At 60.6% G+C, this 55,252-nt stretch carries 55 protein-coding genes and 1 tRNA gene (1 of these 56 cut by a window edge); 31 read left to right on the plus strand and 25 right to left on the minus strand.

Features of this window, described 5'->3' with window-relative positions:
- Window positions 1–242 precede the first annotated feature (242 nt).
- The 6 genes from R1W01_RS14060 to R1W01_RS14085 all read right to left on the minus strand — a co-directional run bounded on the left by R1W01_RS14060 (window position 243) and on the right by R1W01_RS14085 (window position 4,512).
- Window positions 243–875 (minus strand): OmpA family protein, encoded by a 633-nt coding sequence (locus R1W01_RS14060; protein ID WP_297755967.1) that lies wholly within the window; start codon window positions 873–875, stop codon window positions 243–245.
- 12 nt (window positions 876–887) lie between these two features.
- Window positions 888–2,291, minus strand: a complete 1,404-nt coding sequence (locus R1W01_RS14065; protein ID WP_243613912.1) for a type II and III secretion system protein family protein — start codon at window positions 2,289–2,291, stop codon at window positions 888–890.
- A 193-nt stretch (window positions 2,292–2,484) separates the two neighbouring features.
- Entirely contained in the window at window positions 2,485–3,348 is an 864-nt protein-coding gene (gene cpaB / locus R1W01_RS14070; RefSeq protein WP_243613911.1) for a Flp pilus assembly protein CpaB, read from the minus strand.
- 171 nt (window positions 3,349–3,519) lie between these two features.
- Window positions 3,520–3,696, minus strand: a complete 177-nt coding sequence (locus tag R1W01_RS14075; protein ID WP_243613910.1) for a Flp family type IVb pilin — start codon at window positions 3,694–3,696, stop codon at window positions 3,520–3,522.
- 166 nt (window positions 3,697–3,862) lie between these two features.
- Window positions 3,863–4,039 carry a hypothetical protein gene (locus tag R1W01_RS14080; protein WP_243613909.1) on the minus strand — a complete coding sequence of 59 codons (177 nt, stop codon included), beginning with the start codon at window positions 4,037–4,039 and terminating at the stop codon, window positions 3,863–3,865.
- 296 nt (window positions 4,040–4,335) lie between these two features.
- Window positions 4,336–4,512 carry a hypothetical protein gene (locus R1W01_RS14085; RefSeq protein ID WP_243613909.1) on the minus strand — a complete coding sequence of 59 codons (177 nt, stop codon included), beginning with the start codon at window positions 4,510–4,512 and terminating at the stop codon, window positions 4,336–4,338.
- 327 nt (window positions 4,513–4,839) lie between these two features.
- On the opposite strand from R1W01_RS14085, the gene R1W01_RS14090 reads away from it, so the two are divergent.
- Window positions 4,840–5,661: a lytic transglycosylase domain-containing protein gene (locus tag R1W01_RS14090; RefSeq protein ID WP_317275286.1), complete on the plus strand. Its 822-nt coding sequence runs from the start codon at window positions 4,840–4,842 to the stop codon at window positions 5,659–5,661.
- A 5-nt stretch (window positions 5,662–5,666) separates the two neighbouring features.
- Here the strand turns inward: R1W01_RS14090 and R1W01_RS14095 are convergent, their stop codons facing one another.
- Window positions 5,667–7,040 (minus strand): L-serine ammonia-lyase, encoded by a 1,374-nt coding sequence (locus R1W01_RS14095; protein ID WP_297753803.1) that lies wholly within the window; start codon window positions 7,038–7,040, stop codon window positions 5,667–5,669.
- The gene (locus R1W01_RS14100) at window positions 7,041–7,745 is read right to left on the minus strand and encodes a glutathione S-transferase family protein (protein WP_297753798.1); all 705 of its coding nucleotides are present in this window, start codon (window positions 7,743–7,745) and stop codon (window positions 7,041–7,043) included.
- A gap of 231 nt (window positions 7,746–7,976) precedes the next feature.
- On the opposite strand from R1W01_RS14100, the gene rpiA reads away from it, so the two are divergent.
- From rpiA to R1W01_RS14130, 6 genes are all read left to right on the plus strand, one after another.
- Entirely contained in the window at window positions 7,977–8,765 is a 789-nt protein-coding gene (gene rpiA / locus R1W01_RS14105; RefSeq protein ID WP_243614713.1) for a ribose-5-phosphate isomerase RpiA, read from the plus strand.
- 9 nt (window positions 8,766–8,774) lie between these two features.
- Window positions 8,775–10,130, plus strand: a complete 1,356-nt coding sequence (gor, locus tag R1W01_RS14110; RefSeq protein WP_297753795.1) for a glutathione-disulfide reductase — start codon at window positions 8,775–8,777, stop codon at window positions 10,128–10,130.
- Window positions 10,131–10,198: 68 nt separating this feature from the next.
- A complete protein-coding gene (gene hflK / locus R1W01_RS14115) occupies window positions 10,199–11,329 on the plus strand; it encodes an FtsH protease activity modulator HflK (RefSeq protein WP_243614711.1) in 1,131 nt (376 codons plus the stop codon).
- Entirely contained in the window at window positions 11,329–12,201 is an 873-nt protein-coding gene (gene hflC / locus R1W01_RS14120) for a protease modulator HflC (RefSeq protein WP_297753790.1), read from the plus strand. Before hflK ends, hflC begins: the two co-directional genes overlap by 1 nt.
- Window positions 12,198–12,395: a DUF2065 domain-containing protein gene (locus R1W01_RS14125; RefSeq protein ID WP_297753788.1), complete on the plus strand. Its 198-nt coding sequence runs from the start codon at window positions 12,198–12,200 to the stop codon at window positions 12,393–12,395. The genes hflC and R1W01_RS14125 overlap by 4 nt, the downstream gene beginning before the upstream one ends.
- Before the next feature lie 186 nt (window positions 12,396–12,581).
- A complete protein-coding gene (locus R1W01_RS14130; protein WP_297753786.1) occupies window positions 12,582–13,991 on the plus strand; it encodes a Do family serine endopeptidase in 1,410 nt (469 codons plus the stop codon).
- 50 nt (window positions 13,992–14,041) lie between these two features.
- Here the strand turns inward: R1W01_RS14130 and R1W01_RS14135 are convergent, their stop codons facing one another.
- On the minus strand, window positions 14,042–14,587 hold the full coding sequence (locus R1W01_RS14135) for a peptidoglycan-binding domain-containing protein (protein ID WP_297753783.1): 546 nt from the start codon (window positions 14,585–14,587) through the stop codon (window positions 14,042–14,044).
- 254 nt (window positions 14,588–14,841) lie between these two features.
- On the opposite strand from R1W01_RS14135, the gene R1W01_RS14140 reads away from it, so the two are divergent.
- Together R1W01_RS14140 and R1W01_RS14145 are read left to right on the plus strand one after the other, a co-directional pair.
- Complete coding sequence (locus R1W01_RS14140) at window positions 14,842–15,165, plus strand: 2Fe-2S iron-sulfur cluster-binding protein (protein ID WP_243614707.1); 324 nt, start codon at window positions 14,842–14,844, stop codon at window positions 15,163–15,165.
- Window positions 15,165–15,905, plus strand: coding sequence for an FG-GAP repeat domain-containing protein (locus tag R1W01_RS14145; RefSeq protein ID WP_297753780.1), 741 nt, complete (start codon window positions 15,165–15,167; stop codon window positions 15,903–15,905). The genes R1W01_RS14140 and R1W01_RS14145 overlap by 1 nt, the downstream gene beginning before the upstream one ends.
- Here the strand turns inward: R1W01_RS14145 and R1W01_RS14150 are convergent.
- The 3 genes from R1W01_RS14150 to purD form a co-directional block, all read right to left on the minus strand.
- A complete protein-coding gene (locus R1W01_RS14150; RefSeq protein ID WP_243614716.1) occupies window positions 15,902–16,510 on the minus strand; it encodes a LuxR C-terminal-related transcriptional regulator in 609 nt (202 codons plus the stop codon). The two genes, R1W01_RS14145 and R1W01_RS14150, sit on opposite strands and share 4 nt — an antisense overlap.
- Window positions 16,511–16,591: 81 nt before the next feature.
- Window positions 16,592–17,473 carry a bestrophin family protein gene (locus tag R1W01_RS14155; protein ID WP_297753777.1) on the minus strand — a complete coding sequence of 294 codons (882 nt, stop codon included), beginning with the start codon at window positions 17,471–17,473 and terminating at the stop codon, window positions 16,592–16,594.
- An 81-nt stretch (window positions 17,474–17,554) separates the two neighbouring features.
- Entirely contained in the window at window positions 17,555–18,817 is a 1,263-nt protein-coding gene (gene purD, locus R1W01_RS14160) for a phosphoribosylamine--glycine ligase (RefSeq protein ID WP_297753774.1), read from the minus strand.
- A gap of 73 nt (window positions 18,818–18,890) precedes the next feature.
- Here purD and xseA point away from each other — a divergent pair, with 73 nt between their 5' ends.
- A complete protein-coding gene (xseA, locus tag R1W01_RS14165; protein WP_297753771.1) occupies window positions 18,891–20,366 on the plus strand; it encodes an exodeoxyribonuclease VII large subunit in 1,476 nt (491 codons plus the stop codon).
- 97 nt (window positions 20,367–20,463) lie between these two features.
- Here xseA and R1W01_RS14170 read toward each other — a convergent pair whose 3' ends face one another.
- Entirely contained in the window at window positions 20,464–20,853 is a 390-nt protein-coding gene (locus tag R1W01_RS14170) for a hypothetical protein (RefSeq protein ID WP_243614703.1), read from the minus strand.
- Window positions 20,854–20,891: 38 nt separating this feature from the next.
- A complete protein-coding gene (locus R1W01_RS14175) occupies window positions 20,892–21,926 on the minus strand; it encodes an alkane 1-monooxygenase (RefSeq protein ID WP_297753769.1) in 1,035 nt (344 codons plus the stop codon).
- A gap of 185 nt (window positions 21,927–22,111) precedes the next feature.
- Between R1W01_RS14175 and R1W01_RS14180 the strand changes: the two genes are divergently transcribed.
- A complete protein-coding gene (locus R1W01_RS14180; RefSeq protein ID WP_297753766.1) occupies window positions 22,112–23,800 on the plus strand; it encodes an NAD(P)H-dependent oxidoreductase subunit E in 1,689 nt (562 codons plus the stop codon).
- Between the two features lie 68 nt (window positions 23,801–23,868).
- Here the strand turns inward: R1W01_RS14180 and R1W01_RS14185 are convergent, their stop codons facing one another.
- On the minus strand, window positions 23,869–24,423 hold the full coding sequence (locus R1W01_RS14185) for a hypothetical protein (RefSeq protein ID WP_297753763.1): 555 nt from the start codon (window positions 24,421–24,423) through the stop codon (window positions 23,869–23,871).
- 287 nt (window positions 24,424–24,710) lie between these two features.
- On the opposite strand from R1W01_RS14185, the gene R1W01_RS14190 reads away from it, so the two are divergent.
- The 3 genes from R1W01_RS14190 to R1W01_RS14200 are packed head-to-tail and all read left to right on the plus strand — an operon-like array spanning window position 24,711 to window position 28,020.
- Window positions 24,711–24,941 (plus strand): hypothetical protein, encoded by a 231-nt coding sequence (locus R1W01_RS14190; protein WP_243614699.1) that lies wholly within the window; start codon window positions 24,711–24,713, stop codon window positions 24,939–24,941.
- A gap of 51 nt (window positions 24,942–24,992) precedes the next feature.
- Window positions 24,993–26,441, plus strand: coding sequence for a TrkH family potassium uptake protein (locus tag R1W01_RS14195; RefSeq protein WP_243614698.1), 1,449 nt, complete (start codon window positions 24,993–24,995; stop codon window positions 26,439–26,441).
- Window position 26,442: 1 nt separating this feature from the next.
- Complete coding sequence (locus tag R1W01_RS14200; protein WP_297753757.1) at window positions 26,443–28,020, plus strand: thiamine pyrophosphate-binding protein; 1,578 nt, start codon at window positions 26,443–26,445, stop codon at window positions 28,018–28,020.
- Between the two features lie 75 nt (window positions 28,021–28,095).
- Here the strand turns inward: R1W01_RS14200 and R1W01_RS14205 are convergent, their stop codons facing one another.
- Window positions 28,096–29,853 (minus strand): serine protease, encoded by a 1,758-nt coding sequence (locus R1W01_RS14205; protein WP_297753754.1) that lies wholly within the window; start codon window positions 29,851–29,853, stop codon window positions 28,096–28,098.
- Between the two features lie 154 nt (window positions 29,854–30,007).
- Here R1W01_RS14205 and R1W01_RS14210 point away from each other — a divergent pair, with 154 nt between their 5' ends.
- From R1W01_RS14210 to glmM, 8 genes are all read left to right on the plus strand, one after another.
- Window positions 30,008–30,937 carry a glycine--tRNA ligase subunit alpha gene (locus R1W01_RS14210; RefSeq protein WP_243614695.1) on the plus strand — a complete coding sequence of 310 codons (930 nt, stop codon included), beginning with the start codon at window positions 30,008–30,010 and terminating at the stop codon, window positions 30,935–30,937.
- Window positions 30,934–31,461 (plus strand): DUF6446 family protein, encoded by a 528-nt coding sequence (locus tag R1W01_RS14215; protein WP_297753750.1) that lies wholly within the window; start codon window positions 30,934–30,936, stop codon window positions 31,459–31,461. Before R1W01_RS14210 ends, R1W01_RS14215 begins: the two co-directional genes overlap by 4 nt.
- A gap of 3 nt (window positions 31,462–31,464) precedes the next feature.
- Entirely contained in the window at window positions 31,465–33,690 is a 2,226-nt protein-coding gene (gene glyS, locus R1W01_RS14220; RefSeq protein WP_317275287.1) for a glycine--tRNA ligase subunit beta, read from the plus strand.
- Between the two features lie 121 nt (window positions 33,691–33,811).
- Window positions 33,812–36,352 carry a pyruvate, phosphate dikinase gene (gene ppdK, locus R1W01_RS14225; protein WP_411028163.1) on the plus strand — a complete coding sequence of 847 codons (2,541 nt, stop codon included), beginning with the start codon at window positions 33,812–33,814 and terminating at the stop codon, window positions 36,350–36,352.
- 148 nt (window positions 36,353–36,500) lie between these two features.
- Entirely contained in the window at window positions 36,501–37,142 is a 642-nt protein-coding gene (locus R1W01_RS14230) for a cell wall hydrolase (protein WP_243614815.1), read from the plus strand.
- 161 nt (window positions 37,143–37,303) lie between these two features.
- Window positions 37,304–38,221, plus strand: a complete 918-nt coding sequence (locus R1W01_RS14235; protein ID WP_243614814.1) for a dihydroneopterin aldolase — start codon at window positions 37,304–37,306, stop codon at window positions 38,219–38,221.
- 90 nt (window positions 38,222–38,311) lie between these two features.
- Complete coding sequence (gene folP / locus R1W01_RS14240; RefSeq protein ID WP_297753737.1) at window positions 38,312–39,331, plus strand: dihydropteroate synthase; 1,020 nt, start codon at window positions 38,312–38,314, stop codon at window positions 39,329–39,331.
- Window positions 39,321–40,664 (plus strand): phosphoglucosamine mutase, encoded by a 1,344-nt coding sequence (glmM, locus tag R1W01_RS14245; protein ID WP_297753734.1) that lies wholly within the window; start codon window positions 39,321–39,323, stop codon window positions 40,662–40,664. The genes folP and glmM overlap by 11 nt, the downstream gene beginning before the upstream one ends.
- Here glmM and R1W01_RS14250 read toward each other — a convergent pair.
- Window positions 40,661–41,584, minus strand: coding sequence for a DMT family transporter (locus R1W01_RS14250; protein WP_297753731.1), 924 nt, complete (start codon window positions 41,582–41,584; stop codon window positions 40,661–40,663). The genes glmM and R1W01_RS14250 overlap by 4 nt on opposite strands.
- Window positions 41,585–41,588: 4 nt before the next feature.
- On the minus strand, window positions 41,589–41,933 hold the full coding sequence (locus R1W01_RS14255; RefSeq protein WP_243614810.1) for a hypothetical protein: 345 nt from the start codon (window positions 41,931–41,933) through the stop codon (window positions 41,589–41,591).
- A gap of 118 nt (window positions 41,934–42,051) precedes the next feature.
- On the opposite strand from R1W01_RS14255, the gene R1W01_RS14260 reads away from it, so the two are divergent.
- A complete protein-coding gene (locus R1W01_RS14260; protein ID WP_297753727.1) occupies window positions 42,052–42,555 on the plus strand; it encodes a hypothetical protein in 504 nt (167 codons plus the stop codon).
- Window positions 42,556–42,627: 72 nt separating this feature from the next.
- Here R1W01_RS14260 and ilvC read toward each other — a convergent pair whose 3' ends face one another.
- Window positions 42,628–43,650 carry a ketol-acid reductoisomerase gene (ilvC, locus tag R1W01_RS14265; RefSeq protein ID WP_243614660.1) on the minus strand — a complete coding sequence of 341 codons (1,023 nt, stop codon included), beginning with the start codon at window positions 43,648–43,650 and terminating at the stop codon, window positions 42,628–42,630.
- Window positions 43,651–43,783: 133 nt separating this feature from the next.
- On the opposite strand from ilvC, the gene R1W01_RS14270 reads away from it, so the two are divergent.
- From R1W01_RS14270 to R1W01_RS14280, 3 genes are read left to right on the plus strand one after another with little or no spacing between them, the layout of a single operon-like run.
- Complete coding sequence (locus R1W01_RS14270; RefSeq protein ID WP_297753724.1) at window positions 43,784–44,239, plus strand: Lrp/AsnC family transcriptional regulator; 456 nt, start codon at window positions 43,784–43,786, stop codon at window positions 44,237–44,239.
- Window positions 44,236–44,691, plus strand: a complete 456-nt coding sequence (locus R1W01_RS14275) for an Lrp/AsnC family transcriptional regulator (protein WP_243614658.1) — start codon at window positions 44,236–44,238, stop codon at window positions 44,689–44,691. The genes R1W01_RS14270 and R1W01_RS14275 overlap by 4 nt, the downstream gene beginning before the upstream one ends.
- A 57-nt stretch (window positions 44,692–44,748) precedes the next feature.
- Complete coding sequence (locus R1W01_RS14280) at window positions 44,749–45,867, plus strand: aminotransferase class V-fold PLP-dependent enzyme (RefSeq protein WP_297753718.1); 1,119 nt, start codon at window positions 44,749–44,751, stop codon at window positions 45,865–45,867.
- Between the two features lie 104 nt (window positions 45,868–45,971).
- Here the strand turns inward: R1W01_RS14280 and R1W01_RS14285 are convergent, their stop codons facing one another.
- From R1W01_RS14285 to R1W01_RS14295, 3 genes are all read right to left on the minus strand, one after another.
- On the minus strand, window positions 45,972–47,174 hold the full coding sequence (locus tag R1W01_RS14285) for a UbiH/UbiF family hydroxylase (RefSeq protein ID WP_297753715.1): 1,203 nt from the start codon (window positions 47,172–47,174) through the stop codon (window positions 45,972–45,974).
- Between the two features lie 81 nt (window positions 47,175–47,255).
- Complete coding sequence (locus tag R1W01_RS14290) at window positions 47,256–47,492, minus strand: hypothetical protein (RefSeq protein WP_297753712.1); 237 nt, start codon at window positions 47,490–47,492, stop codon at window positions 47,256–47,258.
- A 134-nt stretch (window positions 47,493–47,626) separates the two neighbouring features.
- Entirely contained in the window at window positions 47,627–48,271 is a 645-nt protein-coding gene (locus R1W01_RS14295; RefSeq protein WP_243614654.1) for a pyrimidine 5'-nucleotidase, read from the minus strand.
- 113 nt (window positions 48,272–48,384) lie between these two features.
- Between R1W01_RS14295 and R1W01_RS14300 the strand changes: the two genes are divergently transcribed.
- On the plus strand, window positions 48,385–49,023 hold the full coding sequence (locus R1W01_RS14300; RefSeq protein ID WP_243614653.1) for a GntR family transcriptional regulator: 639 nt from the start codon (window positions 48,385–48,387) through the stop codon (window positions 49,021–49,023).
- Here R1W01_RS14300 and R1W01_RS14305 read toward each other — a convergent pair.
- Window positions 49,020–50,894 carry a glycosyltransferase family 2 protein gene (locus R1W01_RS14305; protein ID WP_297753707.1) on the minus strand — a complete coding sequence of 625 codons (1,875 nt, stop codon included), beginning with the start codon at window positions 50,892–50,894 and terminating at the stop codon, window positions 49,020–49,022. The two genes, R1W01_RS14300 and R1W01_RS14305, sit on opposite strands and share 4 nt — an antisense overlap.
- Before the next feature lie 84 nt (window positions 50,895–50,978).
- The gene (gene carA / locus R1W01_RS14310; protein ID WP_243614651.1) at window positions 50,979–52,133 is read right to left on the minus strand and encodes a glutamine-hydrolyzing carbamoyl-phosphate synthase small subunit; all 1,155 of its coding nucleotides are present in this window, start codon (window positions 52,131–52,133) and stop codon (window positions 50,979–50,981) included.
- Window positions 52,134–52,315: 182 nt separating this feature from the next.
- Here carA and R1W01_RS14315 point away from each other — a divergent pair, with 182 nt between their 5' ends.
- From R1W01_RS14315 to R1W01_RS14325, 3 genes are all read left to right on the plus strand, one after another.
- Window positions 52,316–52,780, plus strand: a complete 465-nt coding sequence (locus R1W01_RS14315; protein WP_317275288.1) for a GatB/YqeY domain-containing protein — start codon at window positions 52,316–52,318, stop codon at window positions 52,778–52,780.
- A 271-nt stretch (window positions 52,781–53,051) separates the two neighbouring features.
- The gene (locus R1W01_RS14320; RefSeq protein ID WP_297753700.1) at window positions 53,052–54,062 is read left to right on the plus strand and encodes an AraC family transcriptional regulator; all 1,011 of its coding nucleotides are present in this window, start codon (window positions 53,052–53,054) and stop codon (window positions 54,060–54,062) included.
- A gap of 202 nt (window positions 54,063–54,264) precedes the next feature.
- Window positions 54,265–54,876: a TetR/AcrR family transcriptional regulator gene (locus tag R1W01_RS14325; protein WP_297753697.1), complete on the plus strand. Its 612-nt coding sequence runs from the start codon at window positions 54,265–54,267 to the stop codon at window positions 54,874–54,876.
- A 102-nt stretch (window positions 54,877–54,978) separates the two neighbouring features.
- Here R1W01_RS14325 and R1W01_RS14330 read toward each other — a convergent pair.
- Window positions 54,979–55,052 (minus strand) — tRNA-Cys (locus R1W01_RS14330).
- Between the two features lie 142 nt (window positions 55,053–55,194).
- Between R1W01_RS14330 and R1W01_RS14335 the strand changes: the two genes are divergently transcribed.
- Window positions 55,195–55,252: the beginning of a protein-L-isoaspartate O-methyltransferase family protein gene (locus R1W01_RS14335; RefSeq protein ID WP_297756397.1), read on the plus strand. The gene runs 596 nt beyond the window's last position; only the first 58 of its 654 coding nucleotides appear in the window; it begins with the start codon at window positions 55,195–55,197; its stop codon lies beyond the right edge, outside the window.

Consider the following 55,252-nt stretch of genomic DNA (forward strand, 5'->3'; position numbering starts at 1 on the left):
TCGGTGTGCTGCAAGACACATACACGTCCAAGACGCACCGCCACCCCGGAAGCCAACGTCCGACTCACGCCGGACGTACTACTCCCTTTGGAGACAACTTCGCTTGGAACTTGGGCAACATTTGGGCCGAATTACCGAAATTGTGCGTTATTCGGAGACGATGCCGAGGCGTGCACTATGCGCATATCAAAGCGCCCCTTGTGTTCAGGGGCGCAGCCACTGCGTTGCTTCTTGGGCTGAGCTTACTCTTCGCCTTCGATCGAGGTGCCGCTTAGCTGCGTTTGCGCCTGACCACTTGCAACATAGTCGCGATAGACGATCTCAGCGTATTTTCCATCAAGAACAGAAGGGTGGCGTTCAACAAAGCCCGAAACTTCGGTCACAGTGCGGCGATTTCTGCGTTCGCGGCCTTCAGTCACGATCAACGGCTGTGTTTCGCCGCGCGAGACCAGTGCCTCTAGGCGATCGCGTCCAATGCCGAGGCTCGAAAGGTAAGCAACAACCGCGCGTGCGCGCCGTTTGCCAAGCGCATGATTATACGATGTGGAACCGACAGCATCGGTGTGGCCATAGACACGGAACCTGACTTCTGGGAACTGGCGAATCCAATCCGCCTGTTGGCGCAGGACGGTACGCGCTTGCCCATCGAGTTGCGCGCTGTTGAACGCGAAGTTCACCGTCGAGGTGACCTCGTTTGAGAATCGTCTTGCGAGATCAATGGTATAACTCTTCTCTCCGGTCTGGATCCCAGAGTTGTTCGCGGTCGCGAAACCAAAGTTCCCATGCCGGTCAACGTCCCGGCCAGCTTCTGGATAGTTCTCCCAGCTACACGCAGCGAGAGCGATGATGGGGAGGACGGCAAGGTAGCGTTTCATGGCGGTCTCTCCTTAGTCCATCACATAGCCGTAGGATCCAGAGAAATCCTGTTTGGCGACTTCTCCGGCAGCGCCGCGTTTCGGAGCTTTCTCTTTGGCCACGCGACCAAAGAGAAAAAGGTCTTTCTCACTCGGCGGTTTGACGCGATCCGTCGGAAGCGCAAGAGCTTCGCCACGTGTCGGCGTTACCAAATGCGCGGTTACGATGATGACCAATTCCGATTGCGAGCGCTGATAATCTGCGCTGCGGAACAATGCCCCTAGGATCGGGATATCACCAAGCCAGGGCACTTGCGCATTGTTGTCTTGGAAATCGTCTTGAAGCAGGCCAGCGACCGCAAAGCTCTCACCATCTCTGAGCTCAACCGTTGTCGAGGTCTCACGTCGTTTGAAAGCCGTGATCGAGAACGTGCCGTCGCTATAGGCGTTCGTTGCATCAAGGGATGATACCGCGGCCTGCAGCTCGAGGTTGATGAGATCCCCATCCACCACGCGTGGGATGAAGTTAAGCTCGACGCCGAAGGGTTTGAACTCGACCGTGACCGTGCCGCCTTCCTGGCTCACGGGAATCGGGTACTCACCACCCGCGAGGAACTTTGCTTCTTGCCCGGAAAGGGAGATCAGGTTGGGCTCGGCCAAAGTGCGGACAACCCCTTTCTCCTCAAGCGCTTCAAGCAAAAGACCAACTTCTAAGGATCCGACGCCGAATTGGAATGCCAGCGCGCCAGCTGTGCCGGGCTGAACTTCGATCGGGTTGCCGAGGCCATTGGTGCCGGAAAGCCACGTTCCCGTTTCCCCGGTCACATCCGTACTACCAAGGGCGATGGAGGATGAGAGCGATTTCGACACAGAGCGCTGCATTTCGGCAAAACGTACTTTGAGCATGACCTGCTGAACGCCGCCCACCGTCATCAGGTTCGAGACGCGTTCAGGCGCATAGCGCTCGGCAAGGTCTAACGCGCGTTGCAGACGCTGCGCGCTCGAAACAGTGCCGGAAAGGACGATGCCGTCATTGGCTGTGCGGACTTCGATTTTTTCGCCGGGAAGAATCTGACGGAGGCGTTCTTTGAACTCGGAAATATCAGGCGCGACACGCACTTCGACATTCGTAATGAGGCGACCGGAGGCATCCAGAAGGGTAAGTGTCGTGGCGCCTGGTGCTTTGCCGAGGACATAGATGGAGCGATCCGAGAGAGAAGAGATATCGGCGATCGCCGGGTTGGCGATGCTGAGTTCTGCGAAGGGAGAGTCGCTCTCGACGACCACTGCCCTGTTCATAGGAACATTCAACACGGATTCTGTTCCGTTGCGTACAACACGCAGCGCTTCGGCCTGAGCCGACAATGGGGCCAGTGTTGGCACTCCGACGACAGCCAGCCCCAAGAGGGCGGCGCCGATCAATCTACGATATGTCATGTGACCTGCCTTTTTGATCACGCCTCGGTCGTGGATCTTTTGCCCACTCTTTCGAACAATGTGCGGCATTTGGCATTTATTTGCAAGAATCAATGACTTTGCCGCCGTTTTGCATGTGTGAGACGAGACACACTGCCTTTGAGCCCAAGAGGGCTCCGCAACGTGCGAAGCCCCCCAAGTGTCTGATAAAGCGTTAGTTTGTGCAGGGGATCGGGATTTCGACAACCTCAGATCCCTTCCGCGTCCGGATTGTGCACTCCGGCTCCGGCTTGTTGAATTCCACGACTTCGGCCTCTTGTTCAATTCCGAGGAGGCTCCGCTGATCGACTTCGATCGCCTCGGCAACCGTGTCGTCTTGTGCGCCGACAAGAGCCAGCGACAGACTTCCGGTGGATTGCGCTTGGGCGAGCGCCGCAACCTGGTGTGGCTTGACGGCGACCGTGACAGTGCGCGCAACGCGGCTCGCCTCGAAATCCTGGTTGGCTGTCTGGTCAATCGCGATCAGGTCGATGTTCGCTTGAATGAGTTTGGTAATGTCGTCGTTGCCGATCTCGCCGCCAGAGCCTTTGACCCGACCGGTCCAATAGACATCGACGCGATCACCCGGGCGCAGGAAGCCGGCAACCCCGCTGGCCACGTCGACTTTGATCGCAAAGGCGCGCATTCCCTTCGCGAGACGCGATTGTATGCCTGCGTCTTCTCCCGGCATTGTGATCTTGGCAGCCAGAAGCGGCTCCATGGGTTCCAGTTTGCGCAGGATAATGCGTTTACGATCATCATTTTCGGGAAACAGGGCTTCCTCGCTTGTGAAGATGCCTTCCGGGAGAGATTTCTTGGGATACTTCACCATCTTCACGTCTTCTTGCGTGAGGGTATCGCCATACTCCATGGCGCGTGCCATCACATAAACCTCGATGGTTTCGATATCTGGTTTGCGGGCCGCCTTCTCCTTGGCGAGGGCGGATTGATAACCCTCGATGTAGTTCTGTGCCATATAGACGGCGAACCCGGCCAGGCCGAGGCCGACCAAAAGAACCAATGCAAAGATCACTCGCATGACGTTTCCTCTCGAAGCTGACATGTTGCGATCGACCAAACCGAGATCGGGTCGGGCACATGTATCCATCAACCAAGATGGTGCTCAAATGTGGCGAAATAGGGGGCAAAACGGGAAGCTTTGAAGGAAAGCAAATCGGATTGCCGAACGGAAGGCGCGCCTTCCCGGGGATCAGTCAGTCCCTTTGGAGATCTGCTCTCCAGTGGTTGTCGCAAGGCTTGTCGCCTCGGTTTCAATCAGGGTCATGACCGCTACACCGAGGGATACGACGCCAGCCGCAATCACAACCCAGTCAACTGTGACTGCGCCGCGTTCGCTACCGCGAAATCTTGCAAAAAAACGCTTCATTGCATCATCCCTGAAAGTAGATCGATCACCTGATGGCATTCGCTGCCTGACTATGTCGACCTAGTGTTAAGAACTCGTAATCTGAGACGGAGGTCCGTCTGAAAAGGCCGCGCCGTCAAGTGAGGCGCGGCCTGGTCTTAGTGCGCTGTAGGAACGCGGCGTCCTCTTAGTCGAGCTCGCCCGAGATGTCCGACGCGGCCTGAGCTGCGAGCGACTTGGTGTTGGTTTCGATGGCGGTGTAGGCTGCCACTGCGAGGCCAACAACAGCTGCGGTCAGAACGACCCAGTCAACAGTCACGGCGCCGTTTTCGTCTTTGCGGAAGTTTTTGATGAACTTGATCATGGTGTGTCCCTCCCAAGGCTCAGTTAGGTTTCAGTCTCAACCCGGCCGGGCAATGTTGGGCGTCTCTCTCATGCCCGTGTCCGACTTGGTATGAGGGTAATATCCCTCTTGAATGGGGCGCGATTTGGGCGCGTTTGGTGCCATTTTGTAGAAATTCAGTGGTCTTTCGGTGTAGTTGTTCGCGTCTTGCGGGCACTCGCGTGACGTGATCATCGCCTGTGACCTGGAAACAAAAGAAAAGGGCCGCATCAAACGATGCGGCCCCGAAGCTCTGCCCGAAGGCGAGCGGCGTTCTCTTAGTCGAGCTCGCCCGAGATGTCCGACGCGGCCTGAGCTGCGAGCGACTTGGTGTTGGTCTCAATGGCGGTGTAGGCTGCCACTGCGAGGCCAACAACAGCTGCGGTCAGAACGACCCAGTCAACAGTCACGGCGCCGTTTTCGTCTTTGCGGAAGTTTTTGATGAACTTGATCATGGTGTGTCCCTCCAAAGGATCATTTAGGTTTCAGTCTCAACCCGGCCGGGCAATGTTGGGCGTCTCTCTCATGCCCGTGTCCGACTTGGTATGAGGGTAATATCCCCCTTGAATGGGGCGCGATTTGGGCGAGTTTGGTGCTATTTCAAAGCGAAGTGACTTTTTTCAAGAAGTTCTTTTAATGTATTGATTTAATTTGATAATTTTTCACATCTGGACGATTTCGCAGTGTTAATTTCCCCGTTTCTACTGGAATCTGGGCAATTTCGTCATGATTTCTATGGATGGTTCTCGATTTCCGGATCGCTTTCTGGGAAACTCCACAAGATGGATATGCGGTTTAGATCACTGATTATCTCTATGATTGTATTCATAGCGTGTGCTTCCTTGATATCGACCGCGTTTGCGCAGTCCCCACCCCCGTTCAAAGACTTTAGTGCAAAACGTGTGAAAGCGCCGAAGAAGGGGGCGATACCGAAGATTGATGTGCAGATTCGACCGGAAACAGAACAGCCCGCGGAGGTTGAATCTTCCGCTCCTTCACAAGATCGCTCTAGCGAAGCGCGATACGGTTGGTTCTGGGAAGGGGTTTCGCCAAGTCTTGCCGAGATGAGACCGGGGCGCCTTGCCGATGCTCTGCGCCAGATCGCACAGCCGCCCGACGGGCAGGGGGTGAGCGTGATGCGACTGCAAGACTTGCAGGATATCGCGACAGCGTATCAAGCCGAAATACTGATCGCGACGGTTGGCACAAAGGTATCTCCAGCGCTCGCCTTATCCGTGATCGCGGTCGAATCCTCTGGCCGCGCTCAGGCAAGAAGTCAGGCAGGGGCGCAGGGTTTGATGCAACTTATGCCTGATACGGTGGCGCGTTTTGATGTGCAGGATCCTCTGTCTGCAGGCGACAACATTCGCGGTGGTGTGGCGTTCCTTGACCTTTTGATGGAACGTTTCGACCGGGATCCAGTGCTTGTACTCGCGGGCTACAACGCAGGAGAGAGCGCCGTACGCAAAGCTGGCGGTGTTCCGGACTTCGCTGAGACAAGGGACTACGTACCGAAGGTGCTTGCAACCTATGCTGTCGCACGAGGCCTTTGCCGAACGCCACCCGAGTTGATCTCGGATGGCTGTGTTTTTGTCTCGCGCTAATCAGATCAGCAGTTGGGCACATTGACAGCCAAGCCGCCGAGCGAGGTCTCTTTATATTTCTCGTGCATGTCCTGCCCGGTTTGCCGCATGGTTTCGATCACAGCATCCAAGGGAACAAAGTGTGTGCCATCGCCACGCAGAGCGAGTGAGGCGGCCGAAACGGCTTTGATCGCGCCGAGGCCATTGCGTTCAATGCAAGGCACCTGAACGAGGCCTTTTACGGGATCGCAGGTCATGCCGAGGTGATGCTCAAGAGCGATTTCTGCAGCATTCTCGACTTGTTCCGGCGTGCCTCCCATTACGGCGCAAAGCCCTGCCGCCGCCATTGCAGAAGCCGAACCGACCTCGGCCTGACACCCAGCCTCTGCGCCTGAGATGGACGCATTGAACTTGACCAGGCCCCCAATTGCCGCCGCCGTCAGAAGGAACTCGTCGATTCGTGAGGCGGTTGCTCCGGGAACGTGGTCTAGCCAATAGCGGATCACTGCGGGCAGCACACCGGCCGCTCCGTTTGTCGGAGCCGTGACCACCTGACCGCCGGCAGCGTTCTCCTCGTTGACCGCCATCGCATATGCGCTCATCCAATCATTGATCGTATGCGGTGCGGAGAGGTTCATGCCGCGCTCTGCCATCAGGGATTCATGAATCGCCTTGGCGCGGCGTTTCACACCGAGGCCACCGGGGAGCGTTCCTTCCGTCGTCAGCCCGCGCTCGATGCAGGCGTTCATGACATCCCAGATACGTGCCGCACCCTTGGCAAAGCTCACGGGACATCCGCGCGCGATCTCGTTGGCCTTCTTCATTTCCGCGATGGATTTACCCGAGTGCGCCGACATCTCAAGCATCTCGACGGCCGATTTGAACGGGTAAGGGATGGGCGGGCCTTCGTCTGTATCCTTGCCTGCTGCCAGCTCTGCTTCGGTCATGACGAATCCGCCGCCGATGGAGTAGTAGGTTTCCTGAAGGATGACGTCTCCCTGTGCGTCGGTCGCCATCAGGATCATACCGTTGGCATGGCCGGGTAGCGCCGGACCGAAATCAAAGCGCAAGTCCACTTTTGGGTCGAATGTTAACGGTCCGAGACCTTCAGGGTGGACCTGGCAGGTCTCGTGGATTGTCGCCAAAGCGGTTTCGGCTTTCTCGGCGTCGTAGCTGTCGGGTTCGAACCCCGCGAGGCCGAGGATCGTCGCACGGTCCGTTGCGTGTCCAACCCCTGTGAAGGCGAGAGAGCCATGTAGCGATGCACGCAGGCCGTGGCATTCAAAGGGGGCTGCGCGCATTCTGTCGAGGAAACGCGCTGCGGCGACCATCGGCCCCATCGTGTGCGACGAGGATGGGCCGACGCCGATCTTGAACATATCAAAAACAGAGAGGAACATTTAGAGCGCCACTCCTTCGGGCGGGTTGGGAAAAGCGGGCTTCGTGAAAGGACATGGAGCCATGCCTTCCGCGCGGATCAGGGCGACGACACTGTCGCGGTTTTCAAGGCTGCTGGCCATATCGAGTAAGCCTGGGTAGGAGGCGAGGGAGAACCAAGACGTATCACCGGCAGGGTATATGGCCATCCATCGCAGGATCGCAGCTAGGTAGAGGTCAAGAAGGCTCGGTGTGGTTCCGTTGAACCAAGCGTGGCCTTCATTCGCGAGAATGTCGAGTAGGCGTAGGCTTTCCAATAGATTGCTACGCGCGCCCGCACGCAGGGCTGAAACGGAGGCATCGTTGTTTCCGGCATAGATCTGCGGGTAGAAGGTCAGCCGCAAATTCGCATGAACCGTGTTCGATATATAAAAGAGCCAACTCAGGAAGGGGCCTCGTGCTGGATCATCCGTGTCGGGGGCAAGTCGGCCAAAGCGATCCGCAAGGTAGAGCAAGATTGCTGCTGTCTCAAACAGGGCGCCGTCCGGTGTTTCAAGTGCGGGGATTTTCGCGGCAGGATTGATGGCGCGGAATGCGACACTTCTCTGGGCTTGCGCCGCGCGGTCAACAAGCACCGTTTCGTAGGTCACACCAAGTTCTTCGAGCGCAAGGCGCACGATAAGGGAGGCATTGTCCGGGGCATAATGTAGGCGCAGCGTTTCCAGCATGAGAAAAGGATATGCGCGCCTTTGGTGTTTGCTCGGTCGCAAAGCGACATATCGCCTCGAATTCACGGCTGAGTGGGGTGGATTTCACAGGCTCTTCAAAGAGAGTTCTCGCATAAAACGCTAGTTTGCTTCTCTATTCCCCAAGTATAACCGGCAAGTCACCAATTCCTCGTGGCCCTATCCGCGCAACTTTCCTATAAACTTCCCAACACCAAATCAGGGAGTCGCCGTATGTCCGGAGAGTTGTCACCGATCGACAAGGCCAAGTTTGTCGCCGCCAAGAAAGCCACCGACTTTGTAGAAGACGGGATGCGCGTTGGGCTTGGCACGGGGTCGACCGCCGCATGGCTTGTCCGTTGCCTTGGCGAGATGGTGCGTGATGATGGTTTGCGGATCAAGGGGGTGCCAACCTCGACCCGCACGGCCGAACTTGCACGGGAAGTCGGTATCGAGGTGGTGAGTCTCGACGAGGCCAAGTGGCTTGATGTGACGATTGATGGCGCGGACGAGTTTGACGGTGACCTCAATCTCATCAAAGGCGGCGGCGGTGCGCTCTTGCAAGAAAAGATCGTTGCGACGGCTTCGGATCAAATGGTCGTGATCGCTGACATCGGCAAAGAGGTTGAAACACTCGGTGCCTTCCCACTTCCCGTCGAAGTTATACCGTTTGGTTGGCAGACCACGCAGGCGCTGATTGAGGAAACCCTTGTGGGTATGGATGTCCTTGGACGCAACTCGACCCTGCGTATGAATGGGGAGAGCCCGTTCGTGACAGATGAAGGCAATCACATTCTGGACCTGCACCTGAAACGGATCGGCGACGCGCGCCAGTTGGCGCTTGTTCTGAACCAGATGCCTGGTGTGGTTGAAAACGGCCTTTTCATAGATATCTGTGACGCGGTCATTGTCGGCTATGGCGATGGGCGCGCGGAAGTGCGTGATATCAATGCCGGCACGATCGAAGAGAGCATGCTCGACTTTGCAGAGAGCGAGAACCTCTTCACGGATCTGTTGGATTAAGGACGAAGCATGGCTTTCGATTATGATCTCTTTGTCATCGGTGGTGGCTCCGGTGGCGTCAGGGCCGCGCGCGTTGCGGCACAGGATGGCGCAAAGGTCGCGTTGGCAGAAGAAGACCGCTATGGCGGGACCTGTGTGATCCGGGGCTGTGTCCCTAAGAAATTGATGGTCTTCGCAAGTGAATACGCGGGCGTTGTCGAGGACGCGAAGTCCTATGGTTGGGCTATTGAACCCGGGCAATTCGACTGGGACGTTTTCCGTGGCCGGTTGAATGATGAGTTAGACCGCCTTGAGAATGTCTACCGCAATCTGCTCAAGAATAGCGGTGTCGAAACCTTCGACCAACGGGCGCACTTGGAAGATGCGCATACAGTGGTTCTCGCTGATGGCACCAAGAAAACGGCCAAGCACATCCTGCTGGCAACAGGCGGACGCCCGGTCAAGCCGGGTGTGCCGGGAGATGAACTTGGCATCACATCCAATGATATCTTCCACCTCGATGAATTGCCCGAGTCGATCCTTATCGTTGGCGGCGGATATATCGCTAGTGAGTTCGCAGGCATTCTGAACGGTTTGGGCGTCGACGTGACACAATACTACCGTGGGGCGCAGATCCTGCGTGGCTTTGATGATGAGGCTCGTGGTCTTGTCAGCGAAGAGATGTGCCAGCGTGGCGTGAACCTGCATCTCGGTACGGATATCATCGACCTTCAGCAGGAAGGCGACAAGATCCGTGTGCGGGCCACCAACGGCAAGGAAGCTCTCTTTGACAAGGTGATGTTCGCGACGGGTCGGGCTCCGAATACCGAAGGCCTCGGCCTTGCGGAGGTCGGCGTTGAACTTGGCCGAAAAGGCGAGGTTGTTGTCGATGACTATAGCCAGACGGCCGTCCCATCGATCTATGCCATTGGGGATGTGACCGATCGCGTCAACCTCACACCGGTGGCGATCCGTGAAGGGATGGCATTCGTCGAAACGGTCTTCAAAGGCAATCCGACCAAGCCCGATCATGACTTGATCCCGACCGCGATTTTCACGCAACCAGAGATGGGGACCGTGGGGCTTTCGGAAGAAGATGCACGCGATCAGGAACCGATCGAGGTCTACGCCACGAGCTTCAAGCCTATGCAACAGAGTTTTGCCGGGCGTAGCGAACGTGTCCTTATGAAACTCGTTGTCAGCCAGAAGACCCGCAAGGTTCTCGGGTGTCATATCGTGGCGCCGGGGGCGGGAGAAATGATCCAACTCGCTGGTATTGCGGTCAAGATGGGGGCGACAAAAGAAGATTTTGACCGCACTGTCGCTGTACACCCGACAATGTCGGAAGAGCTTGTGACGATGAAGACCCCCGTGCGAACGGGTTGAATTTTGCCGGGCGCAGCACAGTTTAGTGTCATGTGCCAAGGACGTGAGAAAGAAAGGGATGAACCTTAATGGCTGGGAATAGTGGCGGCCCCTGGGGCGGCGGCGGACATCAGGGGGGCGGTGGAAACCGCGGCAACAATGGTAGCGGCGGTGGTCGCGGCCCGGGCGATGATGGCCCGCAAATCCCCGACATCGACGAATTGATGAAGAAGGGTCAAGACCAACTGCGCGTGCTCATGGGCGGACGCGGCGGGTCTGGCAATGGCCAAAATGGCGGGCGCCGTCCTTCTGGTGGTGGCATCGGGCGCGGCGGTATTCTGATCGGCCTCGCAGCGGTCGTGGTGCTCTGGGCCTCGCAGAGTTTCTACACGGTTAAGCCGGAAGAACTTTCTGTTGAACTGTTCCTCGGCGACTATTCGAGCACGGGTCAACCCGGCTTGAACTTTGCGCCTTGGCCTGTAGTCACCAAAGAGGTTGTTCCGGTCACGCGGGAACAGAACGAAGACATTGGTGTGGGCGCACGTGGATCCGACGCCGGGCTTATGCTGACGGGTGATGAGAACATCGTTGATATTGATTTCCAAGTCGTCTGGAACATCAATGACCCTGCCGAGTACCTCTTCAACCTGCGCGATCCGCGCACCACGATTCGCGCGGTATCCGAGTCGGCGATGCGCGAGATTATCGCCCAATCCGACCTTGCGCCGATCCTCAACCGCGACCGTGGTGTGATCGCTGGTCGTCTTCAGGACCTGATTCAAGAGACGCTCGATAGCTATGACTCGGGCGTGAACATCGTGCGTGTGAACTTTGACAAGGCCGACCCGCCGGAGACGGTCATTGATGCTTTCCGCGAAGTGCAAGCCGCAGAGCAAGAACGTGACCGGATCGAGAAAGAGGCGGATGCTTATGCGAACCGGGTTCTCGCGGGCGCGCGCGGTGAAGCTGCGCAGGTGCTTGAAGAGGCCGAAGGCTACCGCGCTCAGGTCGTGAACGAAGCCGAAGGTGATGCAAGCCGTTTCCTTGCGGTCCTTACAGAGTACCAGAAGGCTCCCGAAGTGACCCGCAAGCGTCTCTACCTTGAAACCATGGAAGAAGTGCTCGGTCGCGTCGACAAGATCATCATCGACGAGCAGCAAACCGGCCAGGGCGTCGTGCCCTACCTGCCGCTCAACGAACTTCGGAAGGGGAACAACTGATGCGGAAAACGACTTATCTTCTCCCCGTTCTCGTGATCGCGGCGGTGGTCGCACTATCGTCCGTGTTCATCGTCGACGAACGTGAAAAGGCGCTCGTGCTGCAGTTCGGGCGCGTGGTTGATGTCAAGGAAGACCCCGGTCTCTCCTTCAAGATACCGCTCATCCAAGAGGTTGTCCGCTATGACGACCGTATCCTGAGCCGTGATGTGGACCCGATCGAAGTTACGCCGTCGGATGATCGTCGCCTCGTCGTTGATGCCTTTGCGCGGTATCGCATCATTGATGTCCGCCAGTTCCGTCAGGCTGTTGGTCCCGGCGGTATCCCGGCTGCAGATGCAAAGGTCGATGGTATTTTGCGCGACTCTCTCCGGGAGGTTCTCGGTCAGGTGTCGTCTAACGACATCCTGAGCTCGGACCGTGCTGCTCTTATGCTGCGGATCCGCAACGGCGCGTATGACTCCGCCCTCGGCCTTGGCGTCGAGATCATCGACGTGCGCCTCAAGCGCACCGACCTGCCGCGCGAAAACCTGGACGCGACCTTCGCGCGTATGCGCGCAGAACGTGAGCGGGAAGCGACGGACGAACGGGCCCGTGGTGAAGAAGCCGCACAACGCGTACGCGCGCAAGCGGAACGCACCGTGGTTGAGCTTGTCTCTGATGCACAGCGCCAATCGGAGATCATCCGAGGTGAGGCAGACGCACTGAGCAACGCGATCTTTGCAGAGGCGTTCGGTGAGGATCCAGAATTCTTTGAATTCTACCGTTCGCTCCGCGCGTATCGCGGTGCGCTTCGGGGCGAGAACTCGACCATGGTCATGTCGCCGGATAGCGAGTTCTTCAATTACTTGAAGTCCGACAAACCGGCCCAATGATCGGGGTCGCACTACTCGCAATCGGCCTCGTGCTGATTATTGAGGGGCTGGTGTATGCACTGGCCCCTTCGCTTGTGGAGCAACTGCTTGAGGCACTCCGTGCGCTACCCGAGGAGCAACGCAGAATGCTTGGCCTCGCAGCGCTCGCTTTGGGCGTATTCCTGGTGTGGCTCGCCAAATCACTTGGAGCGTAACAATTCTCACAATCTGCTCACAGGCAATTGTGCACTTGCGATGCGCGTTGAGTTGCCAATGATGGTGCCTAAGTAGAGAGTATCCCCGAGGCTACTGTCCTTAGGACAGCTCAGAATACAGGAGATTTTGGATTGAATAGTCAGGCAGTCGCAATCGCGCCGTCAATCGGCAAGCAAGTTCGAGTCATGTGGATAGCGGGACTGGCGATACTCTTGTTCGTCGCGCAATCCATTGCCGCGCAGGCCCGGCCGGATAGTTTTTCGGACCTCGCAAAGAAAGTAAGCCCGGCAGTCGTCAACATCACGACGTCGACAGTTGTTGCAGGGCGTACCGGACCTCAGGGGATTGTCCCCAAAGGCTCTCCTTTTGAAGATTTCTTCCGTGAGTTCCAAGATCGCAACGGAGAAGGCGACGCGCCACGTCGGACCTCTGCCCTTGGGTCTGGCTTTGTGATTTCCGAAGACGGTTTTGTCGTGACCAACAACCACGTGATCGACAAGGCAGACGAGATCAAAGTTGAGTTCTTCTCGGGCGTCGAGCTTGATGCAACGGTCATCGGCACAGATCCCAAGACGGATATCGCGCTCCTCAAGGTCGAAAGCGATGAGCCGCTTCCGTTCGTGAATTTCGGCGATAGTGACGCGGCGCTTGTCGGGGACTGGGTTCTCGCCATGGGCAACCCGCTCGGACAGGGCTTTTCCATTTCGGCAGGTATTGTTTCAGCTCGGAACCGCGCCCTGTCCGGAAGCTATGATGATTACATTCAGACCGATGCTGCGATCAACCGGGGGAACTCTGGCGGGCCGCTCTTCAACATGGACGGGGATGTCGTGGGCGTGAACACTGCGATTCTTTCGCCCAATGGTGGCTCGATCGGGATTGGCTTTTCGATGGCGTCCAACGTCGTGACCCGTGTCGTCGATCAGTTGAAAGAGTTCGGTGAGACCCGCCGTGGCTGGCTTGGCGTGCGGATCCAGAACGTCAGCGAAGACATGGTCGAAGCCATCGAAGGCCTCGATGCCGCAGAAGGCGCTATGGTTACCGATGTTCCGGAAGGCCCGGCCTTGGAGGCGGGCATGCTTGCGGGTGACGTGATCCTGTCCTTCGACGGCAAAAAGGTCGAGGATGTGCGCGGCCTCGTCCGTCAGGTTGGGAATACCGATGTCGGCAAGGCTGTGCGCGTTGTGGTACTCCGCGACGGTGGCCAGAAGACCCTTAAGGTTACACTGGGACGCCGCGAAACCGCAGAGAACACCGGAGATGCGCCGGAAACAGAAGATGCACCGGAAGCAATCGAGAAAGAGATCCTTGGCCTGACGGTCACGCCGCTGACCGATAGCATGCGCTCCGAGCTTGGTGCTGCGGATGGTACGACCGGCCTTGTGGTGACGGGTGTCGACGAAGCATCGACAGCGTATGAGAAAGGACTGCGTGCTGGGGATATCCTAACCGAGGCCAGCCAACAGAAGCTCACCTCAGTGTCCGATCTCGAAGATCGCATTGATGAGGCGCGCGAGGGCGGACGGAAATCGCTCCTGCTACTGGTGCGTCGCGCAGGAGAGCCACGCTTCGTCGCACTCAATATCGAAGAGTGATCGCGAAAGAGCGGTATGATTTGGAAAGGGGCGCCTTTGGGCGCCCTTTTTCAGTCGTCGTCGCGGCGGACCGCCACGAGACCAAGCTGACGCGCCGCTTCGATCGACAGGATCGCACTATTGAGGTCCTGTTCTTTCTGATAGCGACGAATGGCGGCGCGGGTGCGCTTATCACGTCGCCCGGTGATCGCACCGTAAAAATGGCCCCGCACTTTCAAAGCACGTTGAAGCGATGCCGTGAACTCTTCGGTCCAGACCGGATCGCAGGGTGTCTCGAACCACGTCTCACGCCGTTCTTGCACGATCCTTTGATGGGTCTCGCTCCGGTAGATTGCGGGACTGAGCACAGTGCCATCTGCGAGCACTTCAGGCGGCTGGACCATGATCTGTTCGGTGACGGTCTCGATGACTGCGGGGCTGACCTCGCGGCCCCAACATGTGCCCGGTGCTGCGCCTGGCGGGGCAAGGGCGCTATCGGCCTGAACGATTTCAGGCTCCCGCAGCGCCGCAAGGTCAGGTGTCAGGGCCGCGCCATCTTCGCAGGCGGCAAGCACCACCCCAGCAAGGGCAGCAAGAATTAGGGGTCGCGATTTCATGCTCGGGCCTCTGGAGGGTCTCTCCGGGTGTTTGCCCAACTCTAACGTCTTTCGACTGGTTTCAAAAGTCTGCTTGTGGCCGTGTAACCTCTGGGTTTCGGCAGCTGGCGCTGGCAATACCGGGCGGGTAGGTGAAAACAAAGATGGAACACGCAAGATTGGTCGCCAGGAAACCGGTTCAATGTCGCAAAAGGGACTGGCACGTTCAGGGCGGGCGCACTACCTAGGGCAAAACGCATGCAAGGAAAGTGAAGATGGCAAAGATCACATATGTCGAACACAACGGTACCGAGCACGTCGTGGATGTCGCCAATGGCCTGACGGTGATGGAAGGCGCGCGGGATAACAATATCCCGGGGATCGAAGCAGATTGCGGCGGCGCCTGTGCATGTTCGACGTGTCACGTCTACGTGGACGCGGCCTGGATCGAGAAGATCCCGGCCAAGGATGACATGGAAGAAGATATGCTCGATTTCGCCTATGAGCCGAACCCCGAGCTGTCGCGCCTGACCTGCCAGATCAAGGTCACCGACGATCTTGATGGTCTTGTGGTGCGGATGCCGGAACGTCAGATCTGATGTCGGCTCGCGGTCGTTGGCAGGGACCGTGGAGCGGGCTTGCCCGTTGCGTGGTCGCTGCGATCGGCCTCCAGTGCCTCGGAACGGTAGCGACGGCCGAGATCGCCTCGGCCCGCTATACCGACCCGACCGGGCGGTATGACCACGCGATCCTTGGCGACGCGATCGAGTATGGTGCGCTTGAGATGCGGCTACGCGATGGGCGAAAGCTCCGTGTAGTCCTTCCGGAAGCCCGTATCTTTGAAGACCTCGCGCCCCGTCTTGCCGACGTTGACAACGACGGCGCGCCCGAAATCATCACCATTGAAACGAGCCTCACCAAGGGTGCGCGCCTCGCGATCTATGGCGAGGCAGGGTTGATTGCCGCAACGCCTTTCATCGGGCGCACTCATCGTTGGCTCGCGCCGCTTGGAGCGGCGGATCTTGATGGGGATGGCAGGATCGAGCTGGCCTATGTCGACCGCCCCCACCTTGCGCGCACCTTGCGCGTTTGGCGTTTTGAGAACGGCAAGCTCGAGCATGTGGCAGACCTCAAGGGGCTGACCAATCACCGGATCGGGCAGGACTATATTTCGGGTGGTATTCGGATCTGTGGTGACGGCGCGGAGATCATCACGGCCAATGGAGATTGGAGCCGGATCATGGCGACGCGCCTTGAAGGCACCAACCTTGTCGCGCGGGATATCGGCCCCTTCAAAGGGCGCGGAAGCCTCGAAGCGGCGCTTGACTGTAACGATTAACCCGCAGCGGAGTTGATCACATGATCGCCGCCAATCGCTCCGAGGGATTGTAAGAGAGCAGCGGTATTGCTCGCCCCGAATTTCTTCAGAAGTTTGGCACGGTGCACTTCTACCGTGCGGTTCGACATCTCGAGTGTGCGCGCAATCTCCTTGCTCGTCATCCCTTCGCTCATGAGCGAAAGAACCTCACGCTCCCGGCGCGTCAGGTGATGATAGGGACGGGTGTCGGAGAGGTCTGCAAAGCTCCACACGGCACGCATCAGAGGATCGTCTGGGGTAAAGGTATGACCCCGCACACGACACCAGAACATCTCGCCGCCATTGCGCATCATGACCCGTTCATCCCAGTAGCTATTTCCTTCGCGCAAGGACTGTACCCCACGGTTGCGGATCGTGGCGAACTCGTCGAGCGAAGGATACAGGATCGCGAAGGTCTGATCCTGAAGCTCTTCGCGGGGGTAGCCGAACATCTCGGCAAAGGTTTGATTGCAATCACGGATCACGCGGTTTTCCGTCACGACAATACCCACCGGAACGAAATGGAACGCGAGTTCCGTGAAGTCCCGGCTGCGATAGGCGTCGTCGATGGACAGCGTGTCGGTGATGGCTCTGACCCTTTGCTTGGTGGTTGGGCTGAACCTAATCCGCGTAGCGGAAACTGGCAAATGCTTTGGCGTGGGTCATGCCTAGCTCAGATAGTAATTCTCGGGCAGGAGCGAGGGTGGCGTCTCAAGGTCGAGATGCGGCGCGAGGCTGCGCTCGACCGTCCGGCAAAGCGCATCGAGCGGCAGGCCGTTTACCGTTTCGCCGAAGGGATGTGCGAGCTCTTCCGTCACCTCGGCGAGACCGAGCAACATATAGGCGACGATGGCCACGAAGAGCGGTGTTAGCCAGCCCGCGGAGTCGAGCATGGCGAGAGGGATCAAGAGCACGTAAAGATAGGTCGTGCGGAAGACGAGTAGCGAATAGACATATGGCAGCGGCGTGGTCGCGATGCGTTCGCAGCCCGCTTGTGCTGCTGCGATATTGCCGAGCCGCTCGGCTAGGGCGCGTCGACCGAACCCATCCGCTCCGGATGCGACGACCACCTCGTTCATGCGGTTGAGCGCAGAGCAGGGCGGATGTGCCGCGTCCGAGAAATCCTCTTCGATCCATGCGTGCTCTTTCGTGTCATCGTCAATGCGTCGAAGCTGAATACGGTGCAGATGAATGAAACTCAGTGCAAGGCGCAGGAGCTTTGTCCGATCGGCTTTCTCGGGGAGGAAAAGCTCGGCTTCTCGCCCGAGGCTGCGCATGTCGGAGATGAGTTGCCCCCAGAGGCGGCGCGCCTCCCACCAGCGATCGTAGGCGGCGTTGTTGCGAAAGCCGAGGATCAGGGACAGGGCGACACCGAAAACCGCAAAGGGCGCGGCGTTGGTATGGGGTAGCGCGTAGATATGGGTATCGACCAACACAACGAGGGTGGCCACGAGGGCAAAGCCGATGATGCGCGGCAGGATCACGGGAAGAACCGAGCCGCGCATGGCAAAGAAAAGTTGGGCTACGCCGGGTTTGTCTCTGAGGATCATGTCCGTCTTCCGCAATAGAAAAGAGGCCCCGAAGGGCCTCCTGAGAGATAGTCACGAATCGATGGTTGGATGCAAGCGCCCTCAGAGCGCGCGCCAGCCGATGTCACGGCGGTAGAACCCGCCGGGCCAGTCGATGGCTTCAACCATGGCATAGGCACGGTCGCGGGCTTCCTGAAGCGAGGCGCCGCGCGCAGTCACGTTGAGGACGCGCCCGCCGGTGGCGGTCATTGCGCCGTCCTTTTCGGTGGTGCCAGCGTGGAAGACCATGTTCATGCTATCTTCGGGGAGGGCGTCGAGGCTCTTGATCACGCTGCCTTTTTCATACGATCCCGGGTAGCCGTTGGCGGCCATGACAACAGTGATCGCGTGATCGTCGGCCCAGTTGACGCGCGCCTCGGCAAGGCGTTCTTCGGCAGCGGCTTGCAACAGATCCAATGCCTGCGCACCGAGGCGCATCATCAAGACTTGGCATTCGGGATCACCGAAGCGGACGTTGTATTCCACGAGTCGGGGCTGGCCGTCCTTGATCATCAGGCCGGCATAGAGAACGCCCTGATAGGGCGTCCCGCGACGGGCCATTTCGTCGATGGTCGGCTGAATGATTTCGTCGAGCGCCTTTTGCGCGATTTCGTCCGAGAGCACGGGCGCGGGGGAATAGGCCCCCATGCCGCCGGTGTTGAGGCCGGTATCGCCCTCTCCGACGCGCTTGTGATCCTGCGCGGTGCCGATCGGCAGGGCCGACTTGCCGTCGCAGAGGATGAAGAAGGATGCCTCTTCGCCCTCCATGAATTCCTCGATCACGACCTCGGCGCCCGCCCCACCGAACGCACCGCCGAACATGTCGTCGATGGCGTCGAGCGCGGTCTGTTCGTCCATCGCGACGATCACGCCCTTGCCGGCGGCGAGACCGTCCGCCTTGACGACGATCGGAGCGCCTTGTTCGCGAATATAGGCCTTGGCAGCTTCAGAATCGTTAAAGTGACCGTACGCTGCGGTCGGTGCCTTGGCTGCGTCGCAGATTTCCTTGGTGAAACTCTTGGAGGCTTCGAGCTCGGCAGCGGCCTCGGAAGGGCCAAAGACGAGGATGCCCGCCTCGCGCAGACGATCCGCGACACCGGCGGCGAGCGGCGCTTCGGGACCGATGATGACAAAGTCGATGGCGTTCTCGGAGACGAAATTCGCGACTGTTGCGCCGTCTTCGATATCAATCTTGGCACAATCCGCGATCTGGGCAATGCCGCCATTGCCGGGTGCGACGATGAGCTTGTCGCATTTCGGATTCTGCATCACGGCCCATGCCAGCGCATGTTCGCGACCACCGCTGCCGAGAATGAGAATGTTCATGGGGAATCCTTCCGCTTGGCCTTGCTTTGCAGGCGTTCTAAGCTGTGTCGGACCGTTCCACAAGCGAGGCCAGATGTCCGATCTCATCGATTCCCCGAACGAGGGCGAAAATGCCCCGGAATTTAGTGTTTCCGAGATTTCAGGCGCCCTGAAGCGCACCATTGAGGGTGCGTTTGGCCGGGTGCGGGTGCGCGGCGAGGTTGGGCGCGTGATGCTGGCGCGGTCGGGGCATCTCTATTTCGACGTGAAGGATGACCGGTCTGTGCTTGCCGCGGTGAGCTGGAAAGGGCAGGTGTCGCGGCTTTCGATTATGCCCGAAGAAGGCATGGAGGTCATTGTCACAGGCAAGCTTACGACGTTCGGGTCGCAGTCGAAGTATCAGATCAATGTCGATGACGTGGCCGTGGCGGGCGAAGGCGCGCTTATGGCGATGCTCGAGAAGCGCAAGAAGCAGCTTGCGGCGGAAGGGTTGTTTGCGCCGGAGCGGAAGAAATCGCTGCCGTATCTGCCGGATGTCATTGGGGTTGTGACCTCGCCTTCGGGGGCGGTGATCCGCGATATCCTGCATCGCCTACGTGAGCGGTTTCCGAGGAAAGTCCTGATCTGGCCGGTGGCGGTTCAGGGCGAGCAATGCGCGCCGCAAGTGGCGGCGGCGATTGAAGGGTTCAACAGGCTCACGCCGGGCGGTGCGCTGCCGCGTCCGGACCTCATCATCGTGGCGCGGGGCGGCGGAAGTATCGAGGATTTATGGGGGTTTAACGAGGAAATCGTGGCGCGCGCGGCGGCGGCGTCGGAGATCCCGTTGATCTCGGCGGTGGGGCACGAGACGGATACCACGCTGATTGATTTCGTGTCGGACCGGCGCGCGCCGACACCGACCGCTGCGGCGGAGATTGCTGTGCCGGTGCGGCTTGAATTGCTGGGTTGGACCGAGGAGCAGGGGGGGCGGTTGAAGAGGGCGTTGTCGGACGGGGTTTCGACGCGAACTCAACGGCTTAAGGATTTGTCGCGGGCCTTGCCGAGCGTGGATGCCTTGTTGCAAACGCCGCGCCAGAGGCTCGACCGGTCGGGCGAGAACCTGCCGCGCGCCTTGCGCGACGGGGTGCAGCGACGACGCGTGATCCTCACGGAACATGCAGGCAGCCTACGGGCGAGCACGCTGCGCGGGATGATCGAAGGCAAGCGCCAGGCGCTTGGGCGACGCACGGATCGCCTTAGCCCGGTGACCATCTCGCGGGAAGTCGTTCGAAAAAGAGAGAAAATTCAAGATCTTGCCCGCCGTATGCGTGAGGCGCAGCTACGTCGGGTCGGCATGCTTGGCGATCGGTTGAACGGGCTTGAGCGGATGCGTGAGACGCTTGGATATCATGCCACGCTTGAGCGGGGATATGCCGTGGTGCGGGGCGATGGGGCGCTTGTCACAGATAAGAAAGCGGCCAAGAAAGCGCGGGAAATCGAGATTGAATTCGCCGATGGCAAGGTCACGTTGGGCGGCAAATCCAGTCCGAAAAAGCCCGCAAAACCGCCCGAACAGGGCAGTCTTTTCTGACCAAGTTAACGCGAAAAATCCACGTCGGTATAACGTCGGTATTGTGTATGTATCGCGTCTGTGCAGGTTTCGCTGCAGCGCAAAACCGTTAACCTTTTCAGACGCCGACTTTGGGACCGAGACATAGCATTTCGCCGTTGCCTTCGACCTCATAGAGCACGGTCGGATCATCGCCGCTTGCGAAGCGGGCGGCGAGGCTGTCACCCTTCAGATAGAAAAGCCAGCATTGCGGCACCGGGTTGTCCTCGTAGACGAAACAGATTTGGTCCCCGCTCGGATACCAATTCCCCTCTTTGCATTCACCATCGAGGAAGGACCAGCGCACGCGGCGGTTCGAGAGGTATTCCTCGACGCCATAGCGTTCGCCACCGACGCCATAGTAGAGTGTCTTGCCCTTGGTATGGGCTTCAAACTCCGAGGCCGACATCGGCGTTTGTGCGAAGGCGGGCAGGGCGGCGAGAAGAAGGGCGAGGATCAGGCGTATCATAGTCGGAGCCTGCCAGAGGCGGCACGCGCAATCCAGTCTCAATGCCCCTGTGGCCCGAGTTTCGCGACCTTCGGATCCATGACTCGCCGCCACATGCGTGGCCAGAGGGCAAGTGCGCCCATAATCGGCAGGGAGCGCGGCAGGATCGGCATCGTCTCGCGGTCAAGTTCGAGCGAGGGATAGGTGCGCAAAGGGTGCATGTGGTGATCGGAGTGACGCGGGGCGTTGAGCATCAGGGCCGAGGAATAGAACTGCGGTGCGTTCCAGCTATGTTCGGGACCGACAGGTTCGAGGCGACCATCGGCACCACGCGCGCGGGTCAGGCCGTAATGCTGCACGTAGTCGGAGACGAGGAGCTGCATTTGCGCGTAGCCCGTGAGGAGGATCAGGGCGAGGATGCCGGAAAGTCCGAAGAACGCGCCGGAGAGCAGCACCATCAGGAGGCCGCCGCCGACATAGGAGAGATAGGGATGGGTCCAAAACGGGCGCGGCGTGCGGGCGCGGGCGCGCAACGCGTTCTCGGCGGCAAGGCCCTTGCGGAAGGAGCCGAGCCAAGCGCGCGGCCAAAAGCGATAGAAACTCTGGCCCGGTGCGGGGCTGTTGGGGTCCATCGGGCTTGCGACCCAGACGTGATGCACGCGCGGATGCGCCGAGGCGTGGTGGCCGAAGAGAAGCGAGATATAGACTGCGATGCCGAGCCAGCGGGGGCCACGGGCTTGTTTGTGGATCAACTCATGCGCGTTGGCGTTGCTGACTTGTCCGAAGAAGAGGCCGAAGGCGACGAAGCAGAGCAGGCGTTCAAAAAGGCCTAGTCCTGAGTCGCCGCCGATGGCGTAGAGCGCGATCCAGATCAGGACGAGATGCGCCGCGCCAAGGAAAAGCGCCAGTTCCTCGCCCACAGGAAATTCGCCATCCGCGCCACGCCGGGCGGCAGCCCCCTGCACAAGGCGGTCCATCAGGTAGGTGAAGGCGGTGAGATATAAGAGCGCGATCAGACACCAGAGCCCGCCCGAAAGCCCGGCAAGGGCGAGGAGCAGGACGGGGACGACAGTCGCGATGGAAAACCAGAGCATAGGCGGTCTCAACTAGATGGGTCGCGCGGAGGTATTTGCCCATAGAATCTGACCGGATACAATGCGCCTGCGGGACGCAGATTGCACGCGGGCGCGCATACGGCTTTGGACATGTCGTTTTTGGCGTCGCTCGAAAGCGGCGGAGCGCGATAGGGTGAGGCGAAATTTGGAACGGGGGAACCGGGATGGCACTCGACGAGTCCAAGAAGGGCATCTGGAAATCTGGCAAGGGTAAGGGGCGGCACGTTCCCAAGGGGCGGCAGCTTGACGACGAGGCCCATGCAGAGGTGCTTGCGCTCCTCGGGGATCAACCCCGGCGGCGCGACCTTCTGATCGAGTTTCTGCATCTTGTTCAGGACGCCTATGGGCATCTTTCGGCGGCTCATATTCGGGCGCTGGCCGAGGAATTGCGCATCGGGCAAGCCGAAGTCTACGAGGTCGCCTCTTTCTATGCGCATTTCGATGTCGTGCGCGAAGGCGAAACCCCGCCGCCCGCGTTGACCATCCGGGTTTGCGATTCGCTTTCTTGTGAGTTGGCGGGCGCGCAGCAGTTGAAAGCGGCGCTTGAGGAGGGCATGGACCCGGCCGAGGTCCGCGTGGTGCGTGCGCCCTGTATGGGGCGGTGCGATACGGCGCCGGTTCTTGAGATCGGGCATAACCATATCGACCACGCGACCGTCGAGAAGGTTGAAGCGGCGATTGCGGCGGGCGATACCCATACGCATCTGCCGGATTATGAAGATTACGACGCCTATGTTGGCTCGGGCGGCTATGAGACGCTGCGCGCGCTGCGCGAGGGCGGCGATTGGGAAGCGGTTCAGGACACGGTTCTTGAGGCGGGACTGCGCGGGCTTGGCGGGGCCGGGTTCCCGTCGGGCAAGAAATGGGGCTTTGTGCGGATGAACGAAGGCCCGCGGTATTTGGCGGTCAATGGCGACGAAGGCGAGCCGGGGACGTTCAAGGACCGCTATTACCTCGAACGCGTGCCGCATGTGTTCCTTGAGGGGATGCTTATCGCGGCCTGGGCCGTGGAAGCGGAAACCGCGTTCATCTACATGCGCGACGAATATCCGGCGGTTCTTGAGATTCTGCGGCGCGAGATTGCCGCGCTTGAGGCGGCGGGGATCGTGGAGCCGGGCTATATCGACCTGCGTCGCGGGGCCGGGGCGTATATCTGTGGCGAAGAAAGCGCGATGATCGAGTCGATCGAGGGCAAGCGCGGCGAGCCGCGTCACCGTCCGCCTTTCGTGGCACAGGTCGGCATTTTTGGGCAGCCAACGCTCGTCCACAATGTCGAGACGCTTTATTGGGTGTCGAAGATCTGCCGCGAGGGGCCGGAGGTTCTCAATTCAGTCGAGAAGAACGGGCGCAAGGGTTTGCGGTCCTATTCCGTCTCTGGCCGGGTGGCGGAGCCGGGGGTCTATCTTCTGCCCGCCGGGTCGACGATCATGGATATCATCGAGGCCGCGGGCGGCATGGCCGAGGGGCATGCGTTCAAAGCCTATCAGCCGGGCGGGCCGTCCTCGGGTCTTCTGCCCGCCTCGATCAACGATGTGCCGCTTGATTTCGACACGCTGCAACCGCTTGGGAGCTTTATCGGCTCGGCGGCTGTCGTGGTGTTATCGGAGCAGGACAGCGCGAAGGAGGCGGCGCTCAACATGCTGCGCTTCTTCGAGGATGAAAGCTGTGGTCAATGCACGCCTTGCCGGGTGGGCTGTGAGAAGGCGGTGAAGCTCATGCAGGCGGACCGCTGGGATCAGGGGCTTTTGGAAGAGCTGAGCCAGGCGATGGTCGATGCGTCGATCTGTGGCCTTGGGCAGGCGGCGCCGAACCCGATCCGGCTTACCATGAAGCATTTTGCGGATGAGGTTTAGGGGGCTGTTGCAGCGAAAGGCAGGTTTGAGGCGAAATTGACGGATGCTGCAGGGTGCAGGAAAGTCCGCTAACCGTTGGTAATGCCACAGTGAAACCGATAGTCCTCCATCCAGCGCTTCTCGCACCAAGCCTGCTCACCGAATTGAGCAATTTGGGAAAGCTCGCCCTGTTCAGTTAACGAGTTCGCCCAAGGCAATACCCTTGTTTCGACCAGCATTTTCATCTTTCTCAGTCGTTTCCTTACGGCCTGCTCTGTCATGTCTCCATACTTGAGGTCACTTGTCGCCCAACGACCGGAGTTTTCTGGGCGATACGTCAGGCTTGGAGTGCGCCAGCCATCGAAATCGTCAAACGTCAGTTTCCTGGGAAAATCATCTGCAATGAGCTTTGTGCTATTTGGATCGTCGCTGCTCACGGGTCTTAAGAAAGAGTGACGAAAGCAAATGGTGGTCCTGGCTATGCCCGGGTGCGGCCACTTACCGCGAATTCTATTTATCCAAAGATCCCGTGTACCGCTTTGGTAACGTAGCGACTTCGTTTTTCTGACAAACGCAAAACCCATCTCAATGAGCGGATGGGCGAACTCTTCATCAAATAAGCTGTCAAATTCTTGATGGTCCAATCAAAATACTCTGCTGTCTACGCCTTCCTTGAAAGAGCTTAACAGACCTTCAAGAGCAATCAATGAAGGGCAGCTCCGTCCCACATAGTAGACCTTTGATGCCTATTGAGGCGGCCAGGAGCCTCGCGCGTCCTTGCCAGATGACATACGCCTGCGTAGCTGCTGCAATGCAGCAACAGCGGGGCATGGGACGGGAAAACCTTAACCTGTTTAGCGCGATTCTGTGCGAGACTGGGGCATGGGAGGAAACCTGATGCGCGAGGCCCGGAAGGGCCGGAGGTTTCCAAATGAACAGGACGGACACGGATATCACCTTTCATCGTCGCGCCCTTATGGCGCGGCTCGACCTTTTCCTTGTGGAGCAGGGGATGGGGTTCAATGTTGGGCTTGAGAAACGAAGGCGATTGCATGAGGCCTATGCGCTTGATGCGTTGAGCGATGCGCAACTGACGCTCATGGGGCTGAGCCGGGCGGATATTCCCGCTTTCGTCTTTGCCGATCTACTGGGCGCGGCATGAGGGCGATTGTGGGCGCTTGACAGTCTGTGCAGGAGAGGCCAACGCTTCGGCATGTTTGACCTGCGCCCTGTGGGATATGTGATTGGCCTTCTCGTGGCCATCCTCGGTCTGGCGATGTTGCTGCCGATGCTTGCCGATCTTGCGCAAGGCAATGGGCATTGGTGGGTGTTCCTTGAAAGCGCGATTCTGACCATCCTGACGGGCGGTCTCGTGGCCTTGTCGTGCCAGTCGGGCAAGGGGCGGGGACTTTCGATTCAGCAGACCTTCCTTCTCACCACCGGGGTTTGGGTCGCACTGCCGATCTTTGGGTCATTGCCGTTCATGTTCGGGGCGACGGAAGCGCGGTTCGTGGATGCTTTTTTCGAGGCCATGTCGGGCCTGACCACCACTGGATCGACAGTCTTTTCGGGGCTGGATGACCTGCCGCGGGGCGTTAACCTCTGGCGTGGTATGCTGCAATGGCTTGGCGGGATCGGGATCATTGTTGTTGCGATGGTGTTTCTGCCGGAATTGCGCGTGGGCGGCATGCAGATTTTCCGTTCGGAAGCCTTTGAGACCATGGGGAAGATCTTGCCACGAGCGACCGCGATCTCGGGGCAGATCTCGGTCATCTACGTGGGGCTGACCGTGGTGTGCATGGTGTCCTATATTCTAATGGGGATGCCGGCCTTTGACGCGCTTGTCCATTCGCTGACCACGATCTCAACCGGTGGGTTCTCTAGCCATGATGCCTCTTTCGGGACCTATTCCGGAGGGATGGAATATGTCGCCTCGGTCTTCATGATCCTCGCTGCGATGCCGTTTGTGCGCTACGTGCAGCTTGTGAACGGGCATAGCACGCCGCTTTTCCGCGATAGCCAAGTGCGGGCCTTCCTGATGACGATCGCGGTTCTTGTGCTGATCTTTACCGTCGTCCTGACGTGGATTTTCCCCCACCACTGGGAAAAGTCGTTCCGCGAGGCATTGTTCAATATCACCTCGATCATTTCCGGCACGGGATATGCCAGCGTCGATTACATGGGATGGGGCAGTTTTATCGTCACCATGTTCTTCTTCATCGGCCTCATCGGGGGCTGCGCGGGATCGACGGCATGTTCGGTCAAGATCTTCCGCTACCAGCTTTTGTTTGCGTCGATCCAAGCGCAGATCAAGCGCATCCGCCATCCACGCGGCATCTTCACCGTGCGCTATGACGGCAAGAAGGTGACCGAGGACACGCTCAGCTCGGTCATGTCGTTCTTTGTGTTCTTTACGGTGACGCTTGGCCTATTGGCGGTGGCGCTTGGTATGACGGGGCTCGATTTCACCACATCGCTTTCGGGGGCGGCGACGGCGGTGGCGAACATCGGCCCCGGCCTTGGCGATATCATTGGACCGGCTGGTAACTTCGCCCCGTTGAATGATACGGCCAAATGGATACTCATTGTCGGGATGCTGATCGGGCGGCTAGAACTCTTGGCCGTGTTCGTGATCCTGACACCGCAATTCTGGAGGGGATAAGATGGTAACGCGACCGCTTGGGGCGCAAATCTCGCACATGCTCAAGGCGCGGGATGTGGATGTGATTTTCGGAATTCCGGGGGTGCATAATATCGAAATGTACCGCGGCATCGAGGAAGCGGGGATTACCCATATCCTGGCGCGGCATGAGCAGGGCGCGGGGTTCATGGCTGATGGCTATGCGCGGGCCAGCGGTAAACCGGGCGTGTGCTATATCATCACCGGACCGGGCCTATGCAACGCGATGACGCCACTTGGCCAAGCGTATAGCGACAGTGTGCCGGTGCTTGCGATTTCTTCTTGCCTCGATCGGACGGCGGGACGGCGCGGGCAGCTGCACCAGATGCTAGATCAGGAGGCAGCGGCTGCGACCGTCTGTGACTGGAGCCATGAGGCGGTGAGCGCTGAGGACGCCTATACGTTGATTGACCGGGCGCTTGGCGAATTCAACAGCGCGCGCAAACGGCCCAAGCATATTCAAGTGCCGATTGCCCTTGCCGGGGCCGAAGCCAAGGGTTTCCCCGCGCGGGGAAAGCCGCTCGAGGTGGTCCAAGAGGCGAAGATCGGTCCGGCGCTGGGCGATCTGTTGGACGCGAAGAAGGTTCTATTCGTTTTGGGCGGTGGTGCGGCACATGTCGGACCGCTTGCCAGTGAAGTCATCGAGGCGATGGGGGCGGCGTCCTTCACGACCTACGCGGGGCGTGGGATCATTCCGGCGCATCAGAAACACCATTTCGGATCGTTCCTTGCCCGCCCGACAAGCGCGGATGTGGCGGCAGAGGCGGATTACGTCGTGGCCGTGGGGACCGAGCTCTCGGAGGTCGATCTCTGGCGCGATACGCTTGGGCATGAGTGCCCGATGTTGCGGGTCGATATCGACCCGGAAGTGCTTGCCGGGGCCGAGAACGACCTTGCGCTCGACATGGATGCCGCAGCGTTCTTCACCGCGTTGAAGGCGGCGCTTGTGGATCATCATGGCGTGAGCGACTGGGACGATGCGGCGGTGCAGGCCCAAAAGCTGCGCTGGCGGGGGGAGGTTGATGCGGAACGCCCCGGTATCGTGCCGGTGGCAGAGGCGCTTCGGGAGGTGCTTCCGGAAGACACGATGATCTATTCCGACATGACGCAATTCGCTTATTCCTCCAAAGAGTTCTGGGATATGGCGCGGCCGGGACATTGGCACCATCCGAGCGGTTTTGGCACGCTTGGCTATGCGCTGCCGGCAGCCATTGGTGGGGCAGTGGCGCGGCAAGGCTTGCCGACCGTCGCGATCGCGGGGGACTATGGGTTTCAATACACGGTGCAAGAGCTTGGCACGGCGGTTGAGCTTGGTCTGCCGCTGCCGATCCTGCTTTGGGACAATGGCAAATTGAAGGAGATCGAGGACGCCATGGTCGCGAGCCAGATCGCGCCCAAGGCCGTGGTCGCGCAGAATCCGGATTTCTGTCGCTTGGCCGAGGCCTATGGCGCGTTGAGCGCGGCGCCGAAGACGCTTGGAGCCTTGCAGGAGGCGGTCAAAGCGGCGCTCAAGGCAGATCGTCCGACGCTCATCCATATGACGGCGGATTTGGCGACCTAGACGCCGACGCATTGGAGAAAGAAAAAGGCCGGGGTCTGTGCCCCGGCCTTTCTTGTTTCGACAAAAAGCTGTGCCTTAGTCCCAGCAGCCCACCAGCACTGTCATGCCGCTGGCCTTGCGGGTCATTTCCTCGGGCGTCATCGCGGCGCCGAGAGGGGCGGGGGTTGTGGTGATCTCGGCGGTGTCCAGCGCGGATTTGAGCGCGGCGGAGGAGATGGCAAAGCTCACATCGCCGGGCAGTTGGCGCGCCCCGCTTGCCGAAGCGGGCAGAAGCATGCCGAGGACAGAACCGTCGGCGGCAAAGACCGGGCCGCCTGCGTCGCCGGGCAGGGGATCGAGCGCGAGACGCTTGATTTCCGACTCGCCGGAAAGACCCTTGATGTCGGCCAGAGTGCCAAACGTCATGGTCGGTGCGCCAAGCAGGCCTTCGTAGGAATAGCCGGACACGGCGACCTCGGTCTGGAGACGGGCATCGCCTTCAAGAAGGGTCGCATAGCCGCGCGGTGCAAGAGCGCCTGTCGGGCGCAGGATGGCGATGCCGCTGGCGTCGTCCGTCGCGACGAGCGTTGCTTCATAGTCGGTATCGAGCGTGATGCTACCACAGTTCTGTACGGCTTCGGTTGTGGTCAGGACGGTGCCCTCTCCATCGACATAGAAGCCCGAGCGCGACAGGCGCGGACGGCGGATTTCAAGCCCAGCAACGAGGTCGATATTCTGTTCTGCGTTGCTGCCTGCGGCGGGATCGAGCACACCATCGAGACGTTTGAAAGAGGCGCGCATCTCATCGAGGATGCGCGTGCGGCGCTCTTCATCGTTGCGGGGCCAGACGAGGGTAAAGCCCTTAATGCGGCCATTTTCGAGGCTGGCCTCGGTCTGCGAGATGATCTCGGCATTCTGACCAATCAGCGAGAAGCTGCGGTCTCCGCGCGAACGGTCCCCGGTGCGGGGCACGATTTCGAGGGTCTGCATGATGTCATAGAGACCGAAGAGCGTATTCTGGTCGCCTTCCTGAGAGATCAGCAACACCTTGGCCGGGATATCGCCAGTCGCGTCATAATGGACGAAGGGGTATTCTTCCTTGGCCCGTGCGACGACACCCAAAGGCAGGATCATCTCGATCCCGGCGGTTGTGTCGGCGATACCGCGCAGGCCCATGCCTTCAAGCACGGCGTAATACTGCTGGCGCAGAGCTTCGCGTTGCATTGTGGTTAGAACGCCGGTCGCGTCATACCCATTGTCGCGCTGCCATGCGGCCATGGAGCTACGGGTGCCGCGGCCAAAAGCGCCGTCGATGGCGGCGTTATAGTAGCCGGCCCATTGCAGATAGCTTTGCAGTTGTTTGCGTTCATCTGCGTTGAGGCGGGCTTCGCTTGCGCGGGCTTCGCGCGGGGTCTCGTCGATAACCTCGGGTTCCGGTGCGGGTTCGGGCGCCGGGGCTGGCGTGGTGTCAGAGGCCACGGTATCGGCGGCATCTTCGGCCGGCAGTGCGGGTTGCGGCGTGGCGCTTGTCGGCCAGATGCGCTGCCCAAAGGCGTCACGGGTCACGATATAGGCATCGCGCGGGATCAGGCCTTGCGCGCGCAATTGGCGCAGTTGCTGTTGTGCTGCGGTGGCATCGAAGGGGCCGATGGCAACGGCATACCACCCGTTCCCGAGAGCGAAGCTGCTCACATCTGGCGTCGATTCAGCGTAGGACTGGGCGCGCTGGGTCGCCACGGTCAGACTCGGGTGGGCTTCGATCTGAAGCCACGAGTCTGTGTTGTTTGTTTGTGCGAGGACGGATTGAACCGTGATGAAGAGAAAAAGAAAAACCGATAGAAAAGTACGGATCATGTGGTTGGACGTCCCTGAAGGTCTTGATTCACGTGGTTAATAGCCATGTTTAACAGATGAAGCCATTCTTGCATCCTTATTTTAGGGTTTGGTGTGATTGACCCCGCCCCCGCGTCGGCATAGGTAAAACCCGCAATTTCCAAAGGGCAGGGCCATGGCGACATCGCAGGACAAACCGCGCAGCTTTCAGGAGATCATCTTGCGGCTACAGGCCTATTGGGCCGCGAAAGGCTGTGCGGTGATGCAGCCTTATGACATGGAAGTGGGTGCAGGGACGTTTCACCCCGCGACCACTCTGCGGTCGCTTGGGTCAAACCCGTGGGCGGCGGCCTATGTGCAGCCCTCGCGCCGCCCGACCGATGGGCGTTATGGCGAGAACCCGAACCGGTTGCAGCATTACTATCAGTATCAGGTGCTCATCAAACCGAGCCCGCCGGACCTTCAGGCGCTTTATCTCGGCAGTCTTGAGGCGATCGGGATCGACATGGACCTGCATGATATCCGCTTTGTCGAGGATGACTGGGAAAGCCCGACGCTTGGCGCGTGGGGCTTGGGCTGGGAAGTGTGGTGCGACGGGATGGAAGTCTCGCAGTTCACCTATTTCCAGCAGGTCGGCGGCCATGATTGTCACCCGGTCTCGGGCGAGCTGACCTATGGTCTTGAGCGTCTGGCGATGTATGTGCTTGGCATCGATCACGTGATGGACATGCCGTTCAACGACCCGGATGCGCCTATCGCGCTCAAATATGGCGATGTGTTCCGTCAGACCGAGCAGGAATACAGCCGTTGGAATTTCGACGTGGCCAATACAGATGTGCTCCTCAAACAGTTTGAAGAGGCCGAGGCAGAATGCGAGAAGATCCTCGCCGAGGATCATGTCGACCCCAAGACCGGCAAGCGAATCGTCATGGCACACCCGGCATATGACCAGTGCATCAAGGCAAGCCACCTATTTAACCTGCTCGATGCGCGCGGTGTGATTTCTGTCACCGAGCGACAGGCCTATATCGGGCGGGTGCGCGCGCTGGCCAAGCAATGCGCCGATGCCTTCGTGCAGACCGAAGCCGGGGGATATGTGGCGTGAGCGGAAAAATCATCGCGGGGCTGATTGTCGTGATCTCTCTCATCGCCGGGGCGGCGATCTATTACCTTCAGGTCTATCACTTCTATGAGCCGGTCAAAGCGACGGGCACAGATGACGTGCAGCTTACGCTTATGGTCACTGGCGCGCCGGAGCCGATCCTCTACGAGGATTTCGAAGCCATCAACGCCGACTCGAGCCCGATCCGCTATCGCGCCTGTTTCACCACGCAGCAATCGCTTGCCATGATGAGCGAGACCTATGAGCCCTATGACGGGGCCGAGCCGCTTGTCGCGCCGGGCTGGTTTGACTGTTTCGACGCCAAAGAGATCGGTCGCGCGCTTGAGAGCGGCGATGCCATCGCCTTTCTGGGCGAAGAGAATATCGAATACGGGATCGACCGTGTGATCGCGGTGTTGCCGGACGGGCGCGGATTTGCCTGGCAACAGATCAACCATTGTGGCGAAGTTGTCTTTGACGGCCAGCCCGCCCCCGAAAACTGCCCGCCCAAACCGGAAGGCTACTGACCCATGCCCGATCTTCTGATTGAACTCTTTTCCGAGGAAATCCCCGCCCGCATGCAGGCGAAGGCGGCGGATGATCTGCGCAAGCGCGTCACGGACGGTCTTGTCGAGGCGGGGCTGACCTATGCCGGGGCCAAGGCGTTTTCGACGCCGCGCCGCCTGACGCTGGCGCTTGAGGGGCTTCTTGCCGAGAGCCCGACCGTGCGCGAAGAGCGTAAAGGTCCGAAGGTCGGCGCGCCGGAGAAGGCCGTCGAGGGCTTTCTGCGCGGCGCGGGTGTGAGCCGTGATGACCTTGAAGAGCGTGAGACCCCGAAAGGTGCGGTCTATTTCGCAACCATCACCAAGCCGGGCCGCCCGGCGGCGGAGATCGTGGCCGAGATCCTCGAGGACACGGTGCGCAATTTCCCTTGGCCGAAATCCATGCGCTGGGGCGCGGGCAGCTTGCGCTGGGTGCGACCGCTGCATTCGATCCTCTGTATCCTGAGCGATGAGGCAGGCGCGAATATCGTGCCGCTCGACATTGACGGGATCAAAGCGGGCGACACGACCGAGGGCCATCGCTTTATGGGGTCGGGGCGCTTTGCCGTGGCGGGGTTCGAGGATTACGAGGCCAAGCTCAAACGCGACAAGGTGATCCTGTCGGCGGAAGAACGGGCCGAGCATATCTGGAACGACGCGACGAACATGGCCTTTGCGCAAGGCATGGACGTTGTCGAGGATGCGGGCCTTTTGAAAGAGGTCGCGGGGCTTGTCGAATGGCCGGTCGTCCTCATGGGCGATATTGCCGAGGATTTCCTCGGCCTGCCGCCGGAAGTGCTTCAGACCTCGATGAAGGAACACCAGAAGTTCTTTTCGGTGAAGAGCCCGAGAACCGGCCGGATTGAGAAATTCGTGACCGTGGCCAACCGCGAGACCGCCGACAGTGGCGCGACGATCCTTGCGGGGAACCAGAAGGTGCTTTTTGCGCGCCTGTCGGATGCGAAATTCTTCTGGGAGAACGATCTGCGCGTGGCCAAGGACGGGGCGCAGCCGTGGCTTGAGAGCCTTGCCAACGTGACCTTCCACAACAAGCTTGGCACGCAGGGCGACCGGATCGTGCGGTTCACCGGCCTGGCGCGCGAGTTGGCCGAGGTTGTGGGCGCGGATGCGGATGTGATCGAGAAGGCGGCGCGCTTTGCCAAGGCGGACCTGTCGTCGGAAATGGTCTATGAATTCCCCGAGCTGCAAGGCCTCATGGGGCGCTATTATGCCGAAGCCGCGGGGTTCTCGGGTGAGGTCGCGGCGGCGGCGGAAGAGCATTATTCGCCCCTTGGCCCGTCCGATGATGTGCCGAGCGCGCCGGTGTCGGTTGCCGTGGCGCTTGCCGATAAGCTCGACACACTGACCGGGTTCTGGGCGATTGATGAGAAACCGACGGGATCGAAAGACCCGTTCGCCCTGCGTCGTGCGGCGCTTGGGGTGATCCGGTTGGTGCTTGAGAACGATCTGCGGATGAACCTCGACAAGTATTTCGACCTGCAACTCCTGCGTCACGAGATCGCGCAGAACGGCGATGGCGGCGTGGCTGAGGCGTTGATGAAGGATATGGGCGCGGAAATCGCCGATCATGGCGTCTTTGGCGCGGCGGTGCGCACGGTGCTTGATGCGTTCGATGGCGACCTGCCGGAGCATATCGAAGAGATCAAGAAGAGCGTGCCGGATACCTCGCGCGACCTTCTTGGGTTCTTCCATGACCGTCTCAAGGTGCACCTGCGCGATGAGGGCATTCGTCATGACGTGATCGACGCCTGCCTCGAGATGCCGGGCAATGATGACCTCAATCTCCTCGTGAAACGGGCCGAGGCGCTTGGCAGCTTCCTTGGCACAGAAGATGGCGAGAACCTTGTGCAAGGGTTCAAGCGTGCGAACAACATCCTCACTCAGGCCGAAGAGAAGGACGGGGTTGAGTATAGCTTTGGCGCGGATGTGAAATATGCCGAGGACGCGACCGAGACCGCGTTGTTCGAGGCGCTTGCGGCGCAGGAAGGCACGATTGCCGCCGCGCTCGAGGCGGAGGATTTCGCCGCCGCGATGGGCGGGATGGCCGCGCTTCGGGCACCGATCGACGCCTTCTTTGAGGCGGTGCAGGTCAATGCCGAGAATGATATCGTGCGGCGCAACCGTCTCAACCTGCTTGGGCAGATCCGCAAGATCTGTCTTGGGGTCGCGGACCTGACGCGGATCGAGGGCTAAGCCTCCTGCCCGGACGGTTTGAGGATCGTTCCGGCGGATGACGCCGGGAGACGGGCGAATCTTTCCCTTGCCTCGCAAGCCGCGGGGCGTATTCTGCGGGCCTCAATATGAAGGTGCCGCAGTGCAGCAAGACAATCCCGATCTTACATTCATCACGCCGACGGCGCCTGTTGCCAACGAAACGCATGGCGGGCGGGCGAAATGCTTGCAGCGGCTAGTGCGGCTTGACCTTCCGGTGCCACGCACGGTCGCGCTTTCGTTTGATGAGGTGCACCGGATTGCGCAGGGCGTGATGCCGGATATGAAGGCCCTTCTTGCACCGCTCGACGAAGGAAGCTTGCTTTGCGTGCGCCCGTCCTCGGAAGATCCCGATTGGGGCGGGCCGGGGGCGGTTCTCAATATCGGGATGAATGGCGCACGACTCGCGGCGTTGAGCGCGCAGATCGGCGAGTCGGCGGCGCGCAAGCTTTTTGCGCGGTTCATCCAGACCTATTCGATCCAAGTCGCGCGGCTTGATCCGGACATGTTCGACGACCTCGATCTCGAGGCTGAGGATGTTTGTGATGTCGCGTTGGCAGCCTATGAGGACGAAGCGGAAGAACCGTTTCCGCAAGACCCGGGCGTTCAGCTTGCCGGGGTGCTGCGCTCGATGGCGCGGGCATGGGAAGGCACGTCGGCGCGGCTATTGCGGCAGGCCAAGGGCGCCCCGGCGGATGCGGGGCTTGGCCTCGTGGTGCAAGAGATGGTGCTTGGCCTTGGACGTGGGGAATGCGGTTCGGGGGTCTTGCAGCTTGTAAACTCGATCACCGGTCATCCGCAGATCACGGGCCGTTACATGAGCCAGTCGCAGGGGCGGGATGCCTTGGATGGTGGCGCGGAGTCGCTTTTCCTCGAGAAAGACCCGCGTGGGCCGTCGCTTGAGGAGTTGGCGCCGGAGGCTTTCGAGGCTTTGAAGCTTGATGCGGCGCTGATGCGGGAACGGCTGCGTGAAGAGATGCAGATCGAGTTCACGATCGAGAATGGCGCAGTGCATATCCTTGATGGCGTCCGGGTGCAGCGCTCGTCGCGGGCGGCGGTACGGATCGCGGTGCAGCTTGCCAAGGATGGGATTATTCCCAAGGAGGAGGCGCTGATCCGGATCGAGCCGCGGGCGCTGAATGAATTGCTGCACCGTCAGGTCGACCCGGATGCGCCCCGCGATGTCGTGGGGACGGGTGTCGCGGCAAGTCCGGGCGCAGCATCGGGGCGGATCGTGTTTACCGCTGCCGAAGCGCAGGCGAGCGCGGCGCGTGGAGAGCCTTGCGTGCTTGTGCGGCGCGAGACAAACCCGGAGGATATCCGGGGCATGCACGCGGCCAGCGCCGTCTTGACCGAGCGCGGCGGCACCACGAGCCATGCGGCCGTGATCGGGCGCGGGCTTGGCCTGCCTTGTGTGGTAGGCGCGTCGTCGATCCGGTTCCAGATGCGCAAGAAAACGATTGTCGCGCCAGATGGCCGGGAATTCCGCGAGGGCGATGTCATTACCATCGACGGAAGCGAGGGTGAGGTGCTTGCCGGGGAGCCTGCGATGCTTGAGGCAGCGCTTGATGATGCGTTTCAAGCCTTGATGACATGGGCCGATGAGGCCCGAGATATTGACGTGCGGGCCAATGCCGACACGCCCGCCGATGCGCGCACGGCGCGGAATTTCAACGCGGGCGGCATCGGGCTTTGCCGGACGGAGCATATGTTCTTTGAGGCAGACCGCCTGACCGTGATGCGCGAAATGATCTTTGCAAATGCGGCAGGGGACCGGCGCAGCGCGCTCGATCAGCTTTTGCCGATGCAGCGCGCGGACTTTACCGAGTTGTTCCGGATCATGGAGGGGATGCCGGTCTGTATCCGTCTTTTCGATCCGCCCCTGCACGAATTCTTGCCAAGCGAACGCACGGGACTGCGCGATTTGGCAGAGGCGTTGAACCTGCCCCTGTCGGATGTGACGCGGCGGGTTGAGGCGCTTGAGGAATACAACCCGATGCTCGGGATGAGGGGCGTGCGCCTTGGGATCACCGTGCCTGAGATTTACGACATGCAGGCACGGGCGATTTTCGAAGCTACGATCGAGGCAAGCCGCGAGGGCGAACCGATCGTGCCGGAGATCATGATCCCGCTGGTGAGCGCCAAGCGCGAGGTCGAGCTCGTCAAAACGCGGGTCGATGCGGTGGCGGCGGCGGTGCGCACGGAAAAGGGTGTCGATTTCGACTATCGTCTCGGTGTCATGGTGGAAACGCCGCGTGCCGCGCTTCGGGCCGAAGATATCGCGCCGCATTGCCATTTCTTCAGCTTCGGCACGAACGACCTCACGCAAATGACATATGGTTTGTCACGAGATGACGCGGGGCGGTTCATGTCGACCTATGTGCAGCAAGGCGTTTACCCAGAGGATCCCTTCCATACGCTCGACGCGGACGGGGTCGGAGAATTGCTCAAGCTTGGGGCAGAGCGGGGACGGAAGGGGCAACCCGATCTGACGCTTTCGGTCTGTGGTGAGCACGGCGGTAGCCCCGAATCGATAGATTTCTGCCGAAAAGCAGGCATCAACTATGTCTCTTGCTCTCCTTTCCGGGTGCCAGTGGCGCGGCTCGCTGCTGCGCAATTGGCCATTCGCGACAAGATTGGGTAATTTTCCTAAAAAAGTTAACGAGATTTTGAAGTTTTTCTTGCGTTCTGCGGCGAAAAGGCCCGTGGGGTGGACACAAGAGCCTTGATTCTATAATAGGCCCGGATGCTCGGACGGGGAGGACCGTTGCCGCAACGAGTATGAGGCTGAAATGAGACTGATTACGACTGCTGCCCTGAGCCTGGCCATGTGTGCCGGTATGGCATTGGCTGAGGCCCCCTCGCGGGTCAGCACGAAGAGCGAATCCGCTGCCTCCCAGACGCAGAAATTCACCTTCGGAAGCATCTTCAAGGACATGTTCCGCCCTAAGCAGAACGAAGCACCTTCGAAGATCACCTATAGCCGCGCTTGGATTGATGCGCGTCCGGAGGTGCAGAAGACCGACGATCAATGGCAATGCCTTGCCGAGGCGCTTTACTTTGAAGCGCGTGGCGAGAGCGTGAAGGGGCAGTTCGCGGTGGCCGAGGTCATCATGAACCGTGTCGAACATGGCCAGTATCCCAACTCGCTCTGTGGCGTCATTCATCAGGGAACCGGACGCAAGTACCAGTGCCAGTTCACCTACACATGTGATGGCGTGGCCGAGAAGATCCGCGAACCGGACGCCTTTGACCGGGTTGGCAAGATCGCGCGCCTTGTGATCGACGGAGCGCCGCGTGTACTGACCGATGGGGCGACCCACTATCACACGAAGGCCGTGAACCCGAAATGGGCCCGCACCTTCCCGCGCACGGCGACCATCGGCGTGCACCACTTCTACCGTCAGCCGACGCGGCTTACGCAGAATGACTAAGCACGGCAGAGATGTCGGAAAGAAGGCCCGCCGCGTGCGGGCTTTTTGTTTTCCTGGACCTCTTGCATGACGCGAATTTGCGCGCACCTGCCGCCTATGTCCTGTTATCGGGCGCCCGGAACGCATAGGGTGACGCGAAACGACGACCGGGAGAGCCCGCCATGACCAACGAAGTGCGCCTTGCCTTTGCGCATCCCTCCGAGCGCGCCGAGGCCACAGCCGACGAACCGCTCGACCGGATTTCCCTGCGCGACCATGTTGTCGAGGTCGAGATCGGTGCGTTTCAGGCCGAGCGCGGTACGACCCAGCGGATCAGCTTTAACATCGTGGTCGAAGTGCGCCCATTGACCGGGCCGGTCGAAGACGACGTGGACCGCATCTTGTCTTATGACAAGGTGACTGAGGCGATTGCCTATGAGCTTGGCGCGGAGCGTCTCAACCTACTAGAGACGTTGGCTGAGCGGGTCGCAGAGCGGATCCTTCTTGAACCGCAGGCCGTGCGCGTTTTCGTGCGGATCGAAAAGCTTGACCGTGGGCCGGGGGCGCTTGGGGTGGAGATCGTGCGCTCGCGCGCTGTGGTGCATCCGGCGTTGCACGAAGATGAGAAACCGCACCCACGGGTGGTCTACCTGTCGAACGCGGCGATGATGTCGGAGAACCTCACAGGCTGGATCGACCAGCTTGCCGCGGAAGATGTGCCGCTGATCTTCTGTGTCGGTGCGCCGGACAGCCCGGCGCCGACCACCGGCCACGCCATGACGCAACGCCGGATCGACCTCCTTGCCATCGAACAGAACGCCTGGGTCTTGGCCTCGCGCGATCCGCGCTGTGTCGTTGTTAATACGCGCACGGAGCTCGACTGGGCGATGAAGAACGGCCAGATCTGTGTCTGGGCGCCTTCGAAGATCGTTTTGGATGCGGTGGATGGGCCAAGCTCGAGCCCGCGCGACACGGTCGCGCTTGCGCTCTGGTTCGCGGAAGTGATGGAGGCGCGCCGGTTGATCGCGGTGGGCGAGACCCTTCCGGAAGAGACGGATATTCCGACGCGCAACGTGCCGCTTGGAAGTGCAGCGATTTAGGTTTCATCTTTGAAACGAAGGTGGCGGGGGACTGCCGAAGCGGGGCAGTCGGCGCTTGCCAAGTCGCGTATGAATGACCATTCAGGGCGCATGAAAAAATACTACCGAGCGATTCCGCAGACAGACAGGGCGCGCCCCGATGACGCGTTGGTCTTGGCCGGTGGCTGGACTTGGTTCAGCCATGTCGAAGTTCTGAGCCGAGAGGCGCCGCCGCGCGTTGTGCCGATCAGCGAGGTGCCAGAGGAGGCGCTTGCGGCGATGACTGCGCCGCGCGCGGCCATTGGTCCGCTCGATATGACGCGGCCGCAGATCATGGGCATTCTCAACGTCACGCCAGATAGTTTCTCGGATGGCGGGGCGCATGATGCGCCCGAGGCGGCACTTGCCCGGGCTCGCGAGATGGCGGAGCAAGGTGCGACCCTGATCGACATTGGCGGCGAGAGCACGCGGCCCGGTGCGGTCGAGGTGCCGGTCGCGGAGGAAATCCGCCGCACCGCGCCGGTGATCGCGGCGGTGTCAGGGGCGCTTGACGTGCCGATCAGCATCGACACGCGGAAGGCGGCGGTGGCGGCAGAGGCGCTTGATGCCGGGGCCTTGATGGTCAATGACGTGGCCGGGTTCACGTTTGACCCGGAGCTTGCCCCGCTTTGCGGCTCTCGTGGCGCGCCGGTCTGTGTCATGCATGCGCAGGGCGATCCGGCGACGATGCAGGACGATCCTGTCTACGACGACGTTCTTCTTGATGTGTATGATTTCCTTGAAGAACGGATCACGGCGCTTGAGGCAGCGGGCATTCCGCGCGCGGACATTGTGACCGATCCAGGCATCGGGTTTGGCAAGACGATCGCGCATAACCTCGCGCTTATGGCGCGTTTGAGCTTGTTTCATAGCCTCGGTTGCCCTGTCCTACTCGGGGCGAGCCGCAAGGGCTTTATCAAGGTGATCGGGCAGGCCCCAGAGCCGGAGAACCGTGTTGGCGGGTCGGTGGCCGTGGCGCTTGAAGGGATCGCGCAGGGCGCGCAGATCGTGCGGGTGCATGACGTGGATGACACGCACCAGGCGGTGAATTTGTGGAAAGCCGTGACAACGGGAGAGTACGATGGGACGTAAGTTTTTTGGCACTGACGGCGTGCGTGGGCGCGCCAACACCTACCCGATGACCGCCGAGATGGCGCTTCGGATCGGTGCGGCGGTGGGACGGTATTTCCGCAATGACGGCAAGAACAACCACCGCGTCGTGATCGGCAAGGACACGCGCCTTTCGGGGTATATGTTTGAGAACGCCCTGACGGCGGGGCTGACCTCAACGGGAATGAACGTTCTGCTGCTTGGCCCGGTGCCGACACCGGCGGTCGGATTGCTGACATCGTCGATGCGTGCGGATCTTGGGGTGATGATTTCGGCGAGTCACAACCCGGCAGAAGACAACGGGATCAAGTTCTTTGGCCCTGATGGGTTCAAGCTATCGGACGTGGTCGAGCATGAGATTGAAGCCCTGATCGAAAGCGGAGTCGAGCTCGCGCAGGCGAGCAATATCGGCCATGCGGTGCGGATCGACGATGGGCGGTTTCGATATATTGAGCGGGTGAAATCCTCGCTTCCGGATGCGTTGCCGCTCAACGGGATGAAGGTCGTGATCGACTGTTCCAACGGTGCGGCCTACCGCGCGGCGCCCGAGGCGCTTTGGGAGCTTGGCGCGGAGGTGATCCCGGTCGGCGTCTCGCCGGATGGCCACAATATCAACCGCGATTGCGGCTCGACCTATCCCGGCACCGCGGCGGCGGCTGTTGTCGCGCATGGTGCGGATGTGGGGATTTCGCTCGATGGTGACGCGGACCGCGTGATGATTATCGACGAGCACGGGCAAGTGGCCGATGGCGACCAGATCATGGCCCTTTTCGCGAGCCGTTGGGCCGAGGCGGGACGTCTCAAGGGCGGGGCGCTTGTGGCGACGGTGATGTCGAACCTCGGGCTTGAGCGGTTCCTCGAGGGCAAAGGGCTTCGGCTTGAGCGAACGGCCGTGGGCGATCGCTATGTTGTCGAGCGGATGCGCGAAGGGGGGTTCAACCTTGGCGGCGAGCAGTCCGGCCATATCGTGATGACGGACCACGCGACGACGGGAGACGGGCTCATGGCTGGGGTGCAGTTCCTCGCCGCGATGGCCGAGACGGGGCGCAAGGCGTCTGAGCTTGCCCGCAATTTCGAGACTGTGCCGCAGATGCTCAAGAACGTGCGGTTCTCAGCGGGGCAAGCGCCGCTTGAGGTCGCGCAGGTGCAGGAGACGATCCGGGCGGCGGAAGCAACGCTTGCGGGCAAAGGCCGACTCTTGATCCGCAAGTCCGGGACCGAGCCGCTTGTCCGGGTGATGGCGGAGTGCGAGGATTCCGGTCTTCTTGAACAGACCGTGGACGGGATCGTCGCCGAGATTGAAGCCGCTCTTTAGGGGCGTTGCACACGAGAGAAAAGACGGGTGAGGGCGCCATATTGGCTTAGCCCCACCCCGGCGAGAATGAGGGCGAGGGCGAGCAAGAGACTTGCCGGGAGCGGCTCGCCTAGGATGAGCGCGCCAAGGACAACGGACCAGAGCGGCACTTGATAGTTGGTCAGGCTCATGAATGTTGGTCCGGCCGTGCGGATCACCAGAACGCGCAGGAAGTTCGCCGCCGCGGTCTGTACCGCACCCAACACAACGAGCACGGCAAGGGTTTGCTGGTTGGGCATCGGCGGCGGTCCTTCGCGCAGCCATGCCGCCGGGATCACCACGAGCGCGCCGACGATCAAGAGCACCGTTGCGAGGCCGATGGCATCGACCGATGGAAGGCGACGCACCAGAACGGAGCTCAACGCGTAGCATCCCGCCGCCGCGAGGCAGGCGAGGCGGCCATAGGTTTCAAGAGCGGCGCCAGTGCTCACGAAGGCCTGCCCCCCGATGAGGACCACGACTCCGAAAAAGCCCAATAGGAAGCCAATGGTCTTGCGGGGCGTGAGATGCTCGCCGGGCACGAGGAAATGCGCCAGCGGCAGCACCATAAGGGCCACGGCCGCCATGCAGACTCCGGCGAAGCCCGAGGTCACATATTGCTGTCCCCAGCTTAGAAGCATGAAGGGCACGGCAGAGCTTAGTGCGCCGACGATGAGGACGGTTGTCCATGTGCCGGGACGGGTTTCTGTGAAGAGCCGCCAGCCGCGCGCGCCCCAGAGGGCCGTCATCAGGAGAGACGCGAATGTGATGCGGGCGGCGGCGAGCCAAAAGGGCGTTATGCCGCGAAGCGCCACCTCGACAAACAAGAAGCTCGCGCCCCAGACGAGGCCGAGAATGCCCACCATAAGCCAACTTGTGCGCGTGATTTCGGGCTGATCCATCGGGTCAGGACAGGATCGAGCGGGCGAGCGAGGCAAAGAGCGCGCCATGCGCGAGCGTGATGGCGATCCCTGCGAGCTTCCAACCAAGCGGCGTTGGCACGCCGGGTTTCGAGCGGATCACGGCGGAAGTCAGCGCCAGTTGATAAAGCGTCAGGGCGGCCCAGAACAGCGCCGGGATGAGGCGCGGAATCGGCAGCACGACAAGGATCGCGACAAAGGGCTGATGGAACATCGCGGTGCCGTAGTTGCCCGCCCAGAAGGTCTCGCCGGTGGGCAGCGCCCCTTTGAGAAGAGCCGAGAACCATGCCGGGGTAAAGATCTTGGGTTTATTGGCATTTGCGTCGGTCATGGGGGGCTCCTTCTATCGGGGCGACATTGGCCGGAAAGCGGGGGCGGGGCAAGGCTCTTGCGCGAAACTCGGGGCGGCATGATACTTGCGCCAAGGCATTTCAATAGGGAGCGAATTTATGCGTATGGTGAAAACGATGGGGATCGCGGCGTCGGTGGTCCTTTTGATGGCAGGCACCGCGATGGCGGATATGTCGGTCAAGCTCAAGGGCGGTTGGGACGGCAAGAAAGTTCCGGCAGGCCAGCAGTGCACGCTTTTTGGCGGCAAGGGCAAGACGCCGCCGATGGCTGTCAGCGGCCTGCCGTCGGGAACGGTCTGGGTCTATGTGGAGTTCAACGATCGCGACTATGGCCCTCTTTCGCGCAATGGTGGCCATGGGGTTATCGGGTATCCGGCAAAAGGGTCTTCGGCGGATCTCTACGCGGTGCCGGGCCTCAAGGGGAGCCTGCCGGGAAGTGCGCGGGTGATCTCCAAGGCGCGCAGTTCGGGCAAGTATAAATCCAGCGGCTACCTGCCGCCCTGTTCCGGCGGGCGCGGCAACCGCTATGAGGCGGTGGTCAAGGCTGTGGCGGCGGATGGTAAGGTGCTCGAGAAGGTGCGTGTGCCGATCGGCCGCTACTAAGGCGTTGACCCAAAAGAAAAAGGCGCCCCATGCGGGACGCCTTTGCCATTGCGGAACAGGTCCGCGAAGGGCTTAGTTCTTTTCTTTGTCGACCATCTTGCCGGCAGAGATCCACGGCATCATGTCGCGGAGTTTCTGGCCGACCTGTTCGATCTGGTGCTCGTCGTTCATGCGACGGGTGCCTTTGAAGAAGGGCTGGCCGACGGCGTTTTCCTGCATGAAGTCGCGCACGAATTTGCCGGTCTGGATGTCGGTCAGGATGGCCTTCATCTCTTTCTTGGTCTGCTCATAGGGCAGGACGCGCGGACCCGAGACATACTCGCCATACTCGGCGGTGTTCGAGATCGAGTAGTTCATGTTCGCGATGCCGCCTTCGTAGATCAGGTCGACGATGAGCTTCACTTCGTGCAGGCATTCGAAATAGGCCATTTCCGGCGCGTAGCCCGCTTCGACGAGGGTCTCAAAGCCCATGCGGATCAGCTCGACAAGACCGCCGCAGAGCACGGCCTGTTCGCCGAAGAGGTCGGTTTCGCACTCTTCACGGAAGTTGGTCTCGATGATGCCCGAGCGGCCGCCGCCGATGGCGGAGCAGTAGGAGAGGCCGATCTCAAGCGCCTTGCCGGTGGCGTCGGTGTCGACAGCCACAAGGCAGGGCACGCCGCCGCCTTTGGTGTATTCGCCGCGCACGGTGTGGCCGGGGCCTTTGGGGGCCATCATGATGACGTCGACGCCTTCTTTCGGCTCGATCAGGCCGAAGTGGACGTTCAGGCCGTGGGCGAAGGCGATGGCGGCGCCAGGCTTGATGTTGTCGTGGACGTATTTCTTGTAGGTTTCGGCCTGAAGTTCATCGGGCATGGTGAACATGATGACATCGCACCATGCAGCGGCTTCGGCGATGCCCATGACCTTGAGGCCTTCGCCTTCGGCTTTCTTGGCCGAGGCCGAGCCTTCGCGGAGTGCCACGACAACGTTCTTGGCGCCCGAGTCGCGCAGGTTCAGCGCGTGAGCGTGGCCCTGCGAGCCATAGCCCAGAATGGCCACTTTCATGTCCTTGATCAGGTTGATGTCGCAATCGCGATCGTAATAAACGCGCATATCCACGCTCCCATTTGTCTAAGTGATGGAGGCATCATAGGTAGGGGGTACGGAAAGACGAGTCGTGGAACGCATGAAATTTCCACGAAATGCGCCGTTTCTATTCGTCATATTTGATGATAGTGAAGAATTCATGCTTGATGATCTTGATAGACGCATCCTACGCCATATGCAGGCCGAGCCGGACCTGCCCTTGCCGGAACTGGCGGACCGGCTGACGCTCACCGCGTCGCGTCTGTCGCGGCGGGTTGAGAAGTTGCGCGAGGCGGGGATTTTACGCGGAGTGCGGGCGGTCGTGGACTGGCGCGCTATGGGTTATGAGGTCGAGGTCAGCCTGCGCATGACCCTCGACAAGACCAATCCACGCGCTTTTGACGAATTCCTTGTCGCCGCGCGCGAGATTCCGGAAGTCATTGAAATCCAGACCTTTCTTGGCCGTGTTGACGTGCGTCTTTCGGTCATCGCGCGGGACATGCCGCATTATCAGACGATCTACCGCGACCAGATCCTCACCCTGCCGCATATCGCGGATATCGAAACGCTTATGCATGTGGCGCGGATCAAATCAGACGAGACATTGCCGATATGAGCGATCTGGACGATATCGACCGGGGGTTAATTTTGGCTTTAGCCACCGACGCGACCCAGACGGCGGGGGCGTTGGGGCGCAGGTTTGGCCTTAGCCAACCGGCGACGTGGCGGCGGATCAGGCGGCTTTACGAGGCGGGCATCCTCAAGGGGCGCAAGCTTGATCTTGATGCGGAAAAGCTCGGGTTCGGGGTCACGGTGTTCCTGGGCGTGAAGCTTGCGACCAAGGGGCGTGTCTCGCTCGAGGATTTTGAGCGCGCGGTGAGCGCCATTCCCGAGGTGCAGACGGTCGAGCATATCCTCGGGCTTTATGACTATCGCCTGCGGGTCACGGCGCGGGATATTTCGGACTTTGAACGGGTCTTGCGGCGGCGGATCATGACCTTGCCGGGGGTGGGGAATGTGGAGGCGAATGTGCTCCTGAGTGAGGAGCGTCGTCCGGGGCCGCTTTAGTTGCCTTTGCGGGGGGATCGGGATAGCTCTTTTGCAAACAAGGAGAGAGGATACCCCATGACCAGCGCAGTTGATCCCAATGGTTTGGACGAATTTTCGGTCGTGTTCACGGACCGGTCCCTGAACCATATGTCCAAGGCATTCCAAGAGATTATGCGCGACATTTCGGGGATGCTCAAAGAGGTCTACAATGCCGATGCGGTGGCGTTGATCCCCGGCGGTGGCACCTATGGGATGGAAGCTGTGGCGCGCCAGTTTGCCCGCGATGCCAAGACTTTGGTGGTGCGCAATGGGTGGTTCTCCTATCGCTGGAGCCAGATTTTCGAGGCCGGGGCCTTTGCCGCCGAAAGCACGGTGATGAAGGCGCGGCAGGCAGGGAACGATGTGACCGCGCCCTTTGCGCCCGCGCCGATCGAGGAGGTCGTGGCGAAGATCGTAGAGGTGAAGCCGGACGTGGTTTTCGCGCCGCATGTGGAGACCTCGGCCGGGGTGATCCTGCCGGACGCTTATATCAAGGCGATGGCGGATGCGGCGCATGAGGTTGGCGCGCTTATGGTGCTTGATTGCATCGCGTCGGGCTGTGTCTGGGTCGATATGGGGGCGCTTGGCGTTGATGTGCTTTGCTCGGCGCCGCAGAAGGGATGGAGCGCGTCGCCTTCGGCGGGGTTGGTGATGATGTCGGATAAGGCGTTGAAGCGGCTTGAGGAAACGACCTCGGATAGTTTCGCGATTGATCTTAAGAAATGGTATTCGATCATGCAGGCCTATGAAAATGGCGGGCATGCCTATCACGCGACGATGCCGACGGATGCGCTTCGGGCGTTCCGTGACACCATGGCGGAGACCAAGGACTATGGGTTCGAAAAGCTGCGCGAGGCGCAATGGGCGCTTGGCGATGGCGTGCGTGCGATGCTGGCCGAGAAGGGCGTAAAAAGCGTTGCAGCAGAAGGGTTTGGCGCGCCGGGCGTGGTTGTGAGCTATACCAGTGATCCGGGGATTCAGAACGGATCGAAGTTCGCCGCGGAAGGCATGCAGATTGCCGCCGGGGTGCCGCTTGCCTGTGACGAGCCGGAGGGGTTCATGACCTTCCGGTTGGGGCTTTTCGGGCTGGATAAGCTCTATGACGTCGAGGGCACGTTGGGCCGTTTGAAGACCGTGCTCGACAAGGTTCTCTGAGCAAAGGTTAACGGCGATACCGACGTCGGTATAACGTCGGTATCGCGTCTGTATTGCGTCTGTGGGGCGGTGTTAAGGCACCGTCCTGGTTAACGGGCGGCGCGCTAGCGGACGCCGAGGCCCATCTGCATCAGAGTCTTGCGCACTGGCGAAAGCGCGTAGAGCGCGTTCAGACCAAAGGCGCGCGCATCGCGCAAGGGGCGGGCCGAGACCATCGAGGCACGGTTCAGCATGTCGATGCCTTTGACGCGCAGTTTGACCTCGGCAAAGCGCTTGCGGTGATAGGTCTCGAGCATGGCGCGCGATCCAAGGTCGCCGGGCGTAGCCTTGGCGAGATCGAGCAGCGTGCGCATGTCGCCAAGGGACATGTTGAGCCCCTGCGCGCCGATGGGCGGGACGACGTGGGCGGCCTCGGCCACAAGAGCGAGGCGTTCGCCGTAAAGACGCTCGGCCGATTGCGAAATGATCGGCCAGAGGGTGCGACGCGAGGCGAGGGTCAGCGGGCCAAAGAGGCCGGTGCTGCGCGCGGTCATCTCGGATTCGAATTCAGCCACGTCCATGCACGAGAGGGCCTCGGCGCGGGGCGCGCGCTCCATCCAGACGACGGCGGAGGAGGGTTTGCCCTCGAAATCGGGAAGCGGCACGAGGGTGAAGGGGCCGCCGGAGCGGTGCACCTCGGTCGAGACGTTTTCATGCGGGATCGGATGGGTCACGGCGAAGGCGAGGGCCTTTTGGCCGTAGCGTGTCGTGTGGGCGCCGATCCCGGCGGCGGCGCGCATGGGCGAGTTGCGGCCATCGGCGGCGATCACGAGGCGGGCAGAGCTGCGCGAACCATCCGAGAGCGAGACGACGGCCTCTTTCGTGCGGGTCAGGAGACCGGTGGTTGCGGTGCCGAGGCGCAGATCGACGTTTTCCATCTCCTGAAGCCGGGCGACCATCTCGCGGCGCAGGAGCCAGTTGGGCAGGTTCCAGCCGAAGGGCGCGTCGGAAATCTCGGCGGCGACGAATTCCTTGACCATGCGCGCCTCGGGGCGGTCCCCACCGGCGTCGATGATGCGCATGATTTCAAGCGGCGCGGCATGGGGCGCGAGGCGATCCCAGAGACCGGCTTCATCAAGAAGCGTGCGGGCGGGTTGCAGGAAGGCGGTTGTGCGTAGGTCCGCCCCGGCGCTGTCGCGTTCGGTAATGGGCGGGGCCGGGTCGACGCATTGGACGGAAAACCCGGCGGAGCCGAAGGCGGCCGCGGCGGTGAGGCCGGCGATTCCGCCTCCGGAAATGAGAATGTCGGTCTGGGACTCGGGTGTCATGGGCGCGCCTCCTGAACCCAATCTAGCGCCCTGCGCCGGGAGGTCCAAGAGGGGACAGCGGCCCCTGACCGACCGGGCGGTTTAGCCCTTCGCGATGGTGATGAGGATCGCGTACATGACCGGCACGAAGCAGAGCGCCGGGATATAGAGACCGGGCACGCCATAGGCGTAGATGGCCGAGCCCCAGGCCACGAGAAGCGCGGCGAGCACGACGAAGATCGCCTTGACGGTGGTCGGGCTGACCTCGTCGTGATGGGCGTCAGGCGCTTGGGCTGCGGCGTCGTTTTCGAGGGTCGGGTTGGTGTCGGTCAGGCTCATTGATGGCTCTCCTTGTCTGAACGTAGAGGGTAGCTAGGAGCCAGAGATCATGTTGACAACACATATTCCGTTCTGTGAATGATATGTCGCACCCCTTATCATGTGAAATGCTCACAGGTGAAGGATGCGGGGGGTCACACGATTTTGGTCAGGAAGGCGGAGAGGTCGTCAGTGTGATGGTGAATATGCTCTTCCTCGTGCCGCGCGGGGGCCACGTGAACGGTTTTCATGCCCATGTCATGGGGCACGCGCAGGTTGCGGGGGTCGTCTTCGAACATCGCCGCGCTTTCGGTGGTGACACCATCCATGGCAAAGATCGCCTCGAAGGCGCCGCGCTCGGGTTTGGGAAGAAATCCTGCGTGTTCAATGCCATAGACAGCATCGAACAGTCCGGTCAGGCCGCGCGCTTCGAGCACGCGCTCGGCGTAGGGGGCAGAGCCGTTGGTATAGACGATACGCCGTCCCGGCAGCGCCTTGATGCGGGCCGCAAGGTGGGCGTCGGGCTCGAGCGGGTCGAAGGAGATGTCATGCACAGCGTCGAGATAGGGCAGGGGGTCGACATCATGCTCGCGCATCAATCCGGCCAGCGTCGTGCCATATTTGCGCCAGTAGTGGCTGCGCAGGTGGTTGGCGCGCGGCGCGTCCACGCCCAGCGCCGCCATAACGTAATCCGTCATCCGCGTCTCGATCTGGTCAAAAAGACGCATCTCGGGCGGGTAGAGCGTATTGTCGAGGTCGAAGACCCATGTGGAGACATGGGCGAAATCCTGTTTGGGCATGTCAGAGACATAGGCCCGCGGGCCAATCTAATCAATGGTGCGCTTGCCACGGGGGAGGCCCGGTGGGTATGCTCGTCCGGTTGGCGCCACAAGAGCGCAAGAGGGAGAGGCACATGTCGCAAGTGAAACCGATGCAGAAGGACGCCTATACGTTGATCCTTGAGGCGATTGACGTCGGGGTGTTCAAGCCCGGCGACCGTCTTGTGGAGAGCGACCTTGCAGAGCGGTTTGGCGTCTCACGGACCCCGATCCGCGAGGCGTTGCAGCGGCTTGAGACGCAATCCCTTTTGGCGCGGGATGGTCGTAGCCTGATCGTGTCCTCTTTGGACCACAACCAGATGGCCGAGCTTTATGTCGTGCGCGCCGAGTTGGAAGGGCTGGCGGCGCGCCTTGCGGCGCGGCACGCGACGGAAGAAGAGGTGCGCGTGCTGCGCGACATGGTGACGGAGGATCACAAGCTCAAGGAGTCTCCGGCGGCGCTTGCGCGGGCCAATCGGCGGTTTCATAAGCAGATTCATCTGGCCTCGCACAACCGATACCTCGTGCAGCAGCTCGACCTTGTGCATCGCTCCATGGCGTTGATGGCGACAACCTCGATCGCAGCCGAAGGGCGGGGCGAGGATACGTTGGTCGAGCATGATGCGATCGTCAGCGCGATCGAGAAACGCGACGAGGCAGCGGCCTATAAGGCGCTGCGCGATCACATCTCGCAGGCATTTGTCACCCGGCTGCGTCAGGAAATGCACGACTAGGGCAGGGTCTCTTGCGTGGCCTCGACGGTTTTGCCGTGGGCCGTTTTGTCCCAGTAATAGGGATCAAGCACCAGCTCGTAGAGCGCCTTATATGCGGCGAGTGTGGCGAGGGGGAAATAGGCCACCATCGCAAAGACCCAAGGCAAGAGCCGGGTGCGGCCCCAGATGGCACGGGCCGAGATCAACACGTGCGAAAACCCGAAGATCAGGAAAAGCGTTGCCGTGCCGGGCGGGGCGACGGAGGCGAGCGGATTGGGCAGGCCAAAGGCGCCCGCCCAGAACAACCAGATCAGCGGCGCCAACAGGAAATGCGAGAGCGTGCAGGCGAAGATGAGCTGCAGCCCGAGGAAATGCCACGGCCCCACTTCGCGCAGAAGCCGCAGGGGCGCGCGCATATGGACAAGCCATGTCACCATATAGCCCTTGAGCCAGCGAGAGCGTTGCTTGATCCAGGCGCGAGGTTGATGATTGGCTTCTTCGTGGGTCACGGTTGGGATCAGTTCGGTGCGATAGCCGTAGCGCGAGATACGAATGCCAAGGTCGGCGTCCTCGGTGACGTTATGCGCATCCCAACCGCCCATCTCTTCGATCGCAGAGCGGCGCAGGAAAAGCGTTGTGCCCCCAAGCGGCACCGGGAGGCCCATGCGGGCAAGTCCGGGTAGGATCACGCGGAACCACGCGGCGTATTCGATGGTGAAACAGCGGGAAATCCAGTTGGTGGTCGGGTTGTAGTAGTCCAGCACCCCTTGCAGGCAGACCACGTCGGGCGGGGCGGTGGCAAAACTGGCTGCGACGGTCTCGAGCTGATCGGGGGCGGGGGCGTCCTCGGCGTCCCAGATGCCGATGATGTCACCCCGGCAGAAATCCAGCGCATAGTTGAGGGCGCGAGGCTTGGTGGTGAGGCCGGAGCCTGCGGGGACAGTCACGATACGCATCCAGTTGGGCAGGGCGGTGCGGGCGAGGGTGTCGCGGGTGGTCTCGTCCTTTTCTTCGAGCACGAGGATCACGTCGAGAAGGGGCTTGGGATAGGTCAGCCGGCAGAGGCGGCGCACGAGGGCGTGGGCGATTTCTTTCTCGCGAAAGAGCGGGACCATGACCGAGATGCGCGGCAAGGGGAGATCAGGCGTTATGTTTTTGGGCGGTCGTGCGCGGGCGGCGGTTTCATGGGCGAGGAAGGCGGCGGCCTTCATGACCGAGACAGCCGTGAGCGAGAACATGGCCCATAGGGCCAGACCGCGGAAGAGCGCACCCGGCGCCAAGGCAAGGGCGAGCAGAAGTGCGATGCCGATCAGGCCGAGCAGAACCGGGCGCAGGCGGCTGCGTTGCCAACTCCGGCAGCTGAAGCGAGGCGGTGTGCGACTCTCGGCGCCTTCAGTCAGCGCGGTGCGGTGCTGGCGCGCGATGGCGGCGTCGATGTCGTCGGGGGTGGCGATGACGATGGGCGCATCGCGTAAGGCGTTGGGCAGAAGCGCGCGGTTGTCGGCGAGGCGGTCTGGGGCGCAGGTTGCAAGGGCAATGCGACCAGAGCGCAGCCGCCACGGCAGGGCGCCGAGGCGCAGGCATATTTCGGGCGGCAAGAGGTGGGTGAATTCCGGGTCGGGGGGATCACAGGAAAGATCGACGGCGTCGGTCTCAAGATACCTGGCCAAGGCATCGCGCCCGGCGATGGGGGTGATCCAGCCACGGGCGCAGAGGATGTCGATCAGGGTATTGTCCTGCCGACGCAGCCATTTGCGGGCGAAGAAAAGTTGCCATGGCGCGATCAACCCGGCCTCGACCAAGGTAAGCCCGAGCGACAGCCCAACAGACGAAGCCCCCTCGCGTCGGGCGGAGGGGGCGTCCGGGGTCCGTTGTCGCAACGCCTGCGTCATCTGCACCTCCCTTCACCAGAGAGGAGCATCGCGCAGGGTGCGTTAACATCCCGTTAACACGTATGAATCCCGAGAAGGGAGACCTCAGGCGCGCTCGGCCATGTAGGCGGCGAAACGCTCGAAGAGATAGAAGCTATCCTGCGGGCCGGGAGAGGCCTCGGGGTGATGCTGGACCGAATAGACCGGACGGTCTTTGATACGGATGCCGCAGTTCGAGCCGTCAAAGAGCGAGACATGGGTTTCCATGACCCCTTCGGGGAGAGACTGGCTATCGACGGCGAACCCGTGGTTCATCGAGGTGATCTCGACCTTGCCGGTCTCGTGGTCTTTTACCGGGTGGTTTGCACCGTGGTGGCCGTGGTTCATCTTGACGGTCTTGGCGCCAAGCGCCAGCGCCAGCATCTGGTGACCGAGGCAGATCCCGAACACTGGCAGATCGGTCTTGAGGATCTCCTGGATCATCGGCACGGCATAGGCGCCGGTCGCGGCCGGGTCGCCGGGGCCGTTGGAGAGGAACACGCCATCGGGATTATGGGCGAGCACCTCTTCGGCGGTCGCAGAGGCCGGCAGCACCGTCACGTCACAGCCCGCAGAGGCAAGGCAGCGCAGGATATTGCGTTTCGCGCCGTAGTCGATGGCGACAACCTTATGCTTGGGCGCGTCCTGGCGGGTGTAGCCCTCGGGCCAGGCCCAGCGCATCTCGTCCCAGCGGTAGGATTGCGCGCAGGTGACGTCCTTGGCGAGATCGAGCCCTTCAAGGCCAGAGAAGGCGCGGGCCTTCTCGACAAGCGCCTCGATGTCGAAATTGCCGTCGGGGTCATGCGACAGCGCGACATGCGGCGCGCCCTGCTGGCGAATGGCGCGGGTCAGGCGGCGGGTATCGACGCCGCCGATGGCAATGCGTCCGCGCGCGGCGAGCCAGCTCGACAGGGTTTCAACGGAGCGCCAGTTGGAAGGCTCGGTCGGATCCCATTTGACAACCATGCCCGCGGCGACAGGGTCGCCTGTCTCGTCATCCTCGGGGGTGACGCCGGTATTGCCGATATGGGGGAAGGTGAAGGTCACGATCTGGCCCGCGTAGGAGGGGTCGGTCATGATTTCCTGATAGCCGGTCATCGCGGTGTTGAAGCAGAGCTCGGCCACGGCGTCGCCCGTCGCGCCAAATCCGCGCCCGTAAAACACGGTGCCATCGGCAAGGGCAAGACAGGCTGTGGGCTTGGGATTGGTTTCGTGAACCATGGCGCGACTCTCCGGCTGACAAATTGTCGGGAAACTATGTCGGGCGCGGGGCGTCGTCAAGGGAGCGTAGAATTTGCTTTTCCTTTGTTTTCAATGGCTTGAGAAAACGCACCGCTGGTTGCCTCGGACTGGAAGCGCGGATATGGTGCAGGCTTTGACAAAACAAGCAAATGGTCGACGGGATGACATTGCGAAACGAGATCAATACGGCGCTGAAACAAGCGATGCGCGATCGCGCCGCCGCACGCCTTTCGACGCTGCGCCTTATCAGTGCAGCGATCAAGGACCGGGACATTGCCGCGCGGGGCGAATGCAAGGAAGAGGGCGTCGGAGAAGACGAGGTTCTTGCGATCCTGTCAAAGATGGTCAAGCAGCGGCAGGAAAGTGCGCGCACCTATGAAGAGGGCGGGCGGCTCGACCTTGCGGAGCGGGAGCTTTCGGAGATCACCGTGATCGAGGAATTCCTGCCCAAGCAGCTCGACGAGAAAGAGATCGCCGCCGCGATTGATGCGGCCGTGGCAGAGACCGGCGCCAGCTCGATCCGCGACATGGGCAAGATCATGGGCGCGCTCAAGTCAAAGTACACTGGCCAGATGGATTTTGGTCAGGTCGGGCCGATGGTCAAGGACCGCCTGAGCGCCATGTAAGACGCAGGGAACTGCGACAAAATGGGCGCGCGCCGATACGGCGCGCCCCGGCCCCTTACCACGAAACCGCGACGTTTCATTGCGAAGTTAACCTTATTTTTAAGGGTTTTGTGGTGTTCTTGAAGCAAAACATACGATTTGATCACATCTTTTAGGAGTTTTGGACAACTGTCTTGAACTCGCGCCGAGTTCGGTCTGTAATCCCTTTGTCAGTGACCGATTTTGTTCATCTGACGCGTGCCCTGATTGGACATAGGGGGTAAGGGGTGGAATGGCAGTTCTTGTGGACGCGCTACTGCGAAAGGCTTCTGGTGAGCCGATCCAGTGTGTAGAGCGGTTTGAAACATCGTGCTGGGATGAGCTTTCGGAATGGTCGAACGCCATCTTTGCACCTTCGGAAATGACGTATCATGAGCGGACTCACGGTCTTGGCGGGCGATGTGGCTTTGTAAAGCTTGGGCGTTTGGTCCTGTCTCGGACCCAGTACGGAACACCTGTGCAGGCCGAATGTGCAGGCACTGATATTTCGCACATGATCGTGACGACGACTTTGCGTGGCGCAGCATCGCACAGGGCAGGTGAAGATCAGGTGCCGACCGTGGTTGGCCCCGGTGAAGCGCTTGTGGTGCGCAGTTCGGAGTTTGGCCATTTCGCCGAGCTCAGCGCCGATTGTATTCGGCTCAATATCACCATCGCGCCCGATCTCCTTGAAGAGATCAGCCTGCATTGGTTCGGCTGTTCGGTGCGCGAACACCCGCTGCCCAGCACGGTAAAGATCGGCGGGCCCAGCTCAGGCTGGATGGCGCTCATGTCTTATCTTGTGAGTGTCATTGAAGAGACGCCGGATCAAGTCGCGTTGAGCCGGTTGGGGCGGCACCTTGAGACGACGATCTGTGTGCACGTCCTGAGCGAGATGTATAACCGGGGCGGGAGCGACCTCGGCGCGCTGACCCATGCGGCGCCGCCGCGTTGTGTACGGATCGCCGAAGCCTATATGATCGAGAACGCCGCCGCGACGCCGCGCCTTGCCGAGGTGGCACAGGCCGCAAATATCAGTGTGCGCAGCCTCAGTCAGGCGTTCCGCGAAGCCCGGGGCTATACCGTGGCGCAGTTCCTCGCCGAGCAGCGTTTGCAGGGCGTGCGCCGGGAGCTCTTGGAGGCCGACCCCACCCGCAAAGTCAGCGAGATCGCGCGCAGCTTCGGCTACGTGCATCTGGGCGAATTCGCGAAGCGGTATCGGTCGCGTTTCGGGGAGCTTCCTTCAGAGACCCTTCGCCTCTGATAAAGGCGCGCGCAGACGGAATCGATCAGGCAAGACGCAATCTTACGACAAGGCGAAACGGCTGTTTGCCGCGGGTTTCATGGTGAGTACCCGGCGAAGACCCGCTGGTTCGCAAGGATTTGCAATTTTTTTGCCGGGTTCAAGCGCTGGAAGGCCAAGAGTTTTACTTGATTGGCGCGAAACCCGGTGACACATCGGCGCGATGGAAAGACTGCCAGACAAGCTCAAGGGTCGACTCGCACGCAGAGACGCGCGGCGGGAAACCAAAAAGCGTCAGATCACGCAAAGCGCCCGGCGGGCGCTGGTCGAGCTTGGCTTTGCCAACACGTCACTGCGCGATATCGCCCAGAAAAGCGATCTTTCGCTTGGGATGCTGCATTATTACTTCGATGACCGGTATGACCTCATCATCCATTGCGTGGCGACCTACAAGGACGCCTTCGTTGGCAGAGCTCGGGCAGCGCTTGAGCCGGTGCAGGGACGCGCGCAGGCCATTGAAGCCTTCGCCGGGGCGCTGGCGACCTCGCTTGCCGAAGATACGATGAGCCACCGACTCTGGTATGACATCCGCACCCAGGCGATGTTCGACGACACCTTCCGCCCCATCGTGGCCGAGATCGAAGAAGATCTGATCGACGTGGTGCGCCTCGCCTTTGATCGGGCGGGGCATGGCGAAACCGAACACGCGCCGGTCCACTATGCGGTCCTCGACGGGGTGTTTCGCTTTGTGATGCAAGGCCAAAGCGGCGACGCCGTCCGGAACCTCGAGGACATGAAAGACCTCTTCCGAAGCGTCCTGTCCCGCTTCCTCTAAGACCCAGCAGATTACGTCGACCGTGCGTGCAGAGCGGGCTTTGCAGCCACAACGCCTATGGCCGCCGCTTCCGGCATACGAGGTGGTCTTGGGAGAGAAGTCTGGAGGCGAGTACCGGAATCGAACCGGTGTACACGGATTTGCAATCCGCTGCGTCACCACTCCGCCAACTCGCCAGCCGTGTGGTGGGGTGGGCAATATCTGATCTCTTTGTGCGCTGCAAGAGGGATGTGATGCGAAACCGCGGGGCGGGACGTTGCCGCCGGTCGGTAGATGTGGCAAACCTTTCGCAACATGAGTCTGAAGGGCGATAAACGCATGGCTGATTACAAGACACTCCGCACCACCATGGTTGATACGCAGGTCCGCCCGTCGG

It is taken from the genome of Shimia sp. FJ5 (genome assembly GCF_032918335.1).
Classification (GTDB): domain Bacteria; phylum Pseudomonadota; class Alphaproteobacteria; order Rhodobacterales; family Rhodobacteraceae; genus Shimia; species Shimia aestuarii_A.

Bases quoted from the DNA above. Each gene is read 5' to 3' on its own strand.
- R1W01_RS14060 (WP_297755967.1), bottom strand. From the start codon at position 875: ATGAAACGCTACCTTGCCGTCCTCCCCATCATCGCTCTCGCTGCGTGT.
- R1W01_RS14065 (WP_243613912.1), bottom strand. From the start codon at position 2,291: ATGACATATCGTAGATTGATCGGCGCCGCCCTCTTGGGGCTGGCTGTC.
- cpaB (WP_243613911.1), bottom strand. From the start codon at position 3,348: ATGCGAGTGATCTTTGCATTGGTTCTTTTGGTCGGCCTCGGCCTGGCC.
- R1W01_RS14075 (WP_243613910.1), bottom strand. From the start codon at position 3,696: ATGAAGCGTTTTTTTGCAAGATTTCGCGGTAGCGAACGCGGCGCAGTC.
- R1W01_RS14080 (WP_243613909.1), bottom strand. From the start codon at position 4,039: ATGATCAAGTTCATCAAAAACTTCCGCAAAGACGAAAACGGCGCCGTG.
- R1W01_RS14085 (WP_243613909.1), bottom strand. From the start codon at position 4,512: ATGATCAAGTTCATCAAAAACTTCCGCAAAGACGAAAACGGCGCCGTG.
- R1W01_RS14090 (WP_317275286.1), top strand. From the start codon at position 4,840: ATGGATATGCGGTTTAGATCACTGATTATCTCTATGATTGTATTCATA.
- R1W01_RS14095 (WP_297753803.1), bottom strand. From the start codon at position 7,040: ATGTTCCTCTCTGTTTTTGATATGTTCAAGATCGGCGTCGGCCCATCC.
- R1W01_RS14100 (WP_297753798.1), bottom strand. From the start codon at position 7,745: ATGCTGGAAACGCTGCGCCTACATTATGCCCCGGACAATGCCTCCCTT.
- rpiA (WP_243614713.1), top strand. From the start codon at position 7,977: ATGTCCGGAGAGTTGTCACCGATCGACAAGGCCAAGTTTGTCGCCGCC.
- gor (WP_297753795.1), top strand. From the start codon at position 8,775: ATGGCTTTCGATTATGATCTCTTTGTCATCGGTGGTGGCTCCGGTGGC.
- hflK (WP_243614711.1), top strand. From the start codon at position 10,199: ATGGCTGGGAATAGTGGCGGCCCCTGGGGCGGCGGCGGACATCAGGGG.
- hflC (WP_297753790.1), top strand. From the start codon at position 11,329: ATGCGGAAAACGACTTATCTTCTCCCCGTTCTCGTGATCGCGGCGGTG.
- R1W01_RS14125 (WP_297753788.1), top strand. From the start codon at position 12,198: ATGATCGGGGTCGCACTACTCGCAATCGGCCTCGTGCTGATTATTGAG.
- R1W01_RS14130 (WP_297753786.1), top strand. From the start codon at position 12,582: ATGTGGATAGCGGGACTGGCGATACTCTTGTTCGTCGCGCAATCCATT.
- R1W01_RS14135 (WP_297753783.1), bottom strand. From the start codon at position 14,587: ATGAAATCGCGACCCCTAATTCTTGCTGCCCTTGCTGGGGTGGTGCTT.
- R1W01_RS14140 (WP_243614707.1), top strand. From the start codon at position 14,842: ATGGCAAAGATCACATATGTCGAACACAACGGTACCGAGCACGTCGTG.
- R1W01_RS14145 (WP_297753780.1), top strand. From the start codon at position 15,165: ATGTCGGCTCGCGGTCGTTGGCAGGGACCGTGGAGCGGGCTTGCCCGT.
- R1W01_RS14155 (WP_297753777.1), bottom strand. From the start codon at position 17,473: ATGATCCTCAGAGACAAACCCGGCGTAGCCCAACTTTTCTTTGCCATG.
- purD (WP_297753774.1), bottom strand. From the start codon at position 18,817: ATGAACATTCTCATTCTCGGCAGCGGTGGTCGCGAACATGCGCTGGCA.
- xseA (WP_297753771.1), top strand. From the start codon at position 18,891: ATGTCCGATCTCATCGATTCCCCGAACGAGGGCGAAAATGCCCCGGAA.
- R1W01_RS14170 (WP_243614703.1), bottom strand. From the start codon at position 20,853: ATGATACGCCTGATCCTCGCCCTTCTTCTCGCCGCCCTGCCCGCCTTC.
- R1W01_RS14175 (WP_297753769.1), bottom strand. From the start codon at position 21,926: ATGCTCTGGTTTTCCATCGCGACTGTCGTCCCCGTCCTGCTCCTCGCC.
- R1W01_RS14180 (WP_297753766.1), top strand. From the start codon at position 22,112: ATGGCACTCGACGAGTCCAAGAAGGGCATCTGGAAATCTGGCAAGGGT.
- R1W01_RS14190 (WP_243614699.1), top strand. From the start codon at position 24,711: ATGAACAGGACGGACACGGATATCACCTTTCATCGTCGCGCCCTTATG.
- R1W01_RS14195 (WP_243614698.1), top strand. From the start codon at position 24,993: ATGTTTGACCTGCGCCCTGTGGGATATGTGATTGGCCTTCTCGTGGCC.
- R1W01_RS14200 (WP_297753757.1), top strand. From the start codon at position 26,443: ATGGTAACGCGACCGCTTGGGGCGCAAATCTCGCACATGCTCAAGGCG.
- R1W01_RS14205 (WP_297753754.1), bottom strand. From the start codon at position 29,853: ATGATCCGTACTTTTCTATCGGTTTTTCTTTTTCTCTTCATCACGGTT.
- R1W01_RS14210 (WP_243614695.1), top strand. From the start codon at position 30,008: ATGGCGACATCGCAGGACAAACCGCGCAGCTTTCAGGAGATCATCTTG.
- glyS (WP_317275287.1), top strand. From the start codon at position 31,465: ATGCCCGATCTTCTGATTGAACTCTTTTCCGAGGAAATCCCCGCCCGC.
- R1W01_RS14230 (WP_243614815.1), top strand. From the start codon at position 36,501: ATGAGACTGATTACGACTGCTGCCCTGAGCCTGGCCATGTGTGCCGGT.
- R1W01_RS14235 (WP_243614814.1), top strand. From the start codon at position 37,304: ATGACCAACGAAGTGCGCCTTGCCTTTGCGCATCCCTCCGAGCGCGCC.
- folP (WP_297753737.1), top strand. From the start codon at position 38,312: ATGAAAAAATACTACCGAGCGATTCCGCAGACAGACAGGGCGCGCCCC.
- glmM (WP_297753734.1), top strand. From the start codon at position 39,321: ATGGGACGTAAGTTTTTTGGCACTGACGGCGTGCGTGGGCGCGCCAAC.
- R1W01_RS14250 (WP_297753731.1), bottom strand. From the start codon at position 41,584: ATGGATCAGCCCGAAATCACGCGCACAAGTTGGCTTATGGTGGGCATT.
- R1W01_RS14255 (WP_243614810.1), bottom strand. From the start codon at position 41,933: ATGACCGACGCAAATGCCAATAAACCCAAGATCTTTACCCCGGCATGG.
- R1W01_RS14260 (WP_297753727.1), top strand. From the start codon at position 42,052: ATGCGTATGGTGAAAACGATGGGGATCGCGGCGTCGGTGGTCCTTTTG.
- ilvC (WP_243614660.1), bottom strand. From the start codon at position 43,650: ATGCGCGTTTATTACGATCGCGATTGCGACATCAACCTGATCAAGGAC.
- R1W01_RS14270 (WP_297753724.1), top strand. From the start codon at position 43,784: ATGCTTGATGATCTTGATAGACGCATCCTACGCCATATGCAGGCCGAG.
- R1W01_RS14275 (WP_243614658.1), top strand. From the start codon at position 44,236: ATGAGCGATCTGGACGATATCGACCGGGGGTTAATTTTGGCTTTAGCC.
- R1W01_RS14280 (WP_297753718.1), top strand. From the start codon at position 44,749: ATGACCAGCGCAGTTGATCCCAATGGTTTGGACGAATTTTCGGTCGTG.
- R1W01_RS14285 (WP_297753715.1), bottom strand. From the start codon at position 47,174: ATGACACCCGAGTCCCAGACCGACATTCTCATTTCCGGAGGCGGAATC.
- R1W01_RS14290 (WP_297753712.1), bottom strand. From the start codon at position 47,492: ATGAGCCTGACCGACACCAACCCGACCCTCGAAAACGACGCCGCAGCC.
- R1W01_RS14295 (WP_243614654.1), bottom strand. From the start codon at position 48,271: ATGCCCAAACAGGATTTCGCCCATGTCTCCACATGGGTCTTCGACCTC.
- R1W01_RS14300 (WP_243614653.1), top strand. From the start codon at position 48,385: ATGTCGCAAGTGAAACCGATGCAGAAGGACGCCTATACGTTGATCCTT.
- R1W01_RS14305 (WP_297753707.1), bottom strand. From the start codon at position 50,894: ATGACGCAGGCGTTGCGACAACGGACCCCGGACGCCCCCTCCGCCCGA.
- carA (WP_243614651.1), bottom strand. From the start codon at position 52,133: ATGGTTCACGAAACCAATCCCAAGCCCACAGCCTGTCTTGCCCTTGCC.
- R1W01_RS14315 (WP_317275288.1), top strand. From the start codon at position 52,316: ATGACATTGCGAAACGAGATCAATACGGCGCTGAAACAAGCGATGCGC.
- R1W01_RS14320 (WP_297753700.1), top strand. From the start codon at position 53,052: ATGGCAGTTCTTGTGGACGCGCTACTGCGAAAGGCTTCTGGTGAGCCG.
- R1W01_RS14325 (WP_297753697.1), top strand. From the start codon at position 54,265: ATGGAAAGACTGCCAGACAAGCTCAAGGGTCGACTCGCACGCAGAGAC.